At 40.7% G+C, this 57,671-nt stretch carries 56 protein-coding genes and 1 riboswitch (2 of these 57 cut by a window edge); of the genes, 11 read left to right on the top strand and 45 right to left on the bottom strand.

Going from position 1 to position 57,671, the window contains the following annotated elements:
- The 6 genes from H7U01_RS06490 to H7U01_RS06515 all read right to left on the bottom strand — a co-directional run.
- Nucleotides 1–392 carry the start of a bifunctional folylpolyglutamate synthase/dihydrofolate synthase gene (locus tag H7U01_RS06490; protein ID WP_201041307.1) on the bottom strand. It extends 871 nt beyond the left edge of the window, so only the first 392 of its 1,263 coding nucleotides appear in the window; its start codon is at nt 390–392; the stop codon falls past the left edge of the window.
- A 162-nt stretch (nt 393–554) separates the two neighbouring features.
- Nucleotides 555–803, bottom strand: a complete 249-nt coding sequence (locus H7U01_RS06495) for a KH domain-containing protein (RefSeq protein ID WP_002884680.1) — start codon at nt 801–803, stop codon at nt 555–557.
- Between the two features lie 11 nt (nt 804–814).
- Complete coding sequence (gene rpsP, locus H7U01_RS06500) at nt 815–1,087, bottom strand: 30S ribosomal protein S16 (RefSeq protein WP_002884675.1); 273 nt, start codon at nt 1,085–1,087, stop codon at nt 815–817.
- A 165-nt stretch (nt 1,088–1,252) separates the two neighbouring features.
- Nucleotides 1,253–2,632 (bottom strand): hypothetical protein, encoded by a 1,380-nt coding sequence (locus H7U01_RS06505; RefSeq protein WP_201041308.1) that lies wholly within the window; start codon nt 2,630–2,632, stop codon nt 1,253–1,255.
- A gap of 111 nt (nt 2,633–2,743) precedes the next feature.
- The gene (locus tag H7U01_RS06510) at nt 2,744–3,922 is read right to left on the bottom strand and encodes a sensor histidine kinase (protein ID WP_064524194.1); all 1,179 of its coding nucleotides are present in this window, start codon (nt 3,920–3,922) and stop codon (nt 2,744–2,746) included.
- A 311-nt stretch (nt 3,923–4,233) separates the two neighbouring features.
- On the bottom strand, nt 4,234–4,971 hold the full coding sequence (locus tag H7U01_RS06515) for a LytR/AlgR family response regulator transcription factor (protein ID WP_183135818.1): 738 nt from the start codon (nt 4,969–4,971) through the stop codon (nt 4,234–4,236).
- A 213-nt stretch (nt 4,972–5,184) separates the two neighbouring features.
- Here H7U01_RS06515 and H7U01_RS06520 point away from each other — a divergent pair, with 213 nt between their 5' ends.
- A complete protein-coding gene (locus H7U01_RS06520) occupies nt 5,185–6,507 on the top strand; it encodes a matrixin family metalloprotease (RefSeq protein WP_201041309.1) in 1,323 nt (440 codons plus the stop codon).
- Nucleotides 6,508–7,285: 778 nt separating this feature from the next.
- Nucleotides 7,286–8,164 (top strand): SAM-dependent methyltransferase TehB, encoded by an 879-nt coding sequence (gene tehB, locus H7U01_RS06525; RefSeq protein ID WP_037598358.1) that lies wholly within the window; start codon nt 7,286–7,288, stop codon nt 8,162–8,164.
- 82 nt (nt 8,165–8,246) lie between these two features.
- Here the strand turns inward: tehB and H7U01_RS06530 are convergent, their stop codons facing one another.
- The gene (locus tag H7U01_RS06530) at nt 8,247–8,999 is read right to left on the bottom strand and encodes a DUF4767 domain-containing protein (RefSeq protein ID WP_070437755.1); all 753 of its coding nucleotides are present in this window, start codon (nt 8,997–8,999) and stop codon (nt 8,247–8,249) included.
- Between the two features lie 735 nt (nt 9,000–9,734).
- Between H7U01_RS06530 and H7U01_RS06535 the strand changes: the two genes are divergently transcribed.
- The gene (locus tag H7U01_RS06535; RefSeq protein WP_002884246.1) at nt 9,735–10,562 is read left to right on the top strand and encodes an exodeoxyribonuclease III; all 828 of its coding nucleotides are present in this window, start codon (nt 9,735–9,737) and stop codon (nt 10,560–10,562) included.
- A gap of 73 nt (nt 10,563–10,635) precedes the next feature.
- The gene (locus H7U01_RS06540; protein WP_037601574.1) at nt 10,636–11,115 is read left to right on the top strand and encodes a QueT transporter family protein; all 480 of its coding nucleotides are present in this window, start codon (nt 10,636–10,638) and stop codon (nt 11,113–11,115) included.
- Between the two features lie 38 nt (nt 11,116–11,153).
- Here the strand turns inward: H7U01_RS06540 and H7U01_RS06545 are convergent, their stop codons facing one another.
- From H7U01_RS06545 to H7U01_RS06610, 14 genes are all read right to left on the bottom strand, one after another.
- Nucleotides 11,154–12,782 carry a hypothetical protein gene (locus tag H7U01_RS06545; RefSeq protein ID WP_201041310.1) on the bottom strand — a complete coding sequence of 543 codons (1,629 nt, stop codon included), beginning with the start codon at nt 12,780–12,782 and terminating at the stop codon, nt 11,154–11,156.
- A gap of 109 nt (nt 12,783–12,891) precedes the next feature.
- Complete coding sequence (locus H7U01_RS06550; RefSeq protein ID WP_201041311.1) at nt 12,892–13,878, bottom strand: helix-turn-helix transcriptional regulator; 987 nt, start codon at nt 13,876–13,878, stop codon at nt 12,892–12,894.
- An 80-nt stretch (nt 13,879–13,958) separates the two neighbouring features.
- Nucleotides 13,959–14,702: a hypothetical protein gene (locus H7U01_RS06555; RefSeq protein ID WP_253183505.1), complete on the bottom strand. Its 744-nt coding sequence runs from the start codon at nt 14,700–14,702 to the stop codon at nt 13,959–13,961.
- A 401-nt stretch (nt 14,703–15,103) separates the two neighbouring features.
- Nucleotides 15,104–16,117 carry a diacylglycerol kinase gene (locus H7U01_RS06560; RefSeq protein ID WP_037602836.1) on the bottom strand — a complete coding sequence of 338 codons (1,014 nt, stop codon included), beginning with the start codon at nt 16,115–16,117 and terminating at the stop codon, nt 15,104–15,106.
- A 9-nt stretch (nt 16,118–16,126) separates the two neighbouring features.
- A complete protein-coding gene (ligA, locus tag H7U01_RS06565; RefSeq protein WP_201041312.1) occupies nt 16,127–18,085 on the bottom strand; it encodes an NAD-dependent DNA ligase LigA in 1,959 nt (652 codons plus the stop codon).
- Nucleotides 18,086–18,135: 50 nt separating this feature from the next.
- Nucleotides 18,136–18,675 carry a QueT transporter family protein gene (locus tag H7U01_RS06570; RefSeq protein ID WP_201041313.1) on the bottom strand — a complete coding sequence of 180 codons (540 nt, stop codon included), beginning with the start codon at nt 18,673–18,675 and terminating at the stop codon, nt 18,136–18,138.
- A gap of 90 nt (nt 18,676–18,765) precedes the next feature.
- Nucleotides 18,766–19,725 (bottom strand): YihY/virulence factor BrkB family protein, encoded by a 960-nt coding sequence (locus H7U01_RS06575; RefSeq protein WP_201041314.1) that lies wholly within the window; start codon nt 19,723–19,725, stop codon nt 18,766–18,768.
- 1 nt (nt 19,726) lies between these two features.
- The gene (locus tag H7U01_RS06580) at nt 19,727–20,587 is read right to left on the bottom strand and encodes a methionyl aminopeptidase (RefSeq protein ID WP_004183173.1); all 861 of its coding nucleotides are present in this window, start codon (nt 20,585–20,587) and stop codon (nt 19,727–19,729) included.
- Between the two features lie 43 nt (nt 20,588–20,630).
- Nucleotides 20,631–21,911 carry a CBS-HotDog domain-containing transcription factor SpxR gene (gene spxR / locus H7U01_RS06585; RefSeq protein ID WP_201041315.1) on the bottom strand — a complete coding sequence of 427 codons (1,281 nt, stop codon included), beginning with the start codon at nt 21,909–21,911 and terminating at the stop codon, nt 20,631–20,633.
- The gene (locus H7U01_RS06590) at nt 21,904–22,449 is read right to left on the bottom strand and encodes a GNAT family N-acetyltransferase (RefSeq protein ID WP_070655515.1); all 546 of its coding nucleotides are present in this window, start codon (nt 22,447–22,449) and stop codon (nt 21,904–21,906) included. Before H7U01_RS06590 ends, spxR begins: the two co-directional genes overlap by 8 nt.
- Nucleotides 22,450–22,514: 65 nt before the next feature.
- Entirely contained in the window at nt 22,515–23,777 is a 1,263-nt protein-coding gene (locus H7U01_RS06595) for a UDP-N-acetylglucosamine 1-carboxyvinyltransferase (protein ID WP_070655514.1), read from the bottom strand.
- Nucleotides 23,778–23,862: 85 nt separating this feature from the next.
- Nucleotides 23,863–26,103 (bottom strand): DNA internalization-related competence protein ComEC/Rec2, encoded by a 2,241-nt coding sequence (locus H7U01_RS06600; protein ID WP_201041316.1) that lies wholly within the window; start codon nt 26,101–26,103, stop codon nt 23,863–23,865.
- Nucleotides 26,093–26,788, bottom strand: a complete 696-nt coding sequence (locus H7U01_RS06605; RefSeq protein ID WP_070655510.1) for a helix-hairpin-helix domain-containing protein — start codon at nt 26,786–26,788, stop codon at nt 26,093–26,095. Before H7U01_RS06605 ends, H7U01_RS06600 begins: the two co-directional genes overlap by 11 nt.
- Nucleotides 26,789–26,896: 108 nt before the next feature.
- On the bottom strand, nt 26,897–27,652 hold the full coding sequence (locus tag H7U01_RS06610) for a lysophospholipid acyltransferase family protein (RefSeq protein WP_002948862.1): 756 nt from the start codon (nt 27,650–27,652) through the stop codon (nt 26,897–26,899).
- Nucleotides 27,653–27,781: 129 nt separating this feature from the next.
- On the opposite strand from H7U01_RS06610, the gene H7U01_RS06615 reads away from it, so the two are divergent.
- Genes H7U01_RS06615 through H7U01_RS06625 form a run of 3 tightly spaced genes read left to right on the top strand, consistent with a single transcriptional unit; the run spans nt 27,782 to nt 29,804 of the window.
- The gene (locus H7U01_RS06615; protein WP_201041317.1) at nt 27,782–28,717 is read left to right on the top strand and encodes a polysaccharide deacetylase family protein; all 936 of its coding nucleotides are present in this window, start codon (nt 27,782–27,784) and stop codon (nt 28,715–28,717) included.
- A gap of 49 nt (nt 28,718–28,766) precedes the next feature.
- Entirely contained in the window at nt 28,767–29,531 is a 765-nt protein-coding gene (locus tag H7U01_RS06620) for a tRNA1(Val) (adenine(37)-N6)-methyltransferase (RefSeq protein ID WP_175061945.1), read from the top strand.
- 3 nt (nt 29,532–29,534) lie between these two features.
- A complete protein-coding gene (locus H7U01_RS06625; protein ID WP_073688086.1) occupies nt 29,535–29,804 on the top strand; it encodes a GIY-YIG nuclease family protein in 270 nt (89 codons plus the stop codon).
- Between the two features lie 72 nt (nt 29,805–29,876).
- Here H7U01_RS06625 and H7U01_RS06630 read toward each other — a convergent pair whose 3' ends face one another.
- The 6 genes from H7U01_RS06630 to H7U01_RS06655 all read right to left on the bottom strand — a co-directional run bounded on the left by H7U01_RS06630 (nt 29,877) and on the right by H7U01_RS06655 (nt 35,604).
- Nucleotides 29,877–30,272 (bottom strand): SMI1/KNR4 family protein, encoded by a 396-nt coding sequence (locus H7U01_RS06630; protein ID WP_201041318.1) that lies wholly within the window; start codon nt 30,270–30,272, stop codon nt 29,877–29,879.
- Nucleotides 30,272–31,438 carry an HNH/ENDO VII family nuclease gene (locus H7U01_RS06635; protein WP_201041319.1) on the bottom strand — a complete coding sequence of 389 codons (1,167 nt, stop codon included), beginning with the start codon at nt 31,436–31,438 and terminating at the stop codon, nt 30,272–30,274. The genes H7U01_RS06630 and H7U01_RS06635 overlap by 1 nt, the downstream gene beginning before the upstream one ends.
- 16 nt (nt 31,439–31,454) lie before the next feature.
- Complete coding sequence (locus H7U01_RS06640) at nt 31,455–32,381, bottom strand: hypothetical protein (RefSeq protein WP_201041320.1); 927 nt, start codon at nt 32,379–32,381, stop codon at nt 31,455–31,457.
- 143 nt (nt 32,382–32,524) lie between these two features.
- Nucleotides 32,525–34,111 (bottom strand): DEAD/DEAH box helicase, encoded by a 1,587-nt coding sequence (locus tag H7U01_RS06645; protein WP_070655498.1) that lies wholly within the window; start codon nt 34,109–34,111, stop codon nt 32,525–32,527.
- A gap of 194 nt (nt 34,112–34,305) precedes the next feature.
- Complete coding sequence (locus tag H7U01_RS06650; RefSeq protein WP_073686130.1) at nt 34,306–35,211, bottom strand: magnesium transporter CorA family protein; 906 nt, start codon at nt 35,209–35,211, stop codon at nt 34,306–34,308.
- A 12-nt stretch (nt 35,212–35,223) separates the two neighbouring features.
- On the bottom strand, nt 35,224–35,604 hold the full coding sequence (locus tag H7U01_RS06655; protein WP_201041321.1) for a PH domain-containing protein: 381 nt from the start codon (nt 35,602–35,604) through the stop codon (nt 35,224–35,226).
- A gap of 103 nt (nt 35,605–35,707) precedes the next feature.
- Nucleotides 35,708–35,828, top strand: a riboswitch (TPP riboswitch).
- Between the two features lie 81 nt (nt 35,829–35,909).
- On the opposite strand from H7U01_RS06655, the gene thiT reads away from it, so the two are divergent.
- On the top strand, nt 35,910–36,485 hold the full coding sequence (thiT, locus tag H7U01_RS06660; RefSeq protein ID WP_073686132.1) for an energy-coupled thiamine transporter ThiT: 576 nt from the start codon (nt 35,910–35,912) through the stop codon (nt 36,483–36,485).
- Between the two features lie 273 nt (nt 36,486–36,758).
- Here thiT and H7U01_RS06665 read toward each other — a convergent pair whose 3' ends face one another.
- The 3 genes from H7U01_RS06665 to H7U01_RS06675 form a co-directional block, all read right to left on the bottom strand.
- Nucleotides 36,759–38,303: a peptide chain release factor 3 gene (locus H7U01_RS06665; protein ID WP_002884210.1), complete on the bottom strand. Its 1,545-nt coding sequence runs from the start codon at nt 38,301–38,303 to the stop codon at nt 36,759–36,761.
- 345 nt (nt 38,304–38,648) lie between these two features.
- Nucleotides 38,649–39,317, bottom strand: a complete 669-nt coding sequence (locus H7U01_RS06670; protein WP_201041322.1) for a TIGR02206 family membrane protein — start codon at nt 39,315–39,317, stop codon at nt 38,649–38,651.
- Nucleotides 39,318–39,405: 88 nt separating this feature from the next.
- A complete protein-coding gene (locus tag H7U01_RS06675; protein ID WP_201036062.1) occupies nt 39,406–40,779 on the bottom strand; it encodes a UDP-N-acetylmuramoyl-tripeptide--D-alanyl-D-alanine ligase in 1,374 nt (457 codons plus the stop codon).
- Nucleotides 40,780–40,921: 142 nt separating this feature from the next.
- On the opposite strand from H7U01_RS06675, the gene H7U01_RS06680 reads away from it, so the two are divergent.
- Genes H7U01_RS06680 through H7U01_RS06690 form a run of 3 tightly spaced genes read left to right on the top strand, consistent with a single transcriptional unit; the run spans nt 40,922 to nt 42,984 of the window.
- On the top strand, nt 40,922–41,617 hold the full coding sequence (locus tag H7U01_RS06680) for a hypothetical protein (RefSeq protein ID WP_201041323.1): 696 nt from the start codon (nt 40,922–40,924) through the stop codon (nt 41,615–41,617).
- A complete protein-coding gene (locus tag H7U01_RS06685; protein ID WP_048673841.1) occupies nt 41,586–42,314 on the top strand; it encodes a hypothetical protein in 729 nt (242 codons plus the stop codon). Before H7U01_RS06680 ends, H7U01_RS06685 begins: the two co-directional genes overlap by 32 nt.
- Nucleotides 42,283–42,984 carry a hypothetical protein gene (locus H7U01_RS06690; RefSeq protein WP_048673843.1) on the top strand — a complete coding sequence of 234 codons (702 nt, stop codon included), beginning with the start codon at nt 42,283–42,285 and terminating at the stop codon, nt 42,982–42,984. Before H7U01_RS06685 ends, H7U01_RS06690 begins: the two co-directional genes overlap by 32 nt.
- Nucleotides 42,985–43,083: 99 nt before the next feature.
- On the opposite strand, the gene H7U01_RS06695 is transcribed toward H7U01_RS06690, so the two are convergent.
- The 15 genes from H7U01_RS06695 to trpE form a co-directional block, all read right to left on the bottom strand.
- Nucleotides 43,084–43,938: a cysteine ABC transporter substrate-binding protein gene (locus H7U01_RS06695; protein WP_155164764.1), complete on the bottom strand. Its 855-nt coding sequence runs from the start codon at nt 43,936–43,938 to the stop codon at nt 43,084–43,086.
- Between the two features lie 43 nt (nt 43,939–43,981).
- A complete protein-coding gene (locus tag H7U01_RS06700; RefSeq protein WP_148512907.1) occupies nt 43,982–44,740 on the bottom strand; it encodes an amino acid ABC transporter ATP-binding protein in 759 nt (252 codons plus the stop codon).
- 1 nt (nt 44,741) lies between these two features.
- On the bottom strand, nt 44,742–45,419 hold the full coding sequence (locus H7U01_RS06705) for an amino acid ABC transporter permease (protein WP_002891585.1): 678 nt from the start codon (nt 45,417–45,419) through the stop codon (nt 44,742–44,744).
- Nucleotides 45,379–46,059, bottom strand: coding sequence for an amino acid ABC transporter permease (locus H7U01_RS06710; RefSeq protein WP_002884251.1), 681 nt, complete (start codon nt 46,057–46,059; stop codon nt 45,379–45,381). Before H7U01_RS06710 ends, H7U01_RS06705 begins: the two co-directional genes overlap by 41 nt.
- Before the next feature lie 438 nt (nt 46,060–46,497).
- The gene (locus H7U01_RS06715; protein WP_073690653.1) at nt 46,498–47,544 is read right to left on the bottom strand and encodes a D-alanine--D-alanine ligase; all 1,047 of its coding nucleotides are present in this window, start codon (nt 47,542–47,544) and stop codon (nt 46,498–46,500) included.
- Nucleotides 47,545–47,681: 137 nt separating this feature from the next.
- Nucleotides 47,682–47,885, bottom strand: a complete 204-nt coding sequence (gene copZ / locus H7U01_RS06720) for a copper chaperone CopZ (RefSeq protein ID WP_002891592.1) — start codon at nt 47,883–47,885, stop codon at nt 47,682–47,684.
- Between the two features lie 73 nt (nt 47,886–47,958).
- Nucleotides 47,959–50,187 (bottom strand): heavy metal translocating P-type ATPase, encoded by a 2,229-nt coding sequence (locus tag H7U01_RS06725; protein WP_201041324.1) that lies wholly within the window; start codon nt 50,185–50,187, stop codon nt 47,959–47,961.
- A gap of 3 nt (nt 50,188–50,190) precedes the next feature.
- Complete coding sequence (locus tag H7U01_RS06730) at nt 50,191–50,622, bottom strand: CopY/TcrY family copper transport repressor (RefSeq protein WP_073950358.1); 432 nt, start codon at nt 50,620–50,622, stop codon at nt 50,191–50,193.
- A gap of 729 nt (nt 50,623–51,351) precedes the next feature.
- Complete coding sequence (trpA, locus tag H7U01_RS06735) at nt 51,352–52,134, bottom strand: tryptophan synthase subunit alpha (RefSeq protein ID WP_004183217.1); 783 nt, start codon at nt 52,132–52,134, stop codon at nt 51,352–51,354.
- A gap of 3 nt (nt 52,135–52,137) precedes the next feature.
- Nucleotides 52,138–53,346, bottom strand: coding sequence for a tryptophan synthase subunit beta (gene trpB, locus H7U01_RS06740; protein WP_002891598.1), 1,209 nt, complete (start codon nt 53,344–53,346; stop codon nt 52,138–52,140).
- Entirely contained in the window at nt 53,343–53,924 is a 582-nt protein-coding gene (locus H7U01_RS06745; RefSeq protein ID WP_201041325.1) for a phosphoribosylanthranilate isomerase, read from the bottom strand. The genes trpB and H7U01_RS06745 overlap by 4 nt, the downstream gene beginning before the upstream one ends.
- Entirely contained in the window at nt 53,911–54,678 is a 768-nt protein-coding gene (gene trpC, locus H7U01_RS06750) for an indole-3-glycerol phosphate synthase TrpC (protein ID WP_201041326.1), read from the bottom strand. Before trpC ends, H7U01_RS06745 begins: the two co-directional genes overlap by 14 nt.
- Complete coding sequence (trpD, locus tag H7U01_RS06755) at nt 54,675–55,679, bottom strand: anthranilate phosphoribosyltransferase (RefSeq protein WP_201041327.1); 1,005 nt, start codon at nt 55,677–55,679, stop codon at nt 54,675–54,677. The genes trpC and trpD overlap by 4 nt, the downstream gene beginning before the upstream one ends.
- 89 nt (nt 55,680–55,768) lie before the next feature.
- A complete protein-coding gene (locus H7U01_RS06760; protein ID WP_011226425.1) occupies nt 55,769–56,335 on the bottom strand; it encodes an aminodeoxychorismate/anthranilate synthase component II in 567 nt (188 codons plus the stop codon).
- A protein-coding gene (gene trpE / locus H7U01_RS06765) for an anthranilate synthase component I (RefSeq protein ID WP_073688543.1) crosses the window boundary here: on the bottom strand, nt 56,332–57,671 show its 3' portion. The gene runs 16 nt beyond the window's last position; only the last 1,340 of its 1,356 coding nucleotides appear in the window; the start codon falls outside the window, past its right edge; its stop codon occupies nt 56,332–56,334. The genes H7U01_RS06760 and trpE overlap by 4 nt, the downstream gene beginning before the upstream one ends.

Genomic DNA, 57,671 nt, shown 5'->3' on the forward strand with positions numbered 1-57,671 from the left:
TAGAGGAACATCAGAACTGTGATAATTTCAAACTCTGTCGCATTTTCATGCTCTGTCTCTTTTGGTAGACGTTCAACCACAGGCTTCACACGACTAACCAAGTCAAGTAAGTCCTCTTCTGAAATCATCTGACCATTAAGAGAGATTCGTTCCTTGAAGTCAATAATATAGGGCGAGGTAAAGGTTCCAACTTCATAGCCTGCCTGGGTAAAAATTGTTTGTAGGGCATTGACTGTAGACCCTTTGCCGTTTGTTCCCACGATATGCACAGCCTTGAGATTATCTTGTGGATTTCCCAATTCTTTAAGCATCCAAGCCATACGCTCCAAGCCAGGCTTGATGCCAAATTTTAATTGTCCATGAATCCAATCCAATGCTTCCTGATAAGTCATAATTACTCCTTTTTTGGCTAATGCTTCAACTTAGTCATTAAACTGACCTTTAAACTAGATTCCTAGTTTTTCCTTGAGCTTAATGAGTTGACATTCTTATTATACCAAAGACTTCTAGTCTATAACCAAAATATGCAAAAAAGGCAACCCTAGGGTCACCTCTTAAGCTTTCTCTTTTTCGTCAATAACAAGACGAACTTTTTTACCTTGAGTAGGTACCGAATAGACAATCGCTCTTATCGCCGTAATAGTACGTCCTTTTTTCCCGATAACACGCCCAATATCGGCTGGGGCAAGATCAAGATGGTACTCCAAAAACTCAGGACCGTCAATGATTTTGATGGTCAACTGATCTGGTGAAGCAATTAAAGGTTTAACGATAGCGATAATAAGATTTTCAATGGTATCCATAGGCTAAAAAATTATTTTGAGAATTTTGATTCGTGGAATTTCTTCATAACGCCTTCTTTTGAAAGGATGTTACGAACTGTATCTGAAGGTTGTGCACCTTTAGACAACCACTCAAGAACACGCTCTTCTTTAAGTGTTACTTGGTTTTCTTCAACGAGTGGGTTGTAAGTACCAACTGTTTCGATGAAACGTCCATCACGTGGAGCACGTGAATCTGCAACGTTAATACGGTAGAAAGGTTTTTTCTTAGAACCCATACGAGTCAAACGGATTTTTACTGCCATTTTTAATATCTCTTTTCTTTAGTTTTTTTATTATGGTGAGGGCTCTTATCGCCCCTCGACCTTAACTAGTATACCATATCATTTTTATGTGTCAAGAAAAAAACTTGACAGACTTAAATTTTCTACAAAAAAAAAATTAGAGTTTGACTCTAACTTCCTTTTAGACTATTTCTTAGTTGTGGTCTTATGATTTTTTTCATAAGCTACTTTTGCTTCAGCATATTGAGCTTCTAAACTCTTAGCCGCTGCCTTTGACACTTTCTCATAAGTATCACGACTAGTCAACTTGCCATCCTCGTTGTATGTAGAAACAACCAAGGTATCTTTATTTACAGTATAAGACTTGGTACGTTTTCCTTTACGGTAGAGTCGGTAGTTATCTACGTTATCCGAAATATAGTAATCTACTAGATTCTTATCTGCATTTGGATAAAGTTGCGATACAACTTTAGTCAACTCACGCTTAAATTCTGAAACTTCTTTAGTATAGGTAATAGATTTATTCCACTGATCAACAACTTGATATTCCTTCAAATAATCTGAAGCTGTAAAAGTAGGCTGATCCTCCTCACCTTCTTTATAGAAGTAAGAATGCGTTTGTAAATTATTAGAATGATCAACTTTAAGGAAAGAGACGTAAATTTCATCTTTATCTTCATGTTCTTTCAGAGCATTGGTTAACTTACCAGAATTTTCGTCCAAGACCTTAGACGATTTTAATTCCCAAGTTCCCTCAATGTTCCCCGAAGCATTACGCCAAAAACCGTATACACCACCGACAAGCAACATCAAAACAACAGCAACAAGACTAGAAATCAAGGCTCCTTTGCCCCAATTTTTGGCCTTTTGCGACTTTTGATTAGCGTTTTGAATCGTTTCTAGAAGACGAACCTGACTTTCCAATCTCTTTTCTAATTTGGCAACTGTCTGTTCTTCCTTAGATTTAGCTTTGGCAGCTAGCTTTTCGGCTTTTTTCTTATCACGAGCAGCTTGACGAGCAATCTTCTTAGCTGCCTTTTCTTCCTTACGATAAAACTTTGTCAAATCCTCAGATAATCCAAGATGCTGTGCTTGGTTACTGAAAACTGGAATAGCTTGATTAGGTTCACTCGAGGTATTAACAGAATGATTTCCTGCATCTGGACGGGTTGGCGCATAACTTGCCAAACGTTCCTTAGCCTCTGCCACGCGTTTGCGCTGTTCCTCTTCCTTTTGAATATCCTCAGCCTGACGGCCCGACTGAATGGTTCTTACTTGAACAACAGTCTCTTGAGATAGGGCCCTTCTCTTTTCCTGGGCCGCATTTGCCATAACTTCTTGCGCGTTGTCACGATCTTTCTGAGACTGAGCTAGTGCTCTGGCGGTTGCGGTTCCTTCTTCAAACTGTTGGTCAGTTGCTGATTCACCTTGATCAGCTACTTGGTTATCCTCTGTACCTTCAGAGAGAACAAACTCTCCTCGTTCCAAGGCCTCTTTGAAGTCGATTGGTCTTGGTTTTCGGCCATTAACAGCCTCAAAGTACTCTAACCATTCGTCTTTCAACATAATAAATCCCCCTGAATTAAAAAACACATGATTAACTTCCCTATTTTACCATACTTTTTAACATAAAAATAGGGATTAACAAGAATTCTAAAAATTCTTATTAAGTCCCCATTAATCTTCTTTTGGTGTAATAGACAATAATTGGACAAAACGGTGTTGTGCTGATTCCGTTTCAAGCGTGACATTATCATATCTAAAGAGAATCTCTTCAATATTTGCTAAGCCCAAACCACGACCTGTTCCTTTCGTTGAAAATCCTCTTTGTTTCAAAGGAGCTACATCAATAGAAGCTTCCTTAGTTGAATTTTCAACAACAATAACTGATTGATTTTCCATCTTAAAGATAGCAATAGATAATTTTGGTTTATCTGCTAATACAGTAGCTTCAATAGCATTATCACAAAGAATTGATATGATTGTAATCAAGTCGAGTGGACGCATATCTGTGAAGAAGACTCCCTCTTCAACCTCCACATGGCATTGAATACCTTTATCAAAAGCCTCAGCCACTTTAGATGATAAAAGACTCTTAAGTGGCATATTGGTCACACGAGTTAATTTTGCCAAATCAAACTTTTGCTGCTTCAAATCTGATGCCGAATCTTTCAAGACACTATCATAAATCATCTTGATTTGATCGATGTCTTTCATCTGGATGGCTTCATTAAGCGAAATCATAACATTAGTATAGTCGTGACGGAAACTGCGTAGCGTTTCGTAAAGACTCTCGACCTGCTCAGAATACTTCTCTAAATCATCCAAGTGACGTCGATTTTCTTTTCTACGCTCATTTTCAAAGAATTCATCTGCATATTTATTAACCTTGTAAACAGCATAAAAAATAGCTACAAACCCCACTAAGGTTATCACATGTCCAGCATAGTACAAGGCAAAAAATCGCGAGGCCACGACGACAGAATAGTTCAAAATCACATAGCCAATCAAGATAAAGTTAGTGAAAAACATAATCCGACCAAATTTACGATCTCGCTCTAAGACCCTCAAATATTTAAAATCAATGTTAAGGAGCTTGGATAGAGCGACAAATGTTGGAATAATTAAAAGGTCAAAGAAAATGAAATAAAGATAACTTCTGTTTAGAAAATCCGATGTGATGCCGAACCCTGGCATCAGGAAGTAGGCATAACCATTAAAAATCAACAGATAGAGAACTAGAGGATAGAAGGCATAAAAAGCCAACATATTGGTGGTTCTCTCCTTGCCATAGAAATAGGCATAGAAAAGAAGGTAGAACGGTGTCATAAAGGACAAACCGACATTATATGACATCCCCAGTATTCCCCCTATACATTCAACCAGGAACGCAATAGGAAGGATCATACGTGGTACCTTGACCAAGCTGGTCTTTTCGTAGATCCACTGTATGACAATGAAATGCAAAAGATATTCTAATGCAATTTGCAAATTGAGCATCATTTAATGGTTAGCCACCTCCTTCTAGTCATCTCTAAATATACGGCAAAAAGCCATAACACTATTCTATCACAATTCCTGATAATAGATGAGATAAAATTAAATAATTATCTCGAATTTCAGAAAACTTTCAATAATGATTAGAGAAGAAGGGGAAAATCTAAGACCTAACGATTTTTCAAACGTTCCAAAAGTTCCTTTTTACGTGTCCGCGATAGGAGGCATGACTCATTTTCCTCAAAGAAGACCATATTAGCTGTACGATCCACACTTGTCACATTATTCACATTGACAACAAAAGAGCGGTGCGTTTGGAAGAAAATATCATCCAATTTTGCTACTTCTGCAATTTTCCCATAGAATTCCACTAGGTTTGACTTGGTATGAGCGATTAACTTATGTGGCACAGGGGCTGTCTCAATGTATAAAATGTCATCATAAGGAATATTAACATCATTTTTATCCGTTTTAACAGTTAGACTCTGTGCCTTGGTTTCTTGCTCAACCTGTGAATAAGCAAAATCTAAAAGTTCTACTAAAGCTCTCTTAAGATCCACATCTTCCATGGATTTATCGACAAAGTCTAGAGCTTGAATCTTATAACGGAAGGTCAAGGGCATAAACTCCGAGTAAGCTGTAACAAAGGCAATTTGTGCTTTCAAGTCTTCCTTACGGATTTCAAGCCCAATATCTAGTCCCTGCTTAGTTTGATTTTTAAGGTCAATATCCAAAAGATAAACCATGGATTTACCCGAACCTCTATCAGCATCTAACAAGTCCTGACCCTGTTCATAAAAAGTAATCCCATCAACAACGGCCTTCGACTCCTCAACTGCTTCGTCCAATAAACGACCAACACGATGACGCTGCAAGGCATCATCTTCAAGGACGATAATAGAAAGCATCTTATTTCCCTCTTTCTTTCTAATATACTTTAATATACCTATCTAATATTTTATCATAATTAATCGGATAATATTCCTTTTTTCACAGCATAAAGTCTTTTTATCTTACCTAATTTCATTTATAAAACAATTGTTATCTCATTGTCACTTTATATTCATTTTTAGGTGTTATCATGAGAACTGTTTTTGTTTTAAATTAAAAAGGAGAAAGTTATGTTACATTCTTTTAAAACGCAAGGGACTAGGACAAAGACCTTGTTGACCCTTGCAACTGTCGGTATAATTAGTGCTTTTCTTGTAGGAAGTCCTCAGCATGCCTCTGCGGATCAAACCTATGTTTCAGATCCTAACCAGACTCTGACATTTTCCGAACTTGAAACAGGTACAACTACAAATACCATCGCTCAAACAGGTGTTTCTACTGAAACACCTACTACTGTGACTACTATATCACATACCTCTGTGGATGATCTTCATACACATGAAAATGACTATGAACAAACTCCCACAAACACTCCAACTTTTGAGGAATTGAAACAAAATAGTCAAACAGCTAGCAGTACTGTCGACAGCCAGACTGGAAGCAAAACCTATGAGACTAGAATTCCGACAAATACAGATAGCAATCATAAGGCTGTAGAAAACCAGTCTGAACCAAAGACCGAAACTGTCGCTCAAGCACAAACCTGGTCAAAAGATGGTGCCACATGGGTTTCAACAGAAATTAATAATGGTAATGTTCATAAGATTCTATCTACTTATATTCCAAAACCATTAACACCTTCTACAAAACCAACGACAACAGCTACACCAAAACCTAAACAATCAACTCCTGCTGTTAGTCAACCTAAAAAACCAGCCACAGTTGTTAACAAACCTACAACATCTACAACTCAACCTAAGAAACCAACGACTGTTGTAAACAAACCAGCGACTTCTACAACGACACAACCTAAGAAGCCAACAACGACTGTCACTAAACCAACAACTCCTAAAGCTACTCCTATCCAACCTGCTAAACCAGTGGACCGAGTTGCTCAAGTATGGCAAAAGAATAACGAACTCGTAAAAGAGAATTACGATACTCCTCACTGGTCAAGTAAGGAAGCGACGGTTTTCATCAATGCTAAAAATCCTGAAATCGTGAACGCCTACAAACAGGCTATCACTTCTTGGAATAACACTGGTGCCTTTAATTTCTTGCTCACTAACGATAAACAAAAAGCCAACATCATTGCTGATGAACGTTATGAAGGTAATGTGGCAGCTCCTCTTGGAGTTACCTACTCTACTTACTACCTCCCAACTAAGCAATATAGTAATGCTACTGTTTACTTGAACACCTTCCATGTTCAAAACAAGTATTACCAAAAGAACGGTGGGAAACTCCTTAACACTGCGCAACACGAATTAGGACACTCAATTGGACTTGAACACAACAGTGCCGTTGCCTCTGTAATGGAACCTAAAGGTGGTAAGACAAGTATCCAACCTGTTGATATTAACAATGTTAAGAAACTCTATAGCAAGATTTAAGTTCTTACACCATCACTACAAATACAAGCAGACCTATCAGGTTCTGCTTTTTTTATACAAGTGAGATGACCATTCAAGACCAGAAAATGACTGTTCATGATTTTTTCTTACACATTTTGAGATTGTGTAAAGTTTTCTTCATTTTTTTTGGTAAAATAGAAAATGTAAAGAGAGACCGGATGAGTTAGAAAACTAAACTTTGTTAGTTTTTGCTCATTATTCTCATAAACAGAATAAAAATAGTCTAGGAACCCTTCTTAACATTTATACCTATCTTCCCCAAACACTTTTCCCCCATTCCTAGATTTCCAGATCTCTCCTAATAAAGAACGTCTAGCAACAGCAGCTAGGCGTTTTTTAGTGTAGTTAAAGCACATAGTCATCGATATTATCCCAGTAGATTTGTAAACACTCAGAAAAATTTTCACAAAAATACCATTCAAGACCAGAAAATGACTGTTCATGATTTTTTCTTACATATTTTATTTTTTTGTAAGTTAACTCTCAATATTTTTGGTACAATAGATAATGTAAAGAGAGACCTAATGAGTTATAGATAAGTGTTTTATCATTTAAAACTTATTGTTCTCACAAATATTTTTTAAATAGTCTAGGAACCCTTCTTAACATTTATACCTATCTTCCCCAAACACTTTTCCCCATTCCTAGATTATCAGATCTCTCATAAGAAAAGCGTCTAGCTCACCCGGCTAGGCCTTTTTTCTTTTTCCATACTTTTGCTATAATAGAGTCATACCGTTTGAAAGGAACTCATAAAATGACTATAAATCAGCAACTTCTTTGCTACAAACGTTTACCAAACTGGACAGCTACAACACTTCCAGAAATGGTGACGCAAAAACACAATACTAAGGTAGGAACTTGGGCTAAATTGACCATTCTATCAGGATCTCTCCGCTTCTACGAATTAGATGAACAAGGACAGGTTACTGCAGAGCACCTTTTTACCCCCGAGACAGAGATTCCTTTTGTTGAACCACAAGCTTGGCATCGCATCGCTGCTGCATCAGATGATTTGGAATGCTATCTTTCTTTTTACTGTAAACCTGAGGACTACATGGCTAAAAAGTATGACACTAAGGCTCACTCCGAGGTTCTTGAAGCAGTCCAATCTGGCTATATCAAACCTGGTCGCACCCTCGACCTAGGCTGTGGTCACGGCCGTAACGCTCTTTATTTGGCATCTCTTGGGCATGATGTTACAGCCGTTGATGTTAATAACGAAGCTACACAACGCATCCAAATGATTGCAGATGAGGAAAATTACAATGTTAGAGCTGGCTACTACGATATCAATGCTGCTGCTCTTCCTGAGTCTGAGACCTTTGATTTCATCCTCTCAACAGTCGTCTTTATGTTCCTTGATCCCGATCAAATTCCGGCTATTATCAAGAATATGCAAGAGCGTACTGTTGTCGGTGGCTACAACCTAATTGTTTGTGCCATGGACACTGAGGAGCACCCTTGTACCATGCCTTTCCCATTTACTTTTGAAGAGGGTGAGTTGAAGAACTACTATAGAGACTGGGAGTTAGTCAAGTATAACGAAAATCTTGGTCACCTTCACCGTTTGGATGAATATGGCAATCCCATCGCCCTTCAATTTGCAACCATGTTAGCTAAGAAGGTTAAATAAGAGCGAATGACTGTAGAAGAGCTGATTACAGTTTGACTTGTCTTCAAATTAAAAACTAGGATTCCAGTTGGAATCCTAGTTTTTAATTGTTTACAATATCTGCATATCCTGATTTAAGGTCAGCATTTTCCGTTTCTTTGACATAATAGACACCACCATTGGTAGTTGGTGAATAAAGAACAAAGGGAGTCCCATCTTTTTTAATGGTAAAGAAATAACGGTGAACAGAGACATTTTCCCATCTCTCGTAAACCGAAACAATGGTATACTCCGAATTACTATTACCATTTGCAGCATAAGTAGCATCCACAGTCTGGTTATGGTCCGACATCCAACGGATAGGCAAGGAAGAAGCTTCATTGGTAATTTCTTTGTATCCAGGCTGATTCATCTGATTGCCCCAAGAAACCATCAAACTAGCAAGGCGACTAGCTTTGTCATTGGTCCAACGTGGATTTTCAGTATAGGCTTCCTTGGCATGGTTAGCGTCAGGTGTATCAATGCTTGCACTGCTAGATTCACTTGTCTTCGTATTTTCGGTCGATGACGTACTTGGCTTTGCACTAGCCTTATCTGTCGATGAGAATATCGAGCTAGCCACTGTGGCAGACGACTTAGTCTGTTTGACGTTCTTCATTGAACTAGAGACTAGAGTCAAGCCAATGCCAACGACGATCGCTACTAGAGCCCCCAGAAGAATATAGATATAATTATAATTTTTCGAGATTCCAATAAGGCCAGACTGATAGGCTAATTGTAGTTCATCAGGTTTCGGTTTACGCCCTTGAACTTGCTCAAAACGACTTATCCATTCTGCTTCTGATAGCTTTCGCATAATTTTCCTCTTCTCTTTATCAATTATCTTCCATCCTATCATAGAACAGGGATGATGACAATAGTAGAGAGAACTTGAGGCTTACCTTCAACCTATTATCTATCCTTTATTTTCAAAATGACGACGAACAAGTCGATTATAGGAGGGTTGTTTCTCCAAAAGTTGAAATGCCAAGTTCAATCGTCATAAATCTTTTCTCCAGTGATTCTTTTATTTTTTATGAGAACAACACTACCACTAATTAGTAGTAATTACAAATAAAAAAACCTAAGACTCTATTTTCCAAGAAAAACTAATAGGGTTAGGCAGAAAAGTAAAACTAAAACACCCACAACTAGTAGGAGACTAATCTTATAGCCTAGGGGATTTTTGGGATTTAAACTAGTTCCAACGCCATACCTACGGAGGACAAATAAGGGTTCTGAGGGAGATTGCTTAAGGTTGTAGCCTAAGAGATACCTTAAGTAAAATAAAAAGAAGACACTCATCCCTGGAAAAATGACAAGTGGAAGAATAATTCCCTGTGACCACCAAATCATGATTATAAGAATGATTTGTATCAACAAGAGAACCCAAAACATGTAATAAATGTATGATTGCTTTTTCATTAATATGTACCTCTCAATCTAAGATAAGTATACTCCTCCTAGCTTCCCTTATCAAACCCATAACTCGCCTGACACCTTATTTTCTGCTACAATAGAAAGGAAAGATTCAAAAAAGGAAACTGTACACATGAAATTAATTTCTTGGAATATTGATTCACTAAATGCCGCCCTTACTAGTGATTCTGCACGCGCTCAATTATCACGCGCTGTTATCGACACCTTGGTCGCTGAAAATGCAGACATCATTGCTATTCAAGAGACAAAACTGTCTGCTAAAGGTCCGACTAAAAAGCATTTGCAAATCTTGGAAGACTACTTCCCTGACTATGACAATACTTGGCGTTCATCTGTTGAACCTGCCCGTAAAGGTTATGCTGGAACCATGTTCTTGTATAAAAAAGAACTGAATCCAGTCATTACCTATCCTGAAATCGGAGCACCTTCAACCATGGACTGTGAAGGGCGTATCATCACTCTCGAATTTGACAATTTCTTTGTGACACAGGTCTACACACCAAATGCTGGTGATGGCCTCAAACGTCTGCTTGAACGTCAAATCTGGGATGAAAAATATGCGGATTACCTAGCTGAATTGGACGCTCAGAAACCAGTGCTTGCGACTGGTGACTACAATGTTGCCCACAAGGAAATCGACTTGGCTAATCCTTCAAGTAATCGCCGTTCACCAGGCTTCACAGATGAAGAACGTGCTGGTTTCACTAACCTCCTTGCCAAAGGTTTCACAGATACCTACCGTCACCTCAATGGCGATGTTACAGGTGCCTATACATGGTGGGCCCAACGTAGCAAAACATCTAAAATCAATAATACAGGCTGGAGAATTGACTACTGGTTGACTTCAAATCGTATTGCCGATAAGGTCACAAAATCAGATATGATTGACTCTGGTGATCGCCAAGATCACACACCTATTGTCTTAGAGATTGACTTATAAAACAACTCTAGACCTAAATCCCTAAAAAGAGTAGAACTACTACTCTTTTACTTTGCCCAACTAAGGAGAAATAATGAAAAATAAACTTAACCCTACACAAAAGCTTGTTCTCTCAGCTATTATCATGGCCCTATATATCGCTATCCTCTTTGTCTCTCAAGCTATTTCCTTTGGTGCTGTTCAGATGCGTCTGGCTACGGCTTTATATGGATTAACCTATATCTTCCCATTTTTGGTTGTCCCACTCAGTCTCGCCAATGCTATTGCTAACTCTTTTGGTGGCCTGGGATTGATTGATGTTGTCGGTGGATTCTGTGCCAGCTTTCTGGCAACTGGTAGCATCTACCTCATCCGCAAAGCCAAGTTGTCAAGCTGGTTTATCGTACTCCCAATCCTACTCGTTCCATCCTTAGTGGTACCTATCTGGCTTAGCGCCTTACTTAAACTTCCTTATCTTGCTCTCGTTTTCAATTTGCTATTAGGACAATTAGTACCTTCAATCTTGGGAGCCGTCCTTGTAAGAGAGTTGTCCAAACGTGGATACAAAGACTGACAGACAAAAGTATCTCTGCAAATTGCAGAGATACTTTTTTAGTAATGATATGCTTTTTCGTAAGCTTCTTTTGGTGTCAGTTTGTCTCCAAAAATAAGTAAACGGTAGTCAACATTAGTAGGATCTTTTTGATAGTCATCAACCCAATCTTGATTCATTTCGAGATAAAGATTATAAGTTCCCAACTCAGTCGAAACAGTACCTATCTTGTAAAAATCTTTATAACGCTTTTGGTTATCCGTTTTTTTCAATTTTTCATATCGATAATAGGTTCTGGCAAAGTCCATGAATTGGAATTCTTTCTTATCTTTGCCAGAGCCCGTTGTTACTTCAATGGTACCTTTGTTATTTGTTAGGTGTAAATCATAAACATAGTCACCATGATTATCTTCATAGAAAATACCTGAGGTGTTATCCTCCTCATCATATAAGGTCTCAATATTTGCATACTTAGCAGCCTGCCAAGCAACAGGGACTCCTTCATATTCACCATCAATCTGTAAACCTAAAAGTGACCAATAATGACCGATATAGAAGGTATTAGACTTATTACGATCTGTCACCAGTTCACCTACCATCTTAAGGTTTTCAGCACCTAGACGATAAGGGTTAGATAGGTAACCAAAGACTGGGAAGAAATAAATGATGACTGTAAAGGTCAAGAGGGTCTTCATATTAATCTTATTGATTGCCCAGAAGAAATAAGCAGCTGAGAACAAGAGAGCGTAAGCAGCCCCGTAGCTAAACTTATGCGCGTGAGCAATCAAGAGCAGAATGAAGAAAATAGGTTGGATAGGACGAATCTTGTGATAGATGATAGAGAAAACGTCCTCCTTGTCTTCCTCAGATTTGAAAATCAAAGACAAGACAATGGTCAAGAGTACAAAGAAGGCACCAAAGCCGAAACCAACATCATTTGGACGGAAGAAATAAGCCAAGATGGACATATCCATCACCAAAAGCCAGACAGCTGCAAATTTAACCATGTTGTTACCAAATTTTGCAGCCGTTTGACTAGGTGCCTTCAAAGGTACCTCAAAGGCTTGAGCAAGTGCTCTTTCTTTGGCTTGACGTTCAGCCTCTATTCCAGCTTTCATTTCCTTAGTACGGCGTTCCTTTTGGAACAAATGGGCAACCTTAGTCGGTTCATCTTGCCTTGACTTAGTGATACTCAAGAAAAGCAAGTACTGCATGGCGAAAATGAGAGCTGTGTTTCCACCGTATTCTAGGAAAGAACCATTCCAAATACTAGAAACAACTGCAAAAACAATGTAACCTCCAAGTGAGATCAAAACCGTCAAGAGCAAATGAATCCAACGATAGCGGTAAGTGTATTTATCGGTTGTATCTCGTCTCAAAAAGGTGTCACGTGGGTAAAGATACCAGATAACGAAGATAAGTTCAATGGCCTGAACTGCTGTTAGAAAACCAACATAGTTGAAGCCAAAAAGAGCTGCTACCACATTGATGAGATAGGAAATAATAGCCAAAACTCGCAGACTGGTGCGCTTAGACAAAAGTCCAATACTCATCAGGGTAATAGTTGAGAAGGCGGAAAAACCAGCGCCCATCTTATTATCAAAGATAAACACATTGACAAAGGCAAAAATCAAGATTCCTAAAAGAGTTAAGACTTGTTTTTGCATTTCTTTTTTCTTTTCTTTCATATTTTCCCTCCTTATGGAAATGATAACGCTTCCGTATTCCTATTTTAACACAATTATACTATTTTTGTCAGATTTGAAAAGACATTCGGATAAACGAATGCCTTTTTCATTAATTATCCATTGCTTCAATCTTAAGGAAAACAAAATCTCCATCAAAGCGTTGAATATACTTTTGAAAGCCTAATAAACTAAAGGTTTCAATCTCATAACGGACCTGATCAACACCATCACTAGTGCTTTCCTCTAGCAATTTCAGTTTTGGAATATCAGACTCCAAGACATCACGGTAGAGACCTTTATACTCAAAGGTAATTCGAGCCCATTCGTTACCAGAAAGCATTGAGAAAGCTTGGTAGCGCACCTGCTCATCTGTAATGAGACGGGCTTGTTGTTCTGGACTGAGCGTGAAGGCGACGTCATTTTCAGATTTATGAATGGTCTGAAAACGATCGACACGGAAATAACGAATTTCAGAGAACTTGTAATCACAACTATAGTTCTCATCCAATTTGTAAGAAATACAGTAGAAATAGTGGTTGTCAAAAATGACTGAAATTGGAAAAACCTTATATTCCTCCACTTTTTCCCCTGGCTTACGGTAACTAAAAGACAAAGGACGTTGGTCCACAATGGCATCGAAAATGGCTGAAATAGCTGGTAAGAGTGACTTATCTTGATCCTGATAAATCTTAAGTCCTTGATAACTATCTAGTTCTAGCTCAGTCAATCGCTTGATACGTCTGCGCTCCTTGTCGTCTACAGCCCTCTCAACAAAGATGTTGATAATTTCTGCTACTTCATCCTTTCGAAGGGCACGACTCTCTAAAAGAATCTTAGATAGGATAACTGCCTGATTGTATTTAAGGTTACCATAGCCCTGTTCATACTGGGCATGATAGGAACCGTATTTTCTAGAATACTTAACCTTCATATTTGGACGTAACTCAGTCAAATTTTCCTTGAGTTCACTCACGTCCTCTTTAAGGGTACGCTCACTTATGCCAAAGCGAGCTAGGTAGTCCGTTTTTGAAATGTCATTTCCCTTTTCCAATTCGGACATAAAATACAAGAGACGTTTGGTTTTTGATGCTGTCATTATAAAATCCCCCTTTATAATCAAACCTCTTATTACTAAAAAATTGCTGTCTAGTTATTCATTATCATAGATAGTCATCCCTAGTAGCGACGAGCCACAGAATTATAGCTCAAATAATAGTCCTTTTTCTTTTCGTTATACTCAAAAGATAGTCTTAACAATTGTGCTTTCTCAATAGGACTATTCTGATCAGTGTAATCAAGATCAACTGACTTATGTATGATTCCTGATGAATGAACATTGATACTTCTCCAGGCCCTTTTTGCCTGAGAATGTTCCCTCACTACCTCAGACAAAGGTGTTGCTGGACCAAGATAATCTTGGTCTTTAGTGCGTAACCGGTTAAGCTGTTCTTCCGACCAATTACTACTATAATTATCAACTACCGTAACGCCATCAAGGGGATAAGTCGCTATTCCACCATCATAGACAAAGCGTCTCTTTTCGTCCTTCACAAAAGAGAGATTAATATACTCATTGCCATCTCCACGGTCATACCTCACCTTGAGACCACTAAACTCCATCTCGACATAATTACCCTTACCATGACTTTTAATAATCGAACGTAAGGTATCAGCCTTGGGTTTCAGATTTTTAAAATCTTCTTCCGTCCAGTTATAAATCGCAGACTCATCTTCGTAGTCTTTGGGATCATCGCTATCAGGTTTATCCTCATCAAGATCTGACTGAGATACCTGCTGAATCAACCTGTATTTTTTCATAGCCCCTCGATAGACAGAACCACCTAAAGTGGCAAAGAAGGATAGTCCAATCAAGCCAACCACGATTGCGGTGAAGAGAAATCTACCTAGCTTCTGTCCCATTCTAAAGAGAATGATAGCAAGGACAAAACATGCCACAATTACAGCCAGATACACAATTATCGGCTTATACTTCCAAGATAAGAAGACCGATTCCCAGCTCACACTTAAGAGTATCAGTGGTAGAACAAGAGTCAAAAAGAAATGCCGCTTCTCAGCTTTTTCCTCCTGAAAAGCAGATTCAAACTCTGGCCCTTTATTACTAAAAGCCGACTCAAAAGCCTGATCACCATTCTTTAGATGATCATCACTTAAATAATGTTTACTCTCTTTATTAAACCTCTACTCCTCTAAATATTCTATATAACAATTTCCCAGTTTTTTCTATTGTAACAAATGAAAGCGTCATTTTCTACAAATATACTAAAAAAGCAACCTATCTTAGGTTGCTTAAAGGTTTAACATTAGTCATTCTCAATCTTTTCAGCTTCTGTACTGAATTTTTGTGCAATGGCTTCAAGAGCTAATTCGTCTGTATCTGGAAGAGTGATGGCATCATCAGAAATCTCATCAATATTTGCATAAAATTCAATATGATTCTTCAGATTTTGGAGATGAATTGGTGCATCACCACCGTATTCGCCATCAAGGTTAATCATCATACGATCATCACTTAGAGGCTCAATATACAGCGAGCTCGTTTTGATATAGGAAATTCTCTTGTCATAGATGTGTTTACCACCTTGGAGAATTTGACGAATGAGGTCAACCAATTCAAAGAGGTTAGCTGTCTTAACCATGATTAGAGTAAATTTACCATCATCCAGTTTAGCATCTGGGGCAATCGTTTCAAAGCCACCAACTGAATTGGTCAAGGCAACGAAAATCATGGAAAGACCACCTTCAAAGACACCCTCATCATGCGTAATACGAACAGGAACCTTCTTAACTTGTGGTAGCAACTCTGCCCCCTTAACAAGGTAGGCCAAATAACCAAGTACTGTCTTTAAGCGACTAGGTACACTATAGGTTAGTTCCGTAAAGGAACCAGCAGCCGCAATATTGATGAAGTATTTGTCATCATAGGCACGGCCAATATCCATCTGAAGGGTCTGATTTTTAGCGATAACCTTGGCTGCTTCAACAGGATTTCCTCTTGGAATCTTCAAGGCGCGTGCAAAGTCATTTGTCGTTCCCGTTGGAATAACCGCCATTTGTGGGCGTTTTTTAAGCGGGGCAACCCCAGAAACAACCTCATTGATTGTACCATCGCCACCAGCAGCAATAACTAAGTCAAAGCCTGCTTTGGCCGCACGAGTGGCCTCATTTTTTGCTGAGTTCTCATCTGGTGTTGTTTGAAAGGCTGACGCTTCAAAGCCAGCACCTTCCAGAATATCCAAGACCTCGGCAACATTTTTTTTCATAATTTCTTGTCCAGATGTTGGATTATAAATTAAGCGGGCACGTTTTTGTTTCATATTGAACTCCTATAAATCCAGCAACCAAGCCTCATCTTTTACTTCAATTCCTAGGCTTTGTGCTTTTTCCAACTTACTTCCGGCATCACTACCAGCAACTACTAAATCTGTTTTCTTAGAGACAGAACCTGTCACCTTAGCACCCAGAGCTTCTAGTTTTGCCTTTGCTTCACTACGTTTAAGATGCTCCAATTTTCCTGTCAAAACAACTGTCTTACCAGATAAGATAGCATCATCTGCCACCTTTTGTCCAAGATAGGACAAATTAACGCCATAGGATTCCAGTTCTTTCATAAGAACTTGAGCCTCCTCCTTAGCAAAATAGCGCTGGATGGACTTGGCAATAACCTCTCCTAAACCATCTACAGCAGCAATAGCCTCGACATCTGCACTGGCTAACTCTTGTAAACTGCCAAAAGCTTCTAGCAACTGCTTACTAACTTTGGCGCCAACATGACGAATACCCAAGCCATAGAGCAATTTCTCTGCAGAATTTTCTTTTGATGCTTGAATGGCTGCGTAAAGTTTTTCAGCCGACTTTTCTTTGAAACCTTCCAATTGAAGGAAATCCTGACTGTTCAAGCCATAGATATCAGCCACATCTTTAACCAATTCAGCTTTAAAGAGCTTTTCAACCACTGAAGGTCCCATACCTGCGATGTTCATGGCATCTCGAGAGGCAAAATGAATCAGGCCTTCCTTAATCTGAGCAGGGCAAGAAGGATTGATACAACGTAGGGCAACTTCATCTTCAAAATGTAAAAGACCACTGCCACAAGATGGACATTGAGTCGGTACTTCCATCGGCTCCTGTGTCGTACGCTTACTCTCTACTACACGAAGTACAGCAGGGATAATATCACCAGCTTTGTAGACAATTACGGTATCACCGATACGAATGTCTTTTTCGGCAATGTAATCTACATTATGAAGGGTGGCCCGACTAACCGTTGTCCCCGCTAATTGCACTGGAGTCAAATTAGCAGTCGGAGTTACTACACCTGTACGACCTACCTGCCAGTCAACTGATAGAAGCTCTGCTTCCTTTTCCTCAGCCGGGAATTTATAAGCAATGGCCCAACGTGGCGCCTTAACTGTAAAACCGAGTTCTTCTTGCATAGCCAAACTATTGACTTTGATGACAACACCATCAATGTCATAGGCCAAGTGATCACGATCTTCTCCAACAGCTTGAATAAAGTCCCAAATCTCATCCATCGATGATGTGACAATGCGTCGTGGATTAACAGAGAAACCGAGTTCTGCCACTTCATTTAAGACATCATTTTGTGTTAGACGCTCCGTTGGACTAGCTTCCTGATAAAGGAAAGTCGCCAAACGACGCTCTGCAACCACTTTGGTATCTAATTGACGAAGAGTTCCTGCTGCAGCATTACGTGGATTGGCAAATTCGGCCTCACCATTTTCCTGGCGTTGGATGTTGATGCGTTCAAACTCAGTCCGTGGCAGGTAACACTCCCCACGCACCGTAATATTAAGAGGTTGGTCCAACTTCAGAGGAATATCTGAGATACGCTTGACATTTTCAGTGATATTCTCACCTACAGAACCATCACCACGTGTCGCACCTACCTGAAGAATACCATCCACATAGGACAACGAGATAGAAAGCCCATCGATTTTGAGTTCAGCCATATAATCAGCATTAGGGAATTCGTCCTTAACCCTCTTATCAAAGGCATCTAGCTCTTCTCGAGAAAAAGCATCCTGCAAACTATAAAGCGGATACTCATGTTGATATTTTTCAAAACCATCAAGTACCAGCCCTCCCACACGATGTGTTGGACTATCTGCTTGAACAAGTTCTGGATATTCAGCCTCCAAAGCTACAAGCTCACGATAAAGCTTATCATACTCGGCATCTGACACTGATGGATTATCTTCCGTATAATACTCTTTTGCATACTGGTTAAGTTTAACAACCAGCTCTTTCATTCGTTTTTCCATAGGAACATTTTAACATAAAAGCAGAAAAAAACGCCTTTACAGACGTTAATTTAGGAAACAAAATCAATAACTTTGGCCAATTTCTTAATAAGAATTGCACCAACTAAGAGAGAAGCCAATTCTCCCATAGCAACAGTGAACCAAGTTGCCCAAAATGGTGCCTGAGTAACCAAGGTCAACTCAGCTGCAATTGTCACCATGAAGAATGAGAAGTAAAAGGCAAAGTAAACATGAGCCTTGTCAAAAAGTCCACCTAAAATATCTTGGTTCTTAAATCGGTCGAAGAAATAAACACCTGAACCGACAAAGACCAGTGTCGAGAGACTTCCGACAACCACATCAATCATGTTAAAGCTAAAGAAATTAGCAATCACACAGCCCAAAGTCACGGCAATGATATACTTGCGATTATAAAATCCTAACAGATTGAACATTTCTGCAATCCGGAACTGGTAGGGACCATACGAAATTAAGTTAAAAGGTGGCACAACAGTCAAGACTACATAAAGAGGTGGCACAACAGTCAAGACTACATAAAGAGCTGCCACAATAGCAATATGTGTTAAATCACGAACAGTTTGTTTTTTCATTTTTCCTCCATAATCATTTTCTTTTTATTATCTACAAAGGATAATATTCCCGTCAAAAGAGCCTGGATCTCACCAAGCTCTCTTTATAATCTAGGAATCATCCTCATCTTTTTTGTGTTTTTTGCTGTCACTACCATCTCCAGAAAAGCTCTGAATAATAGTAATCACATCTCCTCTTCTACTTTTCAGTTCACCTTGTCTAAGCTCTTGATAGGTCGCATTAAAGACGGCCCCCAAAATCAAAATCCTGGCCAAGAAGATGAACCAAAGCATGAAGACGAAAATCATAATGGATCCAAATAACTTGATATCAACTAATCGACTCAAGGTACGAATCACATAAGTTCCAAACAAGTTGCTTAAATAGCCAATCACCAAAGTCGTAAAGATAGTCCCTGGCATGATGTAGCGGATTTTTCGAATCTTCACATTTGGAAGTACAAAATAAAGCACCATCATTCCCAGGAAGACAACTGCAATACTCAGAGGCTGGATACTATTTAAAATAAGCTGAGTCATCTTGGAACCAATAGGATAGGTCTGTGTAATAACTCTAAGGACCGACTGAATAATCGTAGACAGCATTAGTGCAAAGGTGAGCAGGAACAAGATGACCAGACTCATGAAACCACCAACAATGTGACTAATAAAGACATCACGGTGTTCTGAAGCACCATATACCTTGTTAATCGCCTTTTGAAGCGAAGACAAGGACTTAATCATGGTCCAAAATCCCGTCAAAGAGGCAACTCCCAACAACTGTCCAGAAGGTGTCGAGAAGATATCCTGAACAACGTTGGCTGCAGGTGCATAAAACTGCTTAGGAAGGTGCTCATTCATAAACTTCAAGAGATCAGTCGTATCAATATTCAGATAGGGAAAGACATTGGCCGCAATGACAATGAGCGGAAAAACCGTCAAAATGAGATAGTAAGCCACTGCGATAGTTGAAATGTCTATCTCTGCACTACGATAATGCCTAAGATAAACCTGCAATGGGCGCCACTGGAGTTTATCCAAGAGACGGGCCATTAAGCCTTGTCGTTTCATATTAGTAAGTTCTTTCTTCGCCTTGAGAAGTCAAAATTACTGGACCATCCTTAGTAATAACAAATTGGTGTTCATATTGACAAGAAAGTCCACCGTCGAGAGTTTTGTGAGCCCAACCAGTTTCAAGGTCCGTATCAATTTCCCAAGTACCAGTGTTAATCATTGGCTCGATAGTCAAAACCATTCCTTCTTTGAGACGGAGACCTCGTCCGGCTACCCCATAGTTTGGCACCATTGGCTCTTCGTGCATTGTTGGCCCAACTCCGTGTCCAACCAAATCACGAACAACACCGTAACCACGACTTTCAGCGTATTCTTGGATAGCCGCCCCGATATCACCGATACGGTTACCGACTACCGCTTGTTCAATACCAAGGTACATAGCCTCACGTGTTACTTCCATAAGTTTTTTCACTTCGTCAGATGGCGTTCCAATCGCATAAGCCCAGCATGAGTCAGCCAAACCGCCTGAATATGATTCCGTGTATTTTTTAACCTGAGCAACATTGTCAAAGTCCAATTTTGACACATCAAGGACTGACTTATCAATAGGTTCTGACAAGACCATATCAACTTTCAAGAGGTCACCATCTTTCAAAATATAGTGACGTGGAAAGGCATGTGCCACTTCGTCATTAAGGCCACAGCATGTCGCATAAGGGTAATCCATAATGCTTCCCTCAACTCCAATCTGAAGGGGAAGGACATTCTCTTCTTTACAACGACGACGCACATATTCTTCTACTTCCCACATGTCTACTCCTGGTTTCAAGAGATCACGTAGACCAATGTGAATGCTAGCAAGAAAATCCCCTGCCCTATCCATTGCTTCAATTTCACGTGCTGATTTTAATGTAATCATTGTTTTCTCCGTTTTCTTTATATCTTTATTTTTTTATAAGTTTCTAAGTTTTCTTAACCACAACAACTGATTTGCAGACGGTATGATTTCCGTGAGTAACCATAAGGTCCAGATGGGCTCTACGTCTGGTTTCAGCGATAATACTTGGTGTAATCGTCACCTTATCATCGATCTGAGCTGCCTGAAGAAAGTAAAACATCATCTCTTCAATCACAAGACCATTTTGTTCCTGCTTTTCCATGATACGATAGACAACCTCTTTAACCATCTCTGCAAGAACACCCTGAGTGAGGTTTCCAGAATTGTCAATCATAGTGGGCTCGACCTCAAAGCTGAAAGCATGCTTGTCCTGGTTTAGGTTAGCTATCATTTGATCACTAAAGGTGTGCAAGTTGCCACGATTATTGTCCTGAAGTTCTTCCAAAACCTGACGACGTGTGATAACACCTAGATAGTGTTTTTCTTCATCCACAACAGGAATGATATCAAAGTCCTCAAAAATCATCTTTTGGGCCACAGTTGCCAGACTAGTCTCAAGTCGTGTCACCGTCGGCTTGGTCATTATTGCCTTGAGCATGGTCGTCGGTTGCTGATTAGACACATCTCGCATGGTTACAATCCCAATCACCTTGTCAGCCTCAGACAGAATAGGAAAACGCACCAAGTTCGTCCGTTTCACCAAATTCTGAAAATCCCTGACTGTCATTTCTGGAGTCATGTAGTTGTAGTCTTCTCGTCTGGTATAGACTTGAGCTACAGTCTTGATGTCTGTTTTGATACGGACATTCGAAAGTGCCTGGTTAATCATGGTTGCCACGGTAAAAGTATCGTAAGTTGTTACCATGACTGGAAATTGCTTCAAACGTGAAAGCTCTTTAACCCTATCGGAAACCTGAAAGCCCCCCGTCACTAGAATAGCATTATTGTGTTCTAGGGCAAGCAATTGAATATCCTCACGGTCCCCAACAATAAGAAGATCTCCTTTGGTTAGATAACGGGTGATATTCTCAATAGTCATGGCTCCGATATAGAACTTACTGAAGACACGTTCCAGACCTTCATGACCAGATATAACCTCAGACTCTGTAATCTCCGCAATCTCCGCAAAGGTCAGCCTATCAAGGCGAACCTGGACTTTCTTTTCAATTCGAACCGTCCCACTCCGAGGACGTGTCTCAACCAACCCTCGATTTTCAGCTTCTTTAATGGCTCGATAGGCAGTTCCATCAGAAACCTGTAAGTGATTCGAAATACTACGCACACTAACACGCTTACCGATAGGTAAGGCCTCTAGATAATCTAGAATTTCTTGATGTTTACTCACAGTTCTCCTCCTTCTCAAAGCGGAGATAATCACGCATGGTACGGGTGTATCGGTCTGCTCCCTTAAAGCGGGACACAAGTTTAAAGCCAGACTTCTCCGCTACACGAATCGATGCCTTATTTTCCAAGTGGGCAATAAGAATAATACGATCCATTCCCACAGCTGTCAAAGCCAAATTTGACAGACAAGTAACTGCCTCTGTCATTAAGCCTCTACCCCAGTATGAGGCATTCAAAAAATAGCCAAGCTCTGCAGTCCGTTTCTGGACATCTATCTTTTCAAAACGAACGACGCCAATCATCTTTTCTAACTCTTTATCTACAATAGCCCATACACCTAGAGGCTCCTTCATAAAGTAATGAACCAAAAGGCAATCCGTTTCATGCTGGGTTTGAGTGGCAGGAAAGAAAAATTGTAGATTCTGAGGATTTGATACAATTTCGTGTAAATCAAAACGATCCAAAAAGATGAGTGGTCTAAAAGAAAGGCGCTCCGACTCAAAGAAGGCAAAAGCACCCAGACTAGTCCAAATATCCATGATAGTATTATAACACAGTTTTAGAAATGGAAAAAGGCTCAACCACTAGGGGTTGAACCTTAGACTTAATCTTCAATCAAACGAATATCTGCACCAAGGTCAGAAAGTTTCTCAATGATATTTGAATACCCACGAAGGATAAACTCAATATTGGTAATTTCAGTTTGACCTTCTGCCATAAGACCTGCCGTAACAAGCGCAGCACCTGCACGCAAATCACTGGCTTTTACTGGCGCACCTGAGAGTTGCGTTGGACCACTGTAAACAATTTGTCCACCGAGTACCTGAATATCAGCACCCATACGAGCCAATTCAGGAACGTGGTTCACACGCTTCTCATAAATCGTATCAATAATTTTTCCTCGACCACTTGCTTTCAGTAACAAAGGTGTCATCGGTTGTTGTAAATCCGTCGCAAAACCTGGATAAGGCGATGTCTTAATGTCAATAGGTTTTAAATCACCTTGCTCTTCAACAAAGATGGCATCTTCTTCAACTGTCATACGAACACCCATTGCTTCAAGTTTAGCAATAAAACTCTCAAGGTGTTCATAAAGAACATTTTTAACCTTAATTCCCTTACCGATAGCCGCGGCCATAGCAATGTAGGAACCCGCTTCAATACGGTCTGGAATAACCTGATGACGAGTGCCATGTAAGCTCTCTACACCTTCAATCGTGATGACTTCTGTACCAGCACCACGAACACGTGCGCCCATATTGTTAAGAAGAGTTGCTACATCAATAATCTCAGGTTCACGCGCCGCATTCTCAATGACCGTACGACCGTCAGCTTTAGCCGCTGCCAACATGGTATTAATCGTCGCTCCAACACTGACCGTATCCATGTAGATATGAGCACCCTTAATGCGTTGACCAGCATCAGTCGCAATACGCATAGATTCGTCTTCATAGGAAATGCTAGCACCCATCGCTTCAAAAGCCTTAAGGTGAAGGTCAATAGGACGTGGTCCCAAATCACAACCACCAGGCAAGCCTACTGTTGCTTGACCGTAACGTCCAAGCAAGCTACCGTAGAAATAGTAAGAAGCACGAAGACTGTTAATCTTACCAAATGGCATTGGCATATCCTTAACGCCTCGTGGATCAATTTCGAGTGTTTCGCCATCACGCTTAACAGAACCACCCATTACTTCTATAATTTCAATTAAGTTATCGACGTCGCTGATTGCTGGTACCCCGTCAAGAGTAACCACTCCATCAGATAAAATGATGGCCGGAATCAATGCAACAACTGAATTTTTAGCCCCTGATACTGTAACTTCTCCCTGAAGTTTCTTACCACCGTTGATGATAATTTTACGCATACTGTTCAATCTTTCTTATACTGGAATATTAGCTTTTACATTCTACCATAGATTGAGGTGCATGACAAATTAAGAACTCTTACAATTATCGGACAGTTTCACTTGACCATTTAAACCAGCCCTTAAAACGGATGGCCCCGTCTTTATCTGTTCGTAAAACCTTAATATGACGTTGCTTAAAACGTTCTAATGTTTCATCATTCGGATGTTTATAACGATTGTTCTCACCAGCTGAAACAAGGGCAAGGGAGGGATGCAACTGATCCAAAAACGCTTCAGACGAAGAACCCTTTGAACCGTGGTGTCCAGCCTTGAGGATACTTGCCTTTAAATTGGGATAACTGGCCATCAGTTCCTCCTCACCTTCTTTTTCCAAATCACCCGTAAACAAAAAAATGCTTCCTAATAGTTTTCCGTAAAGAACTATCGAATCATTGTTACCACCATCACCAACTTTATTTGGATAAAGAACCTGTAGCTTACTTCCCATCATGGGTAAGTTGTCTCCAGCCTTTAGAGTGCGAACTGGGCATTTTAAAGTCCTAAGTCGTTTCACAAAACTAGGCTTAGTCAAAGCCCCCTGACTGACACAGATTTCCTTAATCTTAAACCGCTTGGCCACTTCTTCCAAATCACCAATATGGTCTGTATCCGTATGAGTCAGGACCAGATGATCAATGTGGGACACTCCCCTAGCCTGTAGATAGGGAATCAAGGTTTTCTCCGCATTGCTCGTCTGACTAGCCTCTTGCCATTTTTCCTTTGAACCGAAAGTCACCTTGCCACCCACATCAATTAGGATGGTATCGCCTTTCATACTCCTCAGAAAAATACTATCTCCCTGACCAACGTCAACCATAGTCACCTCATTGGTTAAAGGATGTTTGACCCAGACCATCAAAAGACCAAAAATCATCAAAAGGCAAATCCTAAACTGAGGCTTTTTCCAAAAATCAAAGAGCATAACCAATACAGCTATCATCAAGCTAAACTGTAACAAACTAGGTTTCCCTAAAATTAAAGGCTGGCCTATCCAGGATTGTATCCAAGTCAAAAAGGTCTCCATCCATTCAAAAAGTGGGTTGATTTGAGAAAAGATTACCAACCCCGAAAGGGCAAAGAAGACCGTCAAGACAGGCAAGAGAAAGCTATCAAATACTATCGAAAATATCGCCGTCAGAATTAAACTCACCGGTTGAAAGGTCCCATAATAGTAAGTTAGAAAGGGCAAAATCCCAAGACTTAACACTAAGCTTGTACAGATTGACTTTTTAAGTGATGACATCTCCTCAAAATCAAACAAACATAACAAGAAGGCATAGGAGCAACTTAAAACACCTCCCACTGTTAAAAGAAAATGAGGTAAAAAGAGAAACAATAGAAGCAAGGTTATTCCCATATTATCCAGTTTTTTAATACCAAACTCCGCTAACAAACTTTGAATCAGGGAACGTAGGACTGAAGCCGTCCATCCTGTCATTAAGGCATAGCATAAGGAAAAAGGCAGCAAGATAATAAATAGATAATCTTTAGGAAGGCCCAAGCGTAGGAGTCCGTAGCGAAACCATCCCAGAAAAAAGCCCACCTGCATTCCCGAAAGTGCGAATAGATGAATAATCCCTAAACTCGTGTAAAGCTGACTCTGCTCATCGAACTCCTTATCCAAATACCCAAAGAGTAGGCCTGTCATGTAGTGTCTCATCGGATTAGGAAAGTGCGTCTGAATATGAACCAAAGCCCTCCTCCTCAGTTGATGAAAAAAAGCTAGGGGAGATAGAGATTTTTTAGGTACCACATGGTCCAAGCGCTCAATCTGAGCCATTCGGTAAATACCTTGACTGGCTAGATAAGACTGATAATTAAACCCTTGAAAATTACGTTGACCAGTTGCTGGGGATAATTTTATTTTCCCTTTTAATACCATCGTTTGACTAGCAGTCTTAAAAAAATGCTGCTCCTTCTCAGATTTGAGTCGGTAAAAGACCTGATAGGTTTGTCCCTTTGCCTTTCCAATAGCTGATAATTGCTCACCATTAACCGACAGCGTATCAGCAACCAGAGTCACCTGATTGATTTCAACAGGAGCTTGTTTATCTTGTATGCTAGCTCTATGATGCAAGAATAAAAAGTAGACCAAAAAGAAACTACCTACAAGTCCCACCAACTTTAGGGCTGCCTTATTCTTCCAATGATGCTTCAAAAAACAGACCATCAGAAAGACAAAAGTCCCAATAGCATAGAAATTAGATACAAAAATCGTAAAATAAAGGACAGCTATTAAGAGTGCTAGGGAAAAGAGATTGATTGGCGCTTTTTTAAGCCACATATATGGACTCTCTGATTTTATCTAACGTTTTATCACCAATTCCTGAAACATTTTTCAGGTCATCTACAGACTGAAAGCCGCCATGACTTTCACGATATGCTATGATATCCTCTGCTCGCTTAGCTCCAATTCCAGAAATGGTTTGCAATTCCTCTGCAGTCGCTGTATTTAAGTTAATTTTCCCATCCTTAGCATTAGTTTGTCCTCCTTTGTCAGAAACCTGACTAGTTCCTGATTGACCAAGGACAGAAAGGTTTTCATCCTTAGTTGCCACATAGATAACCTCTTCGTCTGACAAGCTTGCGGCTAAATTAACACTCTTAGCGTCCGCATCCTCTGTCATTCCTCCTGCTTCCTGAATGGCATCTGTCACCCTAGCGCTTGCTTTTAGCGTATAGACACCTGGCTTGACCACAGCCCCCTTAACATCTACCGTTACTTTTGACTTATCTTTTTCACTTCCTTCAGTTTGTGACTCAGACGACGATTCCGTAAGTGATTTTGAGCTTTGTTTGGATGAAGAGGTAGACAAGGTTGTCACATCTGTATAAGACGTCTCCGCCTCCATGCTGTTGCCGGCACCACAAGTCATCCATAGAAAGAAGCAAAAAATCATCATCAGTACAGCGATGACACTCACAAACAGACGATTATCTTTGACATAGGCTAGAATCTTTTCCTTCACGCTATTCTCCTTAATTGATATATTTTCTTTCATATTCGTAAAAAACTTGAAAAATATATCAAAAAGAAAAAAAACTCCATCAGATCTATGTCTGACAGAGTTATTAGCCTATTTCTGTGTTTCTTTGGCACGGTGTTTTTCAGGATTCCAAACAAAGCTAGCTACATATGAGAAAGCCATGGTCAAAAGTACCGCAATGATAGCCACAATACCGAGAGGTACTCGGTAAATATAAGTCAAAGGATTGGGTTTCTTGCCTGTTTGATAGCTCAAAGCTTCCTCATCAAGGCGATCAAATTCAGACTGGATACGACGAGCAACCTCTTGAATATTTTCGTCATTCAAACGCTTCAAATCTGAAATATCAATAGGATTACCATAGTTCATATCCACACGTTCACCTGTCAAGAGTCCCTTGAGTTCACGAGGTCCTTGATAGACAACCGGCATAATCTTAACCTTGGCCATCTTAGCGATAACCGCAACCCCACCCTTAACATCAGATGAATGGCGGCTACCACTTGGGAACATAATCAAACTACGATTACTCTTCTTAAGCATGTTAACAGGGTACTTGATAGCTTCCTGACCAGGATTTTCACGGTCAATTGGGAAGGCTCCGCACATGCGGATCCACCAACCAAAGATACGACTCTTGAAGAGTTCTTTCTTAGCCATGAAAATAAACTGCTTAGGACGAGCTGAAAAAGCCATATAAACAGGGTCCCACCAAGTTCGGTGCGGAGCAACCAAGATATAGTTTTCGTCCTTGTTCAATAATTTATCGCGATTGTGGTAATGGGCATTCCCATTGATAATCCATAGAAGGAAGACAACAAGCCCACGTAAATAAGCGTAAAACACGTTTTTACCTCTTTTTCTACAAGTTTTTTACTATTATACCAAAAAAAGGAGTGCTTTTTCATCGAATTTCTTTGTAAAACAATTGAAAATGTTGTGGCACTTTCTAATATATTGAGCTATAATGTAACTATGAAAAAATGTATTGAGATTATAGGGAAAAACAGGAAGGCACTTAATCTATGCCTCATTATTGCTAACCTAGCCGTACTGGCTATTCTAGGCTTTGCCTTGTCACAACGCCACAGCTCTAAAGCTGAACAAGTAGCCAAGGCTGAAAAGACTGAACAAGTCGCTAATAGCACAAGCTCATCTTCAGAAAAAGCTAAAGAAGATGATAAAACACAACTCAAAAAAGGTAGTAACCATAGCATTGAAGCCTCTGACTATGCCTACGACGTTACTGCTGTTAATAACACTATCCGTGGTGTATCTCAAGATGTTGACGGTAAGGTTGTCTTTTTAACCTTCGATGACGGAATTGATCCAACACTGACCCCACAAGTCATGAGTATCTTGAAAGAATACGGTGTTCATGCCACATTCTTCCACATTGGGAATACTATTACTCAAGAAAACGCGGACATCCTCAAACGTCAAATTACAGAAGGGCACGCTATTGCTAACCATAGCCTTAGCCACAACTTTAACCTACTTTATCCTGGGCGCGTTCCAAATCAAAGTCAAATTGTTTCTGAGGTTAACCAAACCAATGCCAATTTCCAAGCTATCTTAGGCAAGGACTTCAAGACAAGAATTTTCCGTTATCCTGGTGGTCATATGTCATGGCAAGGTCTAGAAAGTACTGACCATGCTCTCGCCAATGAAGGTATCCAGTGGATTGACTGGAACATGCTCTGTGGAGATGCAGAACCACTCTCTGTTCGTCCAACCACATCTGAAAGCATGATGGCTTATATGGACGGTTCACAGAAATATTTCCCTGAAACTACTGTTAAAGTTGTACTAATGCACGATACAGCTGGTAAGGAGCTGACTGTTCAGACCCTTCCACAAATTATCGAATATTTCAAAAATCAAGGATATACCTTCGGTGTCCTAGAGTAATCACTCGCAACAGTTCCTTTGGGAGCTGTTTTTTGTTACAATAAAAACTATGACAAATCCAATTTTAAAAGATGGAGAACGCATTGACCAGCTCTTCTCCACAGATGTGAAAATCATTCAAAATAAGGAGGTCTTCAGCTACTCTATTGATAGCGTCCTCCTCTCTCGGTTTCCAAAAATTCCAAAGAAGGGATTAATCGTCGACCTCTGTTCGGGAAATGGTGCCGTTGGCCTCTTTGCCAGCACACGCACCGAGGCACCGATTACCTTGGTTGAATTGCAAGAACGTCTGGCTGATATGGCCAAGCGTTCCGTCACCCTCAACCAGCTAGAGAATCAGGTGACTGTTGTCAATGACGACCTGAAAAATTTGCTTGACCATGCGCCGCGATCTCAAGTAGACCTTATTCTTTGTAATCCTCCCTACTTTAAGGCGACAGAAACGTCTAAGAAGAATCTGTCAGAGCACTACCTCTTGGCCCGTCACGAAATCACGACTAATTTGGAAGAAATTTGCCAGGTCGCTCGTCATGCCCTCAAATCTAATGGACGCATTGCTATGGTACATCGTCCTGACCGCTTTTTGGATATCATTGACACCATGCGCCAGTACAATCTAGCACCTAAACGCATCCAGTTTATCTACCCTAAGATGGGACGTGAGGCAAATATGCTCCTGATTGAAGCCATTAAAGACGGCTCGACAGATGGACTGAAAATTCTCCCTCCCCTCTTTGTTCACAAGGAAAATGGCGACTATACCGACGAAATTTTTGAGATTTACTTTGGAAAAAAAGCTGAGAGTGAGTCCTAAACGATGGCAGAAAAGGATAGCAAGGCCTACATGTATGTGGTTGAGTGTGCTGATGGCACCCTCTATACAGGCTACACCACAGATGTCGAACGCCGCCTCAAAACTCATAATTCAGGCAAGGGTGCTAAGTATACCAGAGCTCGCCTACCAGTTAAACTCCTCTATTCAGAAGCTTTCGCCAGCAAACCAGAGGCCATGAGCGCCGAAGCACTCTTTAAGAAAAAAAGCCGAGAGAAAAAATTGGCCTATATCAAAGAACACACGGAAAAATAACCGTGTGTTTTTTGGTATAGGAAAAATCATCATGCTGTCACTTCTACTATTGCTCACCACATTACTGAAGAATTAATAATCAAATAGAAATTCTATTAGTGAATCACATATTTTAACAGGTTCTAAACCAACTGCTGACTGAAAAATCTGACCTTTTTCATTTTGCCAAACCACTATTGTATCAATTCCTGTATCTTCAATCACATAAAGATTATGTGGAATTAATGGATTTTCTCGCCATAATTCTTTAGTTATATATACAACATTTGTTCTATCATCTCCAATTAATCCTGTCAATTCATGACCATCGTAAGCCAAAATACCAAAATGTTCTAGATAATCAATGTAATCTAAAGAAAATGTTAGTTCCAGCATTTTCGACGCTTCCTTAACCTTATCTATTGATACACCTTGCCCATGAATCACTTCACTGTTATTTTTTAATATTTCAATTAAATTACTCGACATTATACAGACCCTTTATAGATTTCTCCTATGGCTTTCCAAATAGATTTTTTCTCACTCTTCCATTTATTATCTTCAAGAGATTTATGCACTCCCTTTTCTATTTTAGAATTGTGAAGTATTTTATTATTCTCTCCTAATCGATGTTGTTCTCTAGTTAATATCGCTAAAGGTGAATTTGTACTTTGACCAATATGATGTAATTCAAACGGAGTACCAGTTTTATCTACAGGGGAAGCCCCCTTCAATATTCTCTCAAGATTAGTTACCGTTTTTCCACCTAACTTACTCTTAATTGTTAAATCTATCGGTTGTGCAAGTATAATTCGACCGTTAATCACCTGTACTTTTAATCCTGCTGCTTCGTAAAGTTTATATTCATCCATGCTGGATATATTTTTGATTACTTCCAAAGGCCAGTTAGTTTTTTTCTGAATAATTGCAGCCTCATTCATAGTTAGACCTTTTAGTGTTGCACCTTTTAAAACTTTAAATTTGCTGAAGCCACCACCGACACTACCTGCAATAGCACCCCATTTGAACCCCTCACTACCTTCACTAGCTGCTGCTTTAAGCGCCTTTGCACTATCGTTTGTTTTTACAGCTTCAATCACACCTGCAGTTAATGCGGACATCGTACCAGTAGATAGAGCCGAAACTGCTCCTGTCTTAGCAGCTGTCATTAAAATAACACTTATCGCAGGTGCTGTTCCCGCGGTCAGAGATGATACGGTAATACATGTAATTATTACGCCAGAACCCACAGCCACATTTTTTAAAGCTTTATCGTAAGTATCATCATACTTTTCAAATTCTTTGACCTTGGTTGAATTTACTTTTTTATCATAAGTAAAGACATATTTTTTTCCACCAAATTCCTTATCCAACTCTTCAGAGGTGTATCCAAAGTAAATATTCTTTTTTGAATTATATTCTAAATCTTCTACATACTCTTCAGAGACATAAGTCGAATTTACATTTTCAATAAAGTAATCATCTCCCAGCTCTTTTACAAGCTCATTATACAATCGACTTTCTTGAGTTTCTGAAGAATTTTCTGCAAAAATCATCCTATTTTTCTTTTGTTCACTATAAAAAAGACTAAATGTGGTTGATCCTATAGCAAAAAGTAAGATAAATACCCCAACAATTGATAGAATTTTTTTCATAAATGACTCCTAGTATCTAAGAATGTTTTTTCTCATTAACATATATAATTTTAGTTACTGATTCAGAGGTCGCTTCGTTACTAAAAGTAATAGTATATTTACCGTTTTTAGTATACTTTTTACCATCGTAAGCAGGTTCAACACCTTTTGAATCCCATTCACCATCATTCCAAATTTCTCGTCTCACCTCTGCTTTTAATGTTTTTGAGTTTGCTAAATCTATTCTAAAACCATCATTCGCTATAGCATTATTAGATAACTCTGAGTTTGACTTTAAATCAAACAAATATCCCATTGCTTTCGCGTTTAATACTTTAAATTTGAAGCTCATCCGATATCTCTCTGAGTCCCAAGTAATGACTTTTTTAAAAACTTTCATCCCATCTTTTTTGATTCTATAATCTAGGGCAATTTCATACGTTCCTTCCTCGTTCAAAGTAACGGACATATTCTTAGCATTCTTTGATTTACCAGTTAAAAAATCCGTATATATTTTAGGAGATTCAGAATTATTGTTTGTCGCAGTATATTTTATAATCAATGCACCTTTTCCAAAATTTGTTTTCTCAGTTTCAAATAATACATCTTGTCCCTTCTTATCCTCAATAATATGCATTTCTTTTTTATTTAACTTATCAATATTTTGTAACAAATTAAATTTCAGAACAAGATTATCTCCCGTAGTCTTATAAAAAACCGGTATATCACCATCTGTTTTACTAGAGAACCCAGAGACTTCAAACTTACCTAAATTCCAACCATAGTGTAAGTCCTTCTTATTTATTTTATTCTGTTTCTCATATCCCTCACCAGCATTAAATAATGTCAAATTTTTATTAGCTGACTGTACATCAAAATAGTATGTATCACCTAAAATTCGGTATGGTTTTAATACTAAAAACATCAAACAGACTGTTAAAAATGCTATAAACCATTTTTTCATAACTTTCAAATTCTCCTACTCTTGATAGTGCAATTATATCAAATAGAGAATAAGTTATATATAACAATCTTTAAGATTATAAAAATTTAATCAATTGGGCAAATTACAAAAAACACCCTATTTTCATAGAGCATTTTCATTGTTTATTTATCACCCTTGTTACGGATAACAAAGCCATTTTTCTTTTCACTTGAGGTACGGTGTGGGCGTTTGTTGCCACGATTTTCGAAGTCACGGCTGTTCTTCTTGGACTTGCGTTTGAAGTCACGACGGCCACCGTCTCGGTCATCGCGGTTACGGTCGCCACGGTATCCACCACGACGGTTGTTATCGCGACCACGGTTGCCACGGCCACCTTTGCCGCCTTTACCACCAAAGCCACCACCTGATGGTTTGAATGGCAATGGTTTTTCACGCGCAATTTCCACTTCTGGCATTGTCTCTGGATCTTGAACGGTCAAGCTCAAGATGTAAAGGGCCAATTCTTCAGGTGTGAATTCTTGAGCCAATTTAACCGCATCACCCTTGAACTTGTCAAAGTTGGCACGGATAGCTTCATCCGCGAAGTCACGTTCAATTTTCTTAAGGGCAACTTTCTTCTTAGCTTGGAAGGCTTCTTGAGCTGTTGGTGGCTTAAGGCCTTTCATACGTTTCTTCGTCAAGTTTTCGATGATTCCCAAGTAACCCATTTCGTTTGGAGCTACAAAAGTAATTGATTGACCTGATTGGCCTGCACGTCCTGTACGTCCAATACGGTGAACGTAGCTTTCTGGATCTTGTGGAATATCATAGTTGTAGACGTGAGTAACACCTGAAATGTCAAGACCACGCGCCGCAACGTCTGTGGCAACCAAGATATCGATTTGGTCGTTCTTGAAGTCACGGATAACACGAAGACGTTTGTTTTGGTCAAGGTCACCGTGGATACCTTCTGCACGGAAACCACGAAGTTTCAAACCACGTGTCAACTCGTCCACACGACGTTTGGTACGTCCAAAGACGATTGACAATTCAGGTTGGTCAACATCCATAAGACGAGTCATGGTATCGAACTTCTCTTGTTCCTTCACTCGGATAAAGTATTGGTCAACATTAACATTGGTCAATTCTTTAGCCTTGATTTTCACATGCTCAGGATCTTTCATGAATTGCACACCAATACGTTTGATGGCATCAGGCATCGTTGCTGAGAAAAGAAGGGTTTGACGTTCTTCTGGCACTCGGCTAATGATAGCTTCAATGTCTTCAAGGAAGCCCATGTTAAGCATTTCATCAGCTTCATCCAAAATCAAAGTCTCGATATTGTTGAGTTTAAGGGCTTTACGTTTGATAAGGTCAAGGAGACGCCCTGGTGTCCCTACTACAATGTGGGCACCTGAACGGAGGGCCTTGATTTGTTTCTCAATGCTTGAACCACCGTAGACTGAGCGAACCTTAACGCCCTTATCACGGCCAAAACGGAAAAGCTCTTCTTGAGATTGCACTGCCAACTCACGTGTTGGGGCAATCACAAGGGCTTGGATTGTATTTTCTTCTGTACGAATTTTATCTAGGGTCGGTAAACCAAAGGCAGCTGTTTTACCAGTACCAGTTTGGGCCTGACCGATAACATCCTTACCTTCAAGAGCGAGTGGAATGGTCAACTCTTGGATAGGTGATGGCTTTTCAAAACCGGCAGCTACAACAGCTGATTGGATGTCTTCTGATAGGTTTAAATCTGTAAATTTCAAAGTATTCTTCTTTCTATTTGAAGGCGGTGCGAAGCCACCTTATGAGACTTGGTTGTGTAGTATGTTAACTACCTGTATTTAATAGTCGTTTATTTTAACAACTTATCTAGTCTATCATATTTAAGGATAAAAAGACAGAAAATAACGTTTTAAAACCGCCTCCAATTTGAGAAGACGGTTTCACTTACTGATAATTATTTATGAACCAACCAACGCAAGTAGCGGGCCAAGACTAAACAAAGAATCACACTACCTAAAATGATGAAAATCCAGGCTGGACTGACAGTCATAAAAGGTAGAGGAACATTCATCCCAAAGAAACCGGTAATAACGGCAAGCACTCCCAAGAGTACCTCAATAATGGTCAGATTGCTCAAGTTGTTGTTCAGGTTGTTGTTTAGGATATTGTTATAAGAACCTGATAGTTGCTGTAAGACCTTAGAAATGAGGTCCGTCATGGCTACTAACTGTCTAGCTTCAATCATGGCATCATCAAACTGTTCTTTTTCAACCTCATTGAGACGACGATAAATGGCGTGCCCCTTGATGTGTTCCAATAGAAGACGGTTTTGTGTGGCTGCAGCCACCAAATAGACCATGCCTGTTTCCAAATCTGAAAGGTCGTAAAGATTCTTACTTGTCGTTGTCTGTCTTAGGCGTCGACTAACCTCATCTTTTTGCTGATCCAAACGTTCAATGACGGGATAGTAGGCATTTGAAATCATCTCAAGGCCTGCAAAGAGTAATTTGTAGATAGACAAATCCTCATGGTTATCCACATAATCTTGCATCTTGCTTATCACATAAGCGTTATCCTCGTTACTAATGGTCACCAAACGTGTATCTTGAACAATAAAGGTCAGAGGAATGGTTTCATAGTATTCCTTGTCCTTTTCAAGCGCCAGAACATTATAGATAAAGGTGATTGTCCCAGTCTCACGGTTGTAATCCATGTGGGCTCGTTCATTTTTATCCAAGGCATACTCTATGGTTTCTTGGTCAATATCATACTTGGTATAAAGGTAGGATTGCTCAGAAATAATATCTGAGTCAATATTAATCCAGTGACGCTTATAACCCAGTTCCTTTTCAATAAACATTTTTCGTCCTCATTACTCTAGCACTGCTGCTGCCAAAGCTTGTTGGATTTCAAAGACATTATTATCACTCTTAAATTGAAGGACCTCTGCAGGCTCAAGTGCTGATGAAATCCAAATCTTAAGTTCAGCATCTAGGTCAAAGTGGCCCGAGCTTTCTACAGTGAAACGAGAGATTGAATGATAAGGGATAGACTTGTAAGAGATCTTCTTCCCTGTAACACCTTGCTTATCGACTAAAATCAAGCGTTTCTCTGTAAAGACAATCAAGTCACGAACAAGGACATAGGCTAACTCCACTTGTTCACCTGGAATTAAGATACCTTCCAATTGACGTTCGACCTTGTCATTATCTTTCTTAGACGCATTACCAAGCAATCCTGAAAAAATTCCCATAGTTGTTTCTCCTTTTTTTACTTTAAAGATAGTTCTTGCTTTAACTATACCACATTTTAAGGTTTGAGACACTTGCAGAAATTGATTTCTGGTAGTACAATGAAAGAGTCACAAGAGGAGCAATTGCTGAGAATGGCTAGCTTGAATTTTTTCTTCAAGACTTGCCTAAACTCTTACCACCTGATCAGGTTAGAACCTGCGTAGGGATGTGTCTCAAAATAGATTGAAATAGAGGAACTTCTATGACGTCGTTTTGATGTGGCAAAAAAACAGCCAATCAAGACGATTGGTATAGGAGGTTTTTTATGTCGAAAACAAATATTCGACCAATGATTGAGGTTGCCCTTTTTGCAACCATTGCTTATATCCTGGACCTAGTTACTCAGCCCATGTCACTAGGCCCTTGGATTTCCCTTTCCTTTAAGATGGTGCCCATCTTTCTCCTCAGTTTTCGCTGGGGGCTTAAAGCCGGTGCTATGGGCGGTCTCATCTGGGGGCTTCTCCAGGTGGTGACAGGACAAGCAGCCGGCGGTTGGCTAACCTTAACACAAGGTTTTCTGGAGTATTTTGTCGCCTTTAGTCTTATTGGAATCAGTGGTGTGGTCAAACCAGCCCTAGATAAAGCCATTAAACAAGGCCATAAAGTTAAGTCTCTGATGTATATCACTTGGGGGATTCTGCTTGGTAGCTTTGCTCGTTACCTCATTCACTTTATAGCCGGTGTCATCTTTTGGGGAAGCTATGCCCCTAAGGGACAAAGCCCTTATCTCTATTCATTCATTGTCAATAGCTCATCTTTCCTCGGAGAAACATTGGCAAGCCTCATCGTTTTCTTCGCCCTGCAACGATTCCTAGGCAGATTACTCAATACGGAAAAATAAAAGAAACCATAGGACAGTCTTAAGTGAAAGTCCTATGGTTTTTCTTGTTTTTAAGAGATATTACAACACGAAGTCAGACGTAGGCTAGCTAGCCACAAGATAGTGGCTAGCGTCAAAAGATGAACGATTTACATAAACTATACATAGCATTACGACATGAGAAAACGGAAACGATTATTTTCCGTTTTCGAGTTAGTAAGGGACTTAGCCACTGTCCCATAGGACGTGGCGTAGATTGCTTAGGCTATGAAATAGCCAAGCAATCTTAGTACATTACATCTTCTCTTCCAATGTTACATCTGGATATTTATCCGCAAACCAACGGAGGGCAAAGTCATTTTCAAAGAGGAAGACTGGTTGGTCAAAGCGGTCTTTGGCCAAGATATTTCGGCTTGATGACATGCGTTCATCGAGGTCCTCAGGTTGAATCCAACGCACAGTCTTTTTACCCATTGGTGTCATAACGACTTCGGCATTGTATTCATTTTCCATACGGTGTTTGAAGACTTCAAACTGAAGTTGACCAACGGCACCAAGCATGTATTCACCTGTTTGGTAATTGGTGTAGAGCTGGATGGCTCCTTCTTGCACCAATTGTTCAATTCCTTTATGGAAGGACTTCTGCTTCATGACGTTTTTAGCAGAGACTTTCATGAACAACTCGGGCGTAAAGGTTGGTAGGGGTTCAAATTCAAATTTGTTTTTACCTACTGTAAGGGTGTCACCAACCTGGTAAGTTCCTGTATCGTAAACCCCGATAATATCTCCAGCCACGGCATTTTCGACATTTTCACGGGATTCAGCCATAAACTGAGTGACGTTAGAGAGCTTAGCTCCTTTACCAGTACGTGTTAGATTAACACTCATACCACGCTCAAATTCACCAGAAACGATACGAACAAAGGCAATACGGTCACGGTGACGTGGGTCCATATTGGCTTGGATTTTGAAAACAAAACCAGAGAAATCCTTGTTGAGAGGATCAATCTCGTCACCATCCACTGTCTTGTGACCATGTGGTTCTGGTGCAAATTTGAGGAAGGTATCGAGGAAGGTTTGAACCCCAAAGTTAGTAAGGGCAGAACCGAAGAAGACCGGTGTCAATTCACCAGCTAAAATAGCTTCCTCAGAGAATTCATTACCCGCTTCTGTCAAGAGTTCAATATCTTCTTTAGCTTGCTCATAGAATGGGTTGTTGGCAAAAAGAGTATCACCATCTTCAATCTTGGCAAAGCGCTCGTCACCTTTGTAAAGCTCCAAGCGTTCGTTATAGAGGTCATAAAGTCCTTCGAAGGCTTTACCCATACCGATAGGCCAGTTCATTGGGTAGCTGGCAATACCAAGCACTTCTTCCAACTCTTCCAAGAGGTCAAGTGGCTCACGTCCATCACGGTCCAATTTGTTCATGAAGGTGAAGACAGGAATCCCACGGTGTTTGACAACTTCGAAAAGTTTTTTGGTTTGGGCCTCGATACCTTTGGCTGAGTCAACAACCATGACGGCAGCATCAACCGCCATAAGGGTACGGTAGGTATCTTCTGAGAAGTCCTCGTGCCCTGGGGTATCAAGGATATTGACACGTTTACCCGCATAGTCAAACTGCATCACAGATGAGGTTACTGAGATACCACGTTGTTTCTCAATATCCATCCAGTCTGATTTGGCAAAGTTTCCGGTTTTCTTACCTTTTACGGTACCAGCTTCACGGATTTCACCCCCAAAGTAAAGCAATTGTTCAGTGATTGTTGTTTTACCAGCATCGGGGTGAGAGATGATGGCAAAAGTACGGCGTTTTTTGATTTCGTCTTGAATGCTCATAGTTTTCTTTCTTCTTTGAAAATAATCTTTTTGTTACTTTTCCTTAGTGGTATGGATGTCGGCAGCTTCTTTGTAAATCTCAACAATCCCATGTCCCAGAGCTACTAATAGCAATAGGGTTTTTACCAGAACGAAAAGCAAGATCGTTGTAGCTCTTCTTTCAGAAAATTTCTGTCTTTTGAAAGCTACATTTGTTGTCGAGGCTTGCGATAATTCTCGCAGGCACAGCTCTTTTATTATATCCAAATTACAGTGTGAAAGCAATTCTGAAAGCGTTTTGTGTTAGAATAAAACAAATAAAATGAAAAAGCACGCTATCAACTTTCTGATAGCGTGTTTCTTCATTTATTTAATATTTGCTTCAAAATGCTCCAGACCTTTTTTCATGATTATCATGAGAATAATCAAAGCTCCTGAAACGGTAAGGTATTTGACAAATAAGGGAGTTCCCATAATAAATGGCGTGTGTTTAAGCATGCCATAGTTTCCACCGATAGTCTGATTAACTATTACCAAAGCTAGATTCAGTAATAAGGTAGCCACGACAATCAGCCGCTTACTGATCGGATGCGTTTTATAACTATTAAAAATTACATTCAGGCTATTGACCAGTAGGGCATAGTGGCCAATTAGGAAAGAAAAGCCTGTGATATGAGGAAACTCATAGGGATCAAATACTGGATAAATCAATGCACAGTAGGTCCCGACAACTCCCATAATAGCAAAATAGCTCTTTATCCTACTATTTTTCATAAGGAGAACAGCAAACATGGCCATACGACAATGGTACAGGGGCAGACTAATATAAAGCGGGAAGCCCTGCCAGAGGTACCAAGTGTATAGGGCAAAGAGTTGAATGGCTTGGATAGTGAGAAAGGTCCAACGCCATATCTTATTCTTATACCAACGCCAACTCAAGTAACTCAAGACTACCATTGCCAAAAGCATAAGCAAATAATAGGGCAAAGGTATCTGGGGTGGATGAGTTTGGGTGGTTGTCAAAAAATCCTTCATTCTCTTCTCCTGCTGAAATTACTATGCCTGCTATTATATCAAATTTCAGGGTAAAGCAAAAACCTGCTTGGAGAGCAGGTTAGAAAACTTAATCCTTGGCTTGGAGTTCTTCCACGACCTTGGCTAGATTCATAGAGTTAGAGCCCTTGAGCAAGATTTGATCGTGCTCGCCCAGGCTTTCTTTGATTTGCTTGACCATAGCGTCAAATTGGTCTTCGTTAGCTGTTTTCTTGAAATAATAGACATGACCAAGAGGAAACATTTGACTAGCAAGTTGTGACAATTCGGCAATGTCTTCACCGTAGAAAATCACCGTATCAATAGCATCTGGTGTCAGGCTTAGAATCATCTGTGTGTGAAGTTGCACAGACTGTTCACCGAGCTCTTTCATATCAGCTAGGACGGCGATTTTCTTACCTCCTTCATTCTTAGGAATGGCTGAGAAGGTCTCCAAAATGAGCTTCATGGCTGTTGGATTAGCATTGTAAACGTCTGAAAGAATATCAGCACCGTTAGCTGCTTTTTTCCATTCGGTACGATTTTTTGTGAGTTGCAAGTTAGCAAGAGCTGTGAGGATATTTTCCTCAGTTACACCCAAGTGTTTTGCGACATAGGCAGCAACCATGGCATTTGTGGCATTGTATTTTCCAGTGACTGGCAAGGTAACTTGTCCGTCTAGGAAGTTTGTTGAAAAGGTGAGATGGTCCTTGAATTCTGTCAACTCAGAGACTGTAAGCTCCGCACCATCCCCAAAGCGTACCACTTCAAGATTGCTTGGCAAGAAAGGATCTACGATAGGATCACTTGGCACAAGCAAGAGGCTACCATCAGGCATACCGTCTTGCATTTGCATTTTACCTTGGGCAATCTTGTCACGGCTACCGAAGAATTCCAAATGAGCCTCTCCGATTAAGGTAACAACGGCTGTTTTTGGCTTAGCTAGGGTTGACAAGAGGTGAATGTCTCCCATGTGGTCTTGTCCCATCTCAAGGACGATTTTCTCAGTATCATCAGGCATGTGGAGGGCTGTATAAGGAAGACCAATCTCATTATTGTAGTTGCCTTGGGTTTTGTAAGTACGATAGGTCGTTGCCAAGATATCATGAATCATGTCCTTGGTTGTTGTCTTACCGTTAGAACCAGTCACCGCAATAACATCAACGCCAGTCTTTTCAAGATAGTAGGCAGCTAGTTTTTGGAATGCTTCAAGAGCGTCATCAACTAGGATGTGGGCTTGATCGGCCGGTAATTCTTTTTCTGTGAATGTCGCTAGAGCACCATTGTCAAAGGCAGTTTGGATAAAATCATGCCCGTCACGCGCACCTTTTAGTGGTAAAAAGAGGTCACCCGCTGTAATCTTACGGCTATCAAACTCAATTTGGTTAATGGCAACATCTTCATAGGCTGTGACATCATTTTTAGCGCCAACAACCTTGGCAATTTCATGGAGTGTCAGTTTCATCTTAAAATCCTCTGTTTTATTTTTACAAGTCTGGCAAGAAATAAGATTTTCTTGCCTACAATCACTCCCAATTATATCACAAATCAGGCTAGCTTTTGCTTGGAAGACGAATTTGTTACAATGGTTGATGAAAGGATTAGGCATGACAAAGAAAAAATTAATCAACCTCTCTAAAGGAGAGGAAAATATAAATAGCGCCTGTCAAAGTATCGAAGAACCTAAAGGATGGCACCTTAATTGGAGAAAGATAATCCCACTAGAGCCAACAGCCGAATTGATTATTTTAGTGCTACTGGCACTGCTGTATGGTGGTTTTTATTATTACAAGCACTATACGGTCAATGAAAGCAATATCTACGGACTTTGGCAATCCGAAAACCACACGCTAGCCATTTCCTATGAACACATCCGTAGACATGGTGATACGAATTGGCAAGTCGTCCAGGATGGCAAAACGATAATCAATGTTGCAGATACTCGTACTATCAAAAAAATGAATGACGGAACACTCCATATTGAGGTCTATGCTCCAGAAAATATCCTCTCAAAACTTCCTCAAAAAGGCGGTTACAATTACTTGGAAATGTATGTACGAAAAGGGAATCTCCTAACTTATGATGGCGAGTCCTACAAGCGTATCAATTCTGGAAACAAGTCCATCACTTGGAAAGATGGTTCTACCAGCCCTTATGGTGAACGAAAAACCACTATAGATGAGGTTTTTGAAGCCCTCTATTTGATACTTATGGGGATTTGCTCAGTTCTTATCATTACAGAGGCTCGGCAAAAGAGGAGAGAAAAACTAAGTGAGACACCAATCAAAAAGAAAATACGCTGACCGAAAGAAACTCAATCGAAAGTATCATTCACAAAAAGCATATCGAAAAGAACAAAAACGTAAAACCGGATGGCGAGCACGCTGGGATAAATTTACAGACCGTTTAGCCAACATTTTTGGGATATGTTTCCTACTCATGATACCGATTTTCATCGTTTATATGATTTTCTTTGACGATGGGGTTTCTAAAGATGGTATCTACGGTCTGTGGCAATCTGAAAATCATAAGATTGCCATATCATATGAAGAAGGTTCAAAGGGAAGTAAGCGTGATTGGGACATTGTTCAAGATGGAAATGTCCTCATTAAAGATGCACGCGTTGATGATATTAAACGCTTAGAGGATGGCACCCTCTACATTGAAGTTTATGCCAAGGAAAGTCTGTTTTCAGACCTTCCCACAAAGAACGGCTACAACTATTTAAATATGTATGTCCGTAAAGACAATTATTTGACCTATGATGGCGAATCCTACAAACGGATTGATGATGAAAACAAGAGCATTACCTGGAATGATGGTTCAAAATCCCTTTATGGTCAACGAATAACCTTGTTTGATCGTCTGAAACCTTATATCGTATTTGGAATTATTGGTTCTATGATTTTGTATGTCATTTTTGTCGATTGGAGAATAAAAAGAAATCTAAAAAGGAAAAATAGGCTAAATGAGGCATCAACTAAAGAGAAAATACGCTGACCGACAGAAAATTAATATAAGTGACCATTCACAAAATGAATATCGAAGAACACAAAAGTACAAAACTGGATGGCGAGCACGTTGGGGTAAATTCAAAGACCGTTTAGTCAAGATTTTGAGTATTTGTTTTCTAATCATGGTACCTATAGTCAACATCTATATTAGATTCTTTTATGATGGTATCAGTGAAAATAGTATCTACGGGCTATGGCAGTCTGAAAACCACAAGCTTGCTATTTCCTATAACGAAGGAGGAAGAAGTCGTAAGTACGATTGGGAGATTGTACAAGATGGAAAACTCCTTATCAAAAATGCTCGAACTCAGAAAACTAAAGGTCTTAAAGATGGAACCATTTACATTGAAGTTTACGCCAAGGAAAGTCTGTTTTCAGACCTTCCCACAAAGCACGGCTATAACTATTTGAATATGTATGTACGGAAGGATCATTATTTGACTTATAATGATGAGTCCTACAAAAGGATTGATGATAGGGACAAAATCATTACTTGGAAAGATGGCTCTACCTCGGTCTATGGTGAACGCAAAACTTTTTTTGATTATATTGACTCTTTTCTTTTTTGGGGAATGGTGGAAACCGCTTTCTTGTCAATTATTGTCATTGGGTGGAGAAACATAAAAAGCAAAAAGGTGAGAAAAAAATCACCCTAAAACAAAACAACCACTCCTGCTTATATCTAGCTCAGCTAGAAGCAGGAGTGGTTGTTTTATTCTTGTTAAGCAAGACTTCCCCTTAGAGAGGAATTAGTCTTATTTCACTTCGCCACCTTCAACCACGAGATCATCAGCTTTAGCTGCATCACCGTAAGTTGGGTGAAGTGTTTTTTCATAATCTTTGTGGAAGAAATTCTCTTCGCCAAGTTTCTTAATGTCTTTATTGATAAAGTCAAGGAGTTCTTTGTTACCTTTTTGAACGGCTGGGGCAATAGTATCTGGGTTACCAAGCGATGTGATTCCAACTTCGTAACCTTTATTTTCTAGAGCCCAAGCAAGAACTTCTGTATTATCTGTTGAGAAGGCATCGCCACGACCATCAAGGAGGGCTTGGTAAGCGTCGCTATATTGGTCATACTTTTGCAATTTGATATTTGGGTAGTTCTTTTCAAAGTAAGTTTCAGCAGTTGTCCCCTTAGTAACAATCAAAGTCTTACCTTCAAGCTCTTTAACGTCCTTAATGACCTTGTCTTTAGGTGATACCACACCGATTGAGACTTTCATATAAGGAAGAGCGAAGTCCACTTGTTTCTTACGTTCATCAGTTACTGTGAAATTGGCAAGCGTAATATCTACCTTGTTTGAAATCAAGAATTCTGCACGGTTGGCCGCATCTACTGAGACGTATTTGGGTTTAACACCCAAGTCTTTAGCCAAACGGTTACCAAGTTCAATATCGTAACCTTGGTAAACACCCTTGTTATCTACATAACCGAAAGGTTTCTTGTCCGCAAAAACGGCGATACGGAGTTCACCACTCTTCTTAATTTCTTCAATAGTACGTGCTTTGGCTGTTGATTTACCAGAGCTACTGTTACTTGAGCAAGCAGTCACTGCCACCAAGGCAAAGACGAGGGCTAATAGGGCAAAAATTTTCTTTGTTAATTTCATAAATATCTCCTAAAATATTATATTTTTTACTAAAAACAATGGGTTACAAATAGGCACCAAACTGGCTGAAGTCAAAGACATTGAGGAACTCTTGAGCTCGCTGTGTCTTTGGATGATTGAAGAATTCTTCAGCAGTCCCTTCCTCAGCGATGACACCTTTATCCATAAAGATAATACGGTCAGCGATGGCACGCGCAAACTGAAGCTCATGGGTTACAATCAACATGGTACGCCCTTCTTGAGCGAGGTCATTGATTAATTCCAAAACTTCACGAACCATCTCAGGGTCAAGCGACGCCGTCACTTCGTCGAAGAGAATAACTTCAGGATGCATGAGCAGTGAACGGACAATGGCTACACGTTGCTTTTGACCACCTGACAGTTGTCGCGCAAAGCTATGCTTCCTGTCCAGAAGTCCCACACGGTCCAAGAGGTTCTCAGCCTCCGCAATGACTTCTTCCTTGTTACGCCCTTGAGCTTTGACCGGCCCCAAAATCAGATTTTGCAGGATGTCCAAATGCGGGAAGAGGTCATAACTTTGAAAGACCATTCCGATTTTCTGACGAATCAGGTGAAAATCCTTCTTGCTACCAGTGATAGACTTGCCATCCAGGAGAATATCCCCTCCTTGAATAGTCTCCAAGCCATTGATACAACGTAGTAGGGTCGATTTTCCACAACCTGAGGAACCCAGGATAACAACGACTTCACCTTGTTTAACATCCAAGGAGATGCCTTTGAGAATCTCATTGTCCCCAAAGGACTTTTTCAAATCCTTGATTTGTAAAATGCTTTCTGTCATCTTAATTCCTCCAACGATTTTCAAGATAAGTAGACAGCTTAGATACTGGGTAACAAATGGCAAAATAAAGAATCAAAATCGTGCCATAAATCCAGAAAGAAGCTGTTGGAATAGTCAGGCGGTTACTGTCGATAATCTGCTGACCAACCTTGGTCACCTCAACTACGCCAATCAAAACCACCAAGGACGTAGTTTTAATCATACGTGTCACCAGGTTAATAGCCTGAGGCAACAAGCGACGCAAGACTTGTGGGATAATCACATAGGTATAGAGTTGGCCATTGGTCAAGCCAAGGGCCCTTCCGCTCTCAAACTGGTGTCTAGGTAGTGACGTGATTGACCCACGCACCAAATCACCCATCTCAGCCGTTCCCCAAAGGGTAAAGACGATAATAGCCGATAGCTCGCCTGAGATATTGATGTTAAAATTCCTAGCCAAACCAAAATAAACAATAAAGAGCAAGACTAACTGGGGCATGATACGAATAAATTCCAGATAAATACGTGACAAGAAACGAACAATCTTAGACTTCGAAGTCATGACAATCCCAAAAAGTGTTCCTAGTAAAAGGGACAGAAGAACCGAGACGATGGAAATTCCAATAGTTACGCCTAAACCTTGTAAGATACGTAGGAAATTATTCCCCTGAAGAAGAACCTGAAAGCCCGAATCCTGCATAGCGTAACCTCCTTTCAATCCAACTAAAGACTAGAGAAATCGGCAGCAACATCAAGAGATAAGCTACCACCAACATGCCTAGAGCCACATCGGTTTCGTAGTAAAGACCAATCAAATCCTTGGCCACATACATCAAATCCGCCAAGGCTACCGCTGAGAATACTGACGTTTCCTTGATAAGGAAGATGACGTTAGCGCTAAATGACGGAAGTGCCACAGCCACTGCCTGAGGAAGGACCACATAGCGAAAGACTTGGAATGGCGTCAAACCAATAGACAAACCCACTTCATGCTGAGTCTGACTAACAGCCTCTAGGCCACTTCGGAACGACTCCGCCATATAGGAACCACCCAAGAAAATCAAACCTACAACAGCACAAGCCTCTGACGATAGAACCAAACCTATACGAGGCAAGCCAAAGTAGAGAAAGAAGAGCTGAATCAGGAGCGGCGTATTACGAGATAGCTCAATATAAGCCGTCGAAAGCTGACTCAAAATCGGCACTCGGTAATGACGAATAACACTCACCACCAAGCCCAAAAGGAAGGAACCAAGAATCCCCAGAACGGCAATATGTAACGTTAAAAAGAATGCCTTCTGATAAAAGGGCAAATACTGTTGAACAATGGACCAGTCCAAAACTTACCTCCTCAAAACAAGATACAAAAGGCGTAGAAAATTCCGTAAGGCAAATAGGAAACTGACGACGTGTGCTGGCACACTAGGAAGTTTATCTTTTGCTCTAGGAATTTAGCCTGTGTTCAATTCTACAAGATACAAAAGGCGTGTAAAATTTCGTGAGCACTCACTGCCATCTACTTCTAGCCCTTTGACCTTCACTCGCCTCTGATAATCATCGCGACACGCAAATCTTCATCAAACACGAACGAATTGCTTTATTTCATTTGAAACGTTAGATTTATTCTACCACCTGTTAGATTATTTGGATAATATGTATTTTTTATCGAGGTGATAAAGAAAAGATATAAATAAAATCTAGATTTCTGTAAAGAAAAAAACACCTCAGTCTCAGAGATTTCTCCGAGACTAAGATGTCTGTGTTCTAAATCATATTTCTTAAATCAAATGGCTTTCACGTTTATCAAACATTTCTTGTCCCAAGGTTACCAATTCCTTGATAAGGTCTGAGTAAGAAAGTCCCATATTTTCCCAAAGAAGTGGGTACATAGACCATTGAGTGAAACCTGGCATAGTGTTGAGCTCGTTAAGGTAGATGGCTCCATCCTCTGTCAGGAAGAAATCACAGCGGGCAAGACCACAACCACCGAGGGCACGGAAGGCCTTGGCCGCATAGGCACGCATTTGCGTCATGACTTCTGCAGGCACGTGAGCTGGGATGTCCATGGTAATCTTATTGTCGATGTACTTGGCTTGATAGTCATAAAAAGCCACATCTTTGACTACTTCACCTGGATCAGTCGTTTTGACATTTGTATTGCCAAGGATACCAACCTCGATTTCTCGGGCAACCACACCTTGCTCAATCAAGATACGACTATCATATTTGAGAGCCAAATCAATCGCTGCACGAAGCTCTGCTTCATTTTCAGCTTTAGAAATCCCAACAGATGACCCCATGTTAGCAGGTTTGACAAACACTGGGAAGGTCAATTTTTCAAGCGTTTCAGCTACTGCTACTTCCAAATCTTCACCCTCGATGAAGACTGTGTAGGCAACCTGAGGCACACCAGCAACTTCAAGAATATGCTTGGTCATAATCTTGTCCATAGCCACACTTGAAGAAAGAACATTAGTACCCACATATGGCAATTTGAGGGTTTCGAGGAAACCTTGGATAGAACCATCCTCACCCATAGGACCATGAAGAACTGGGAATATCACAGCGCCTTCTTCATAAATATCGCTTGGTTTGATAGCCTGACTAGCCACAACTGTGTCATTAGTCATGAGCTTCTCGTCATCACCTGGTGTTTCTGTAAATTCTTTTGTTTTGATAAAATCACCAGACTGAGTGATAAAGTAGGTTTTAACCTCAAATGCGCTGTAATCCACCGCACGCATAACACTCTCAGCTGAGAGCACAGACACTTCACGTTCTGCTGAACGTCCACCGTAGAGAAGGATAAGGGTTTGTTTAGACATAGGTATACCGTTTTCTTTTCTTGATTTTCTAGTCTCAATTTTGAGAACATAATTACTTTAATCATATCACAAAAGGAAGGGATTTTCAAAAAGATTATGGGTAGAAAAAAACAGCCTGATAGCTGTTTTTTCTTGTCTTAAATTTCGTCACCAAGTTCGAACTTAGTGCCTTTGAGGGCACGCTTGAGAGACCACTTCCATGGTTTACCTTCGATAGTGACTTGTTTGTTTTCGAGGTCAACTTGAACCTTGTCTACGCCTTTGACAGCAGAGAGTTTTTCGGTAACGGTGTTGACACAGCCTTGGCATTTCATTCCTGTGATGTTATATGTTTTTGTCATTTTTCTTTCTTCCTTTTCTTTAATTATTTTTTAGTACACAGCTTAAGTCGCAGAGGTCACAAGCAATCAATGCTTAGACTTTGCGACGTTTGAGGCGCAGAGCATTAAGGACAACCGAAACAGAGCTAAAGCTCATGGCAAGTCCTGCTATCATTGGGTCAAGAAGGGGACCTCCAAAGAGGTGGAGAACACCCATAGCTACTGGGATAGACAAGATATTGTAGATAAAGGCCCAAAAGAGGTTCTCTTTAATCGTTGTGATAGTCGCCTGACTAATTTTCAGAGCCTTAACGACATCCATGAGGTTAGGTTTCATAAGGACCATATCGGCACTTTCCATAGCAATATCTGTCCCTGATCCCATAGCAATACCGATATCGGCAGTCGCAAGGGCTGGGGCATCATTGATACCATCACCAATCATGATGACTGATTTTCCTTCTGCCTGAAGGTCGCTAATCACCCTAGATTTCTCTTGCGGAAGCACTTGACTGATAACACGTTTGATGCCAACCTTTTGAGCGATAGCTTGAGCTGTTTGGTCATTATCCCCAGTCAACATGATGACTTCCTTGCCCATTTGATGAAGAGCTGCCACCATATCTGCACTGTCTTCTTTAACCTGATCAGCTACACCAAAGAGTCCGATTAACTTACCATCTTCAGCTAGGAAAATAGGAGTTTGACCATCGGCCGTCAAGCTTTGGAAATCAGCTTGTGCTGAAGTCAAGTCGACTTTTTCCTCTGTCATAAGGGTTTGATTTCCAGCTAAATAAGTCTTGCCTGCATAGCTGGCAGTAAGACCTCGCCCAGTCAAACTTGAAAAGTTATCCATCTCTAACAAGTCCAAGTTAGCATTTTCTGCTGCCACAAGGATAGCTTGACCTAAGGGGTGTTCAGACTTAGCTTCCAAGGATGCCAAAAGCTGTAAGGCTGCTCCACTATTGCCATAGGTATAGCTAGAAACCAACTGAGGTTTACCCTGAGTAATGGTTCCTGTCTTGTCAAAAACGAGGACATCAGCCTTGTGAGCTAGCTCGAGCACATCCCCACGCTTATAGAGAATACCGTGTTCAGCACCAAGCCCTGTCCCAACCATGATGGCTGTCGGTGTCGCAAGTCCCAAAGCACATGGACAAGCAATGACCAAGACACTAACTGCTACAGTCATGGCAAAAGTAAAGGTTTGTCCCATGACAAAGTACCAGAAGAGACCTGATACAAGGGCGATAGCCATGACAACAGGAACAAAGACCGCTGATACTTGATCGGCAATCTTGGCAATCGGTGCCTTGGTTTGTTGGGCATCTTCAACTAATTTGATGATTTGGGAAAGCAAGGTGTCTTTACCAATCTTTTCAGCCTCATAAATCAAGCTACCTTGACCATTAATAGAACCTGCAAAAACTGGCTTACCCGCAGTTTTTTCAATAGGAAGGGACTCACCTGTTAGCATGCTCTCATCAATCGCAGAGCTACCAGAAATTACCTGACCATCCACAGCTATCTTTTCCCCAGGTTTGACCACAATATGGTCACCCAGAACAACCTTATCCACAGGAAGTTTGACTTCTTTACCATCTCTAAGGACGGTTGCCTCCTTGGCTGACAAGTGCATGAGTTTCTTGATAGCATCTGAAGTCCGACCTTTAGACAGGGTTTCAAAATACTTACCTAGAGTAATCAAGGTCAAAATAACAGCCACTGACTCGAAATAAAGCTGGTGGGCGTGATGGGCATGCCCCAATGAAATATGGTAAGTACCATAGAGACTATAAAGAAAGGCTGCCGATGTTGCCAAGGCTACCAAGGCATCCATGTTAGGATGACCCTTGGCCAAAGTACGAAAACCATTACTATAGAAGGAACGGCCCAACCACATGACTGGAACTGTCAAAACTAGCAGCACCAAGGCATAAGTCAAGGCTGCATGGTGAGGAGACAAGAAGTTTGGCACAGGTAGACCGATCATTGGCCCCATAGCTAGATAAAAGAGAGGAATGGTGAAGACCGATGACCAAATGAGGCGCTCACGCACCTTGTGAATCTTGTCTTCTTCACGCTCTTCCTGGCTTTTGGCTGTGTCTGGATTGTAGACTTCAGCCTCATAACCAGCGTCAGCCACAGCTTTTTCAATAGCTTCTGGACTAACCTTATCCCCAGCGTAATCCACAGACATTTTTTCGGTGGTTAGGTTAACCACAGCCTTGTCCACACCATCCAACTTATTAACAGCATTTTCAACATTGGCTACACAGGATGCACAGGTCATCCCATTAACCACAAAGGTTTCTTTTACCATTTCCTATACCACCTCCATATGATGCCCACAAGCACATTGGCCAGGCACACAGTCACAAACCACCTGATCCACAGGTTCTTTTGCTGCAAGCAAGGCCTGTAACTTATCCACATCGGCTTGGGTCATCGGCGTCTTTGCCATGAGTTGACCCAACAAATCGCTATGTTTAGTCAAACAAATCTTGTCAAAAACAGCTTCTAAAGCCTGAAAATTCGCCTCATCTTCCCCCAAGCTAGCTTGATAGATAAACCCTCGTCCTTGACGCTGACTGGTTAGATAACCCTTGTCTGCCAAACGTCCAATCAAGGTCTTAACTGTCGAAGCCGACCAGTCTAGCTTCTTAGATAGAATTGCTATAATCTCTGAAGAAGTCGCTTGCCCCTTAGCCCAGAGCACTCGCATGACTTCCCATTCCGCAGATGAAATTGTCAGCATGATAGTTCCTTTCTAAATGTTATTATTTGTTTACGTTTGTAGATTTATTTTAACGCTGCCATGAGGATATGTCAAGGGTTTTATTTACATTTGTAGATTTATCGCGAAAAAATAAGCACCTCCTAAGAGGTGCTACACTTTACTAAGATAAGATTGAGTTGACGAGGCTACGTCCAAAATCCCTGCCTTCAACATACAAAAATTTAAACATGCCTGGGTAAATAACAGCCAAACAAATAATCATAAAGATTATTGCTAGAGCTTTTTTATTTGATACAAAGAATGAAAAAATATGATCAATCATGTTCTGTGATGCCTTCTCTCCCTTTCTTTTTAGTTATAAAATCATTCTATAGTTTCCAAAAAGAAAAAAATAGTGACATAAATGTCACTAAAAAGGCTTATTCATTCAATACGAGATTTAACCCTCAGCTTAACCCCTTATAAAGATACAAGGCACCAACCACAAGGAAAATCAGTGCATAGTGATTCTCTCCACGATAGAAAAATAGTAAGGCTCCTATTAAGAAACAGACACCTAGTATTACCTTCAATGATACTTTCATTTGTCTACCTTCTTTCTATAAGTGAGATGAAAATAAAAACCAGAGATAAATTTAATTCGCCACTATTCACCCATAGTATAATACTGGAAACTAAGAAAATCAAATCATCCCCAAGAATGATTTTGATGAAAAAACACTCCCCATTTCTGGAGAGCATCATCTTCTATTTTTCAAAATGTGAACCGAATGTAACAAATTCAGCGACTTCTTTTTCCTTACCGTCGTGGAGGTCACGGACGATTTTCGATCCTACGATAACACCGTCTGATACAGCGTTAAAGCGTTTAATGTCTTCCTCTGTTGACACACCAAAACCTGTGAGAACTGGAATGTCTGCATGGGCAGTCAAGTTAGCCAAGTGTTTGTCAAGGTCATCACGGTAATTACCAGTCTTACCTGTAACACCATTAATGGCAACAGCGTAGATAAAGCCTTCTGCACCATCAATCAACTGTTTTTGACGGTCAATACCTGTAGTCAAGCTCACCAGAGGCACGAGAGCAATATCACTGTCTTTCAAATAAGGAGTGATAAAGTCAGCGTGTTCATCTGGCAAATCAGGAATAATGAGCCCCTTGACAGATGTATCTGCCAGGTCCTTAACAAAGGCTTCAATACCATATTGATAAACTGGGTTGATGTAGGTCATGATAACCAAAGGCACCTGTGTTTTTTGTTCCTGAAGCTTCTTGATAATAGCTGTCAAAGTCACATCTTTAGCCAAACTACGTTGTCCTGCAAGTTCAATAACGGGACCGTCAGCCACTGGGTCTGACCATGGAATACCCACCTCAATAGCTGAGACACCACTATTTTCCAAGAGAGCGATAGTCTCAAAGAGTCCGTCTAGGCCTTTAGCGTGGTCACCCGCCATGATATAAGGCACGAAAATACCGCGTTTACTGTCTTTGATAGCTTGTAGGTGTTTTGTTAGTGTTTTTGTCATGGTTTATTTCCCTTCTGCTTCAGCTTCGAAACGTTCTTTAACCTGCATAACGTCCTTGTCCCCACGACCTGAGAGGCAGACGATAAGGCTTTGGTCTGGCGACATCTTAGCTGCCACTTTTTGTGCAAGGGCAATGGCATGGCTAGACTCAAGGGCAGGGATAATTCCTTCCAAACGTGACAGAAGTTTGAAGCCTTCGAGAGCTTCTTCATCCGTAATAGAGTCGTAAGTCGCACGGCCGATTTCGTTGAAATAACAGTGCTCAGGACCAACCCCTGGGTAGTCCAGACCAGCTGAGATAGAGAAGGCTTCCATGATTTGTCCATGAGCATCTTGGAGGACATCCATAAGCGCTCCATGAAGAATACCTGGACGACCTTTGGCAAAGGTTGCGGCATGTTTTTCAGTATCAAGCCCCAAACCAGAAGCCTCAGCACCATACATGGCTACCGATTTATCATTAACAAATGGGTAGAACATACCGATAGCATTTGAACCACCACCGATACAAGCCATGACGGCATCAGGTAATTTACCACCAGAAATCTCTGCGTATTGACGTTTGGCTTCACGACCGATGACAGATTGGAAGTCACGAACAATTTCTGGGAATGGTGCAGGACCAAGGGCAGATCCCATGATGTAGTGAGTATCCTCGATACCTGCTACCCAAGCACGGAGGGCAGCATTTACAGCGTCCTTAAGCACGCGCGAACCATCTGTAACGCTAAATACCTTGGCACCAAGCAACTCCATACGGAAAACATTAAGCGCCTGACGTTTAACATCTTCCTCACCCATATAGATTGTACAGTCCATGTCGAATAGGGCTGCGGCTGTCGCTGTTGCAACACCGTGTTGACCTGCACCAGTTTCGGCGATGATTTTCTTCTTGCCCATACGTTTGGCAAGCAAAACTTGACCAAGGGCATTGTTAATCTTGTGGGCACCTGTGTGGTTAAGGTCCTCACGTTTAAGATAAATTTGCGCTCCACCAATATGATCAGTCAAACGTTTGGCGTGGTAAAGAGGCGTCTCACGGCCCACATAGTTTTTGAGGAGATCATCCAATTCCGCTTGGAAACTTGGATCTTCCTTGGCCTCACGATAGGCCTTGTCCAATTCAATAACAGCTGTCATCAGCGTTTCTGGAACGAACTGACCACCGAATTTTCCGTAAAATCCTTTTGCATCAGGTTGTTGATATGTCATGCTTTCACTCTTTCTATAAATGCTTTAATCTTGTCTAAATCTTTGTGACCATCTGTCTCGACACCTGAGGACACATCTAAGGCATAGGGATGAAAAGTTTCCTTGGCCTCTGCCACATTGTCCACAGTCAAGCCACCAGCGATGAAATAATCCTGCTCAATCTGCTTGTCAGCCAAAAGCTGCCAGTCAAAGGTCTGGCCACTACCAGCAATGGGAGCATCAAAGAGGAGATAATCCGCCTGGCTCTTGACTTGAGAATCGCTATCCGAAATCTGAATAGCTCGAATAACTGGTGCTGAAATCTTTGGAATCAGGGCTTCATCAAAATTTCCATGAATCTGAACGATATCTAAGGGAACCTGACCAATCGCTTCTTCCAGTTCCTCAAGACTTGGTGAAACAAAGACACCGACGATTTTTGTCTGGCCTGTCACCCCTTTAGCTAGTTCGTGAGCTTGCTCAAGACTCACTTGACGCTTGCTCTTGGCAAACACAAAGCCAATGTAGTCAGCTCCTGCTTCAACCGCAGTTGCTACTGCTTCTGGTGTCGACAGTCCACAAATTTTAACCTTTGTCAATTTGCAACTCCTTGACCTTTTCAGCCACATAGTCAGCCGTCATAAGGGCAGTTCCTACCAAAATCCCATTAAAATATGGGGCAACAAGGGCAGCATCCTGACCTGTGAAAATAGCCGACTCAGAAATATAAACAGGCTTGTCCTTGAAATGCGTTGATAACTCAAGACTGGTATTGATATCTGTCTCAAAAGTCACCAAATTACGGTTGTTAACACCGATAATCTCAGCACCAATACGATGAGCCACTTCCAATTCTGGCAGATTATGCGTTTCAACCAAGACTTCCAAGCCAAGGCTAGTCGCAAAATCATAGAGCTCCTTGAGACGAACTTCTGGCAAGGCCGCTACAATTAAGAGAATGACTGTCGCACCCGCATTACGGCTACGCACAATCTGTTTCTCATCAATAATGAAGTCCTTAGCCAAGGTTGGAATAGCCACCTCTGACGAAATTTCTTTCAAATAGGAAATATCACCCTTGAAGAAAACCTCGTCAGTCAAAACAGAAATCATGGCTGCCCCATTTTCCTCATAGGTCTTGGCCTGAGCCACAATATCCACATCTAGGTTAATATCACCCATACTTGGACTAGCTTTTTTCACTTCAGAAATAATTTGCAGCTTGTTTTGATTTGACTTGAGAAAATCATAAAGGCGATAGGTCTGACGCAAGGGCTGCAAGTCTTCCATGACCAACTGGGCCACTTCTTTTTCTTTTTGTTCTAGGATTGTTGGGAGAAAGGCTTTACTCATACTTGTACCTCTTGGAGTTGGCGAAGTTTCTCTAGGGCTGAGCCGTCCGCAATCAATTGACGAGCAAGCTCAACACCTTCTTTAATAGTCGCGACCTTACCATTGGCAAAGAAGCCAAGACCTGCATTAAGCACCGTTGTTTCAAGATAAGGACTAGCTTCATTTTTCAAGACACTAAGGAGAATCTCTGCATTTTCCTTGGCATCGCCACCTGTGATATCAGATAACTCAACCTTTTCCATCCCCAAATCTTCATAAGTGAAAGTGTGCTGGCTGATGTGACCATCTTCTAAAAGGGTGTAGGTGTTAGTGCCATAGAGGGCAGCTTCGTCCATATTGTCAGGACCTGTGATAATAACCGCACGTTTACGTCCCAACTGTTGAATAGCATTAGCAACAATTTCTTGTAATTCCACACGATAGAGCCCCATGAGTTGTGTCTCAAGGTCAAGCGGATTAGCCAGTGGCCCAACCAAGTTCATAATCGTTGGAATCCCAAGAGCTTGGCGAGCTGGACCGATAAAACGCATAGCTGGGTGCATGGTTTGGGCAAAGATAAAGGCCAAACCAACCTCGTCAAGTGCTTTAGATAGGGTTTCTGGTGATGCTGCAACGTTGATTCTAAGGGCTTCAAGGACGTCAGCTGAACCAGATTTAGAGGAAATCGAACGGTTACCAGCCTTGGCCATACGAATACCGCCTGCTGCTAGGACAAAGCAAACAGTAGTCGAAATGTTGAAGCTATAAGACTGGTCCCCACCAGTTCCACAGTTACACATAGCATCCGTGAAAGTCTCAGGCAATACAGTCGCATGTGATTTGAGGGCACGCACGATACCTGTGATTTCATCTGCTGTTTCTCCCTTAGTCTTAAGCCCCATAAGGAAGGCAGCAATTTGGCTTTCTGAGACTTCATTTTTAAGAATACGGTCAAAGACTGCTTGGACTTGGTCTTGAGACAAGTCTTGGCGGTTTGAGATTTGTAGGAATATTTCTTTCATATCTGTTTTCCTTTTAAAAACTGTTCAATGTTTTCTGATGCACGCGAGAGATTTTGAGCGTAGACAAATCTAGTCCAAAGACTGTCCAACTAGCCTGCAACGATTTTTACGAAATTTTCAACCATCTTAAGCCCATCTGGACTTCCGATGCTTTCTGGGTGATATTGCAAACCGTAAATAGGTAGCTCCTTATGTTGAATGGCCATGATTTCTTGATCATCAGTTGTGATAGCTGTCACATCAAAGCCCTCTGGCATTTGGTCAACAACGATGGAATGGTAACGCATGATTGGGACATCATTGTCAATATCCTTGAAAATTGGCGATGGCGTTTCAAAAGTAATATTACTTTGCTTGCCATGCATGACATTTTTAGCCAAGCCGAGTTTACCACCAAAAGTTTCCGCAATAGCCTGGTGCCCCAAGCAAATTCCCATCATCGGTTTTTTACCAGCGAAATCCTTAATCATGGCTTCCATTTTACCCGCATCAGCCGGCCAACCTGGACCTGGTGAAAAGACTAGTCCGTCAGCTTTTTCTGCCTCTTCATAGAGCTTCTCATCATCATTACGCAAGACCTTTACCTCTGTAAATGTCCCTAGGTATTGTGCCAAGTTATAGGTAAAAGAATCATAGTTATCAACTAATAAAATCATTGGGCATCTCCTATTCTTGTCATAGCTTTCGCCTTGTTAATCGTTTCGTAAAATTCATTTTCAGGAACACTGTCATAAACAACACCTGCACCTGCTTGAACATAGGCTTTTTGATTTTTGAGAATCATGGTACGGATCGCAATGGCAAAGTCCATATCTCCTGTCGCAGACAGATAACCAATAGCTCCCGCATAAATACCACGTTTTTCCTGCTCAAGCTCATAGATACGACGCATAGCACGAATCTTAGGCGCTCCTGACACGGTTCCAGCTGGTAGAGTTGATTTTAGAGCATCTAGTGCTGTCAATTCAGGCAAGAGTTGCCCTTTAACCACACTGGTAAGGTGCATCACATAGCGGAAATACTCAACCTCCATATACTTGGTCACCTTGACCGTACCATTTTTAGCAATCTTACCAATATCATTACGCCCCAAGTCAACCAACATACGGTGTTCCGCAGTTTCTTTGATGTCATGTGAGAGTTCATCCGCCAAAGCAACGTCTTCAGCCTCATTGGCACCACGAGGGCGAGTTCCAGCAATCGGATTGGTGACCACCTCTCCATTTTTCACTGAAACCAAGCTCTCTGGGCTAGCACCAATCACCTGATAATCTCCAAAATCATAGAAATAAAGGTAGTTTGATGGGTTGGTCACGCGCAAGTTACGGTAGTAATCCAAAGGATCCCCCTCAAAGTCCGCTGAAAAGCGTTGGCTAAGCACGCATTGGAACATATCTCCCTCACGAATGAGTTTCTTAGCCTTAGCTACCATATCCATGAAGACCTCTTTTTCGATATGATTTGAAAATTGCAAGGCTTGTAAGGCTTGAGGTGTAAACTCGTTTGGCGCCTGAGTCTGGAGGTCCGTTACCACCTGACCAAGAGCCTGACGCACCGCATCGTTGTCACGACCAGAGTAGATATTGTCCTCAACCACATAAACCTTTTCCTTCTTGTGGTCAAAAATTAAATAAGACTCGTAGATGAAGAAATGCATATCAGGTGTTCCAATCGTATCTTCAGGAATCTCACCGATATTTTCATACAGACCAATCATATCATAGCCTGCAAACCCGATAGCACCACCTGCGAAAGGTAGGTCAGACTTTATGCCCTTGACTGTTACTTGGTCCAAGTATTCGAAAGGATCCTGATCAATCGCCTTACCATTTTCATAAAGAACACCATCCTTGAAGGTTACTTCAAAGACCGGATTGTAGGCAACAATAGAAAAACGTGCATTTTCTTTCTCACGAGGAATAGATTCAAGGATAACCTTATGTTCCCCCTGAACACGCATATAAGCCAAGATTGGTGTTAAGGTATCGGCTG

The sequence above is a fragment of the Streptococcus sp. 21.1 genome, from assembly GCF_016648635.1.
Classification (GTDB): Bacteria; Bacillota; Bacilli; order Lactobacillales; family Streptococcaceae; genus Streptococcus.

What these genes read in the sequence shown, in the direction of transcription:
- H7U01_RS06495 (WP_002884680.1), bottom strand. Translation starts at nt 803, where the DNA reads ATGGATACCATTGAAAATCTTATTATCGCTATCGTTAAACCTTTAATT.
- rpsP (WP_002884675.1), bottom strand. Translation starts at nt 1,087, where the DNA reads ATGGCAGTAAAAATCCGTTTGACTCGTATGGGTTCTAAGAAAAAACCT.
- H7U01_RS06505 (WP_201041308.1), bottom strand. Translation starts at nt 2,632, where the DNA reads ATGTTGAAAGACGAATGGTTAGAGTACTTTGAGGCTGTTAATGGCCGA.
- H7U01_RS06510 (WP_064524194.1), bottom strand. Translation starts at nt 3,922, where the DNA reads ATGTCATATAATGTCGGTTTGTCCTTTATGACACCGTTCTACCTTCTT.
- H7U01_RS06515 (WP_183135818.1), bottom strand. Translation starts at nt 4,971, where the DNA reads ATGCTTTCTATTATCGTCCTTGAAGATGATGCCTTGCAGCGTCATCGT.
- H7U01_RS06520 (WP_201041309.1), top strand. Translation starts at nt 5,185, where the DNA reads ATGTTACATTCTTTTAAAACGCAAGGGACTAGGACAAAGACCTTGTTG.
- tehB (WP_037598358.1), top strand. Translation starts at nt 7,286, where the DNA reads ATGACTATAAATCAGCAACTTCTTTGCTACAAACGTTTACCAAACTGG.
- H7U01_RS06530 (WP_070437755.1), bottom strand. Translation starts at nt 8,999, where the DNA reads ATGCGAAAGCTATCAGAAGCAGAATGGATAAGTCGTTTTGAGCAAGTT.
- H7U01_RS06535 (WP_002884246.1), top strand. Translation starts at nt 9,735, where the DNA reads ATGAAATTAATTTCTTGGAATATTGATTCACTAAATGCCGCCCTTACT.
- H7U01_RS06540 (WP_037601574.1), top strand. Translation starts at nt 10,636, where the DNA reads ATGAAAAATAAACTTAACCCTACACAAAAGCTTGTTCTCTCAGCTATT.
- H7U01_RS06545 (WP_201041310.1), bottom strand. Translation starts at nt 12,782, where the DNA reads ATGAAAGAAAAGAAAAAAGAAATGCAAAAACAAGTCTTAACTCTTTTA.
- H7U01_RS06550 (WP_201041311.1), bottom strand. Translation starts at nt 13,878, where the DNA reads ATGACAGCATCAAAAACCAAACGTCTCTTGTATTTTATGTCCGAATTG.
- H7U01_RS06555 (WP_253183505.1), bottom strand. Translation starts at nt 14,702, where the DNA reads ATGGGACAGAAGCTAGGTAGATTTCTCTTCACCGCAATCGTGGTTGGC.
- H7U01_RS06560 (WP_037602836.1), bottom strand. Translation starts at nt 16,117, where the DNA reads ATGAAACAAAAACGTGCCCGCTTAATTTATAATCCAACATCTGGACAA.
- ligA (WP_201041312.1), bottom strand. Translation starts at nt 18,085, where the DNA reads ATGGAAAAACGAATGAAAGAGCTGGTTGTTAAACTTAACCAGTATGCA.
- H7U01_RS06570 (WP_201041313.1), bottom strand. Translation starts at nt 18,675, where the DNA reads ATGAAAAAACAAACTGTTCGTGATTTAACACATATTGCTATTGTGGCA.
- H7U01_RS06575 (WP_201041314.1), bottom strand. Translation starts at nt 19,725, where the DNA reads ATGAAACGACAAGGCTTAATGGCCCGTCTCTTGGATAAACTCCAGTGG.
- H7U01_RS06580 (WP_004183173.1), bottom strand. Translation starts at nt 20,587, where the DNA reads ATGATTACATTAAAATCAGCACGTGAAATTGAAGCAATGGATAGGGCA.
- H7U01_RS06590 (WP_070655515.1), bottom strand. Translation starts at nt 22,449, where the DNA reads ATGGATATTTGGACTAGTCTGGGTGCTTTTGCCTTCTTTGAGTCGGAG.
- H7U01_RS06595 (WP_070655514.1), bottom strand. Translation starts at nt 23,777, where the DNA reads ATGCGTAAAATTATCATCAACGGTGGTAAGAAACTTCAGGGAGAAGTT.
- H7U01_RS06600 (WP_201041316.1), bottom strand. Translation starts at nt 26,103, where the DNA reads ATGTGGCTTAAAAAAGCGCCAATCAATCTCTTTTCCCTAGCACTCTTA.
- H7U01_RS06615 (WP_201041317.1), top strand. Translation starts at nt 27,782, where the DNA reads ATGAAAAAATGTATTGAGATTATAGGGAAAAACAGGAAGGCACTTAAT.
- H7U01_RS06620 (WP_175061945.1), top strand. Translation starts at nt 28,767, where the DNA reads ATGACAAATCCAATTTTAAAAGATGGAGAACGCATTGACCAGCTCTTC.
- H7U01_RS06625 (WP_073688086.1), top strand. Translation starts at nt 29,535, where the DNA reads ATGGCAGAAAAGGATAGCAAGGCCTACATGTATGTGGTTGAGTGTGCT.
- H7U01_RS06630 (WP_201041318.1), bottom strand. Translation starts at nt 30,272, where the DNA reads ATGTCGAGTAATTTAATTGAAATATTAAAAAATAACAGTGAAGTGATT.
- H7U01_RS06635 (WP_201041319.1), bottom strand. Translation starts at nt 31,438, where the DNA reads ATGAAAAAAATTCTATCAATTGTTGGGGTATTTATCTTACTTTTTGCT.
- H7U01_RS06640 (WP_201041320.1), bottom strand. Translation starts at nt 32,381, where the DNA reads ATGAAAAAATGGTTTATAGCATTTTTAACAGTCTGTTTGATGTTTTTA.
- H7U01_RS06650 (WP_073686130.1), bottom strand. Translation starts at nt 35,211, where the DNA reads ATGTTTATTGAAAAGGAACTGGGTTATAAGCGTCACTGGATTAATATT.
- H7U01_RS06655 (WP_201041321.1), bottom strand. Translation starts at nt 35,604, where the DNA reads ATGGGAATTTTTTCAGGATTGCTTGGTAATGCGTCTAAGAAAGATAAT.
- thiT (WP_073686132.1), top strand. Translation starts at nt 35,910, where the DNA reads ATGTCGAAAACAAATATTCGACCAATGATTGAGGTTGCCCTTTTTGCA.
- H7U01_RS06665 (WP_002884210.1), bottom strand. Translation starts at nt 38,303, where the DNA reads ATGAGCATTCAAGACGAAATCAAAAAACGCCGTACTTTTGCCATCATC.
- H7U01_RS06670 (WP_201041322.1), bottom strand. Translation starts at nt 39,317, where the DNA reads ATGAAGGATTTTTTGACAACCACCCAAACTCATCCACCCCAGATACCT.
- H7U01_RS06675 (WP_201036062.1), bottom strand. Translation starts at nt 40,779, where the DNA reads ATGAAACTGACACTCCATGAAATTGCCAAGGTTGTTGGCGCTAAAAAT.
- H7U01_RS06680 (WP_201041323.1), top strand. Translation starts at nt 40,922, where the DNA reads ATGACAAAGAAAAAATTAATCAACCTCTCTAAAGGAGAGGAAAATATA.
- H7U01_RS06690 (WP_048673843.1), top strand. Translation starts at nt 42,283, where the DNA reads ATGAGGCATCAACTAAAGAGAAAATACGCTGACCGACAGAAAATTAAT.
- H7U01_RS06695 (WP_155164764.1), bottom strand. Translation starts at nt 43,938, where the DNA reads ATGAAATTAACAAAGAAAATTTTTGCCCTATTAGCCCTCGTCTTTGCC.
- H7U01_RS06700 (WP_148512907.1), bottom strand. Translation starts at nt 44,740, where the DNA reads ATGACAGAAAGCATTTTACAAATCAAGGATTTGAAAAAGTCCTTTGGG.
- H7U01_RS06705 (WP_002891585.1), bottom strand. Translation starts at nt 45,419, where the DNA reads ATGCAGGATTCGGGCTTTCAGGTTCTTCTTCAGGGGAATAATTTCCTA.
- H7U01_RS06715 (WP_073690653.1), bottom strand. Translation starts at nt 47,544, where the DNA reads ATGTCTAAACAAACCCTTATCCTTCTCTACGGTGGACGTTCAGCAGAA.
- copZ (WP_002891592.1), bottom strand. Translation starts at nt 47,885, where the DNA reads ATGACAAAAACATATAACATCACAGGAATGAAATGCCAAGGCTGTGTC.
- H7U01_RS06725 (WP_201041324.1), bottom strand. Translation starts at nt 50,187, where the DNA reads ATGGTAAAAGAAACCTTTGTGGTTAATGGGATGACCTGTGCATCCTGT.
- H7U01_RS06730 (WP_073950358.1), bottom strand. Translation starts at nt 50,622, where the DNA reads ATGCTGACAATTTCATCTGCGGAATGGGAAGTCATGCGAGTGCTCTGG.
- trpA (WP_004183217.1), bottom strand. Translation starts at nt 52,134, where the DNA reads ATGACAAAAACACTAACAAAACACCTACAAGCTATCAAAGACAGTAAA.
- trpB (WP_002891598.1), bottom strand. Translation starts at nt 53,346, where the DNA reads ATGACATATCAACAACCTGATGCAAAAGGATTTTACGGAAAATTCGGT.
- trpC (WP_201041326.1), bottom strand. Translation starts at nt 54,678, where the DNA reads ATGAGTAAAGCCTTTCTCCCAACAATCCTAGAACAAAAAGAAAAAGAA.
- trpD (WP_201041327.1), bottom strand. Translation starts at nt 55,679, where the DNA reads ATGAAAGAAATATTCCTACAAATCTCAAACCGCCAAGACTTGTCTCAA.
- H7U01_RS06760 (WP_011226425.1), bottom strand. Translation starts at nt 56,335, where the DNA reads ATGATTTTATTAGTTGATAACTATGATTCTTTTACCTATAACTTGGCA.